The sequence below is a fragment of the Cellulosimicrobium sp. Marseille-Q4280 genome (genome assembly GCF_943181405.1).
Lineage (GTDB): Bacteria > Actinomycetota > Actinomycetes > Actinomycetales > Cellulomonadaceae > Cellulosimicrobium.
Genome location: NZ_CALPBY010000001.1, coordinates 1,029,549 through 1,077,648 on the forward strand (window position 1 = coordinate 1,029,549; position 48,100 = coordinate 1,077,648).

General features: G+C 73.9%; 36 protein-coding genes and 2 tRNA genes (1 of these 38 running past the window's edge). 14 read left to right on the forward strand and 24 right to left on the reverse strand.

Features of this window, described 5'->3' with window-relative positions; all coding sequences use genetic code 11:
* The 5 genes from NFS20_RS04485 to NFS20_RS04505 form a co-directional block, all read right to left on the reverse strand.
* Positions 1-441, reverse strand: partial view of a resuscitation-promoting factor gene (locus NFS20_RS04485; RefSeq protein ID WP_251150511.1) — the start only. 726 nt of this gene lie to the left of the window's left edge; only the first 441 of its 1,167 coding nucleotides appear in the window; its start codon is at positions 439-441; its stop codon lies beyond the left edge, outside the window.
* 192 nt (positions 442-633) lie between these two features.
* Positions 634-1,566 (reverse strand): TatD family hydrolase, encoded by a 933-nt coding sequence (locus tag NFS20_RS04490; RefSeq protein WP_251150512.1) that lies wholly within the window; start codon positions 1,564-1,566, stop codon positions 634-636.
* 188 nt (positions 1,567-1,754) lie between these two features.
* Positions 1,755-3,560 (reverse strand): methionine--tRNA ligase, encoded by a 1,806-nt coding sequence (gene metG / locus NFS20_RS04495; protein ID WP_251150513.1) that lies wholly within the window; start codon positions 3,558-3,560, stop codon positions 1,755-1,757.
* Between the two features lie 263 nt (positions 3,561-3,823).
* On the reverse strand, positions 3,824-5,149 hold the full coding sequence (locus NFS20_RS04500) for a resuscitation-promoting factor (protein WP_251150514.1): 1,326 nt from the start codon (positions 5,147-5,149) through the stop codon (positions 3,824-3,826).
* A gap of 302 nt (positions 5,150-5,451) precedes the next feature.
* Positions 5,452-6,711: a PQQ-dependent sugar dehydrogenase gene (locus NFS20_RS04505; protein ID WP_251150515.1), complete on the reverse strand. Its 1,260-nt coding sequence runs from the start codon at positions 6,709-6,711 to the stop codon at positions 5,452-5,454.
* Positions 6,712-6,831: 120 nt separating this feature from the next.
* Here NFS20_RS04505 and NFS20_RS04510 point away from each other — a divergent pair, with 120 nt between their 5' ends.
* Positions 6,832-7,269, forward strand: coding sequence for a hypothetical protein (locus NFS20_RS04510; RefSeq protein WP_251150516.1), 438 nt, complete (start codon positions 6,832-6,834; stop codon positions 7,267-7,269).
* 40 nt (positions 7,270-7,309) lie between these two features.
* On the opposite strand, the gene NFS20_RS04515 is transcribed toward NFS20_RS04510, so the two are convergent.
* Entirely contained in the window at positions 7,310-8,494 is a 1,185-nt protein-coding gene (locus NFS20_RS04515) for an aminotransferase class I/II-fold pyridoxal phosphate-dependent enzyme (RefSeq protein ID WP_251150517.1), read from the reverse strand.
* Between the two features lie 235 nt (positions 8,495-8,729).
* On the opposite strand from NFS20_RS04515, the gene NFS20_RS04520 reads away from it, so the two are divergent.
* On the forward strand, positions 8,730-9,107 hold the full coding sequence (locus NFS20_RS04520; protein WP_251150518.1) for a VOC family protein: 378 nt from the start codon (positions 8,730-8,732) through the stop codon (positions 9,105-9,107).
* 48 nt (positions 9,108-9,155) lie between these two features.
* On the opposite strand, the gene NFS20_RS04525 is transcribed toward NFS20_RS04520, so the two are convergent.
* Positions 9,156-9,590, reverse strand: a complete 435-nt coding sequence (locus NFS20_RS04525; RefSeq protein ID WP_251150519.1) for a MarR family winged helix-turn-helix transcriptional regulator — start codon at positions 9,588-9,590, stop codon at positions 9,156-9,158.
* 101 nt (positions 9,591-9,691) lie between these two features.
* On the opposite strand from NFS20_RS04525, the gene NFS20_RS04530 reads away from it, so the two are divergent.
* Positions 9,692-10,285 carry an isochorismatase family protein gene (locus tag NFS20_RS04530; RefSeq protein ID WP_251150520.1) on the forward strand — a complete coding sequence of 198 codons (594 nt, stop codon included), beginning with the start codon at positions 9,692-9,694 and terminating at the stop codon, positions 10,283-10,285.
* Between the two features lie 127 nt (positions 10,286-10,412).
* Entirely contained in the window at positions 10,413-10,925 is a 513-nt protein-coding gene (locus tag NFS20_RS04535) for a septum formation family protein (protein ID WP_251150521.1), read from the forward strand.
* A gap of 35 nt (positions 10,926-10,960) precedes the next feature.
* Here NFS20_RS04535 and rsmI read toward each other — a convergent pair whose 3' ends face one another.
* Complete coding sequence (gene rsmI, locus NFS20_RS04540) at positions 10,961-11,845, reverse strand: 16S rRNA (cytidine(1402)-2'-O)-methyltransferase (protein WP_251150522.1); 885 nt, start codon at positions 11,843-11,845, stop codon at positions 10,961-10,963.
* Between the two features lie 34 nt (positions 11,846-11,879).
* Here rsmI and NFS20_RS04545 point away from each other — a divergent pair, with 34 nt between their 5' ends.
* On the forward strand, positions 11,880-13,637 hold the full coding sequence (locus NFS20_RS04545; protein ID WP_502800773.1) for a dolichyl-phosphate-mannose--protein mannosyltransferase: 1,758 nt from the start codon (positions 11,880-11,882) through the stop codon (positions 13,635-13,637).
* Here NFS20_RS04545 and NFS20_RS04550 read toward each other — a convergent pair whose 3' ends face one another.
* The 3 genes from NFS20_RS04550 to NFS20_RS04560 all read right to left on the reverse strand — a co-directional run bounded on the left by NFS20_RS04550 (position 13,638) and on the right by NFS20_RS04560 (position 18,646).
* Positions 13,638-15,353 carry a hypothetical protein gene (locus tag NFS20_RS04550; RefSeq protein WP_251150524.1) on the reverse strand — a complete coding sequence of 572 codons (1,716 nt, stop codon included), beginning with the start codon at positions 15,351-15,353 and terminating at the stop codon, positions 13,638-13,640.
* 85 nt (positions 15,354-15,438) lie between these two features.
* Positions 15,439-16,920 (reverse strand): beta-N-acetylhexosaminidase, encoded by a 1,482-nt coding sequence (locus NFS20_RS04555; protein ID WP_251150525.1) that lies wholly within the window; start codon positions 16,918-16,920, stop codon positions 15,439-15,441.
* 115 nt (positions 16,921-17,035) lie between these two features.
* A complete protein-coding gene (locus NFS20_RS04560) occupies positions 17,036-18,646 on the reverse strand; it encodes a hypothetical protein (protein WP_251150526.1) in 1,611 nt (536 codons plus the stop codon).
* Positions 18,647-18,801: 155 nt separating this feature from the next.
* Between NFS20_RS04560 and NFS20_RS04565 the strand changes: the two genes are divergently transcribed.
* Positions 18,802-19,305 carry a DUF4190 domain-containing protein gene (locus NFS20_RS04565; RefSeq protein WP_251150527.1) on the forward strand — a complete coding sequence of 168 codons (504 nt, stop codon included), beginning with the start codon at positions 18,802-18,804 and terminating at the stop codon, positions 19,303-19,305.
* 481 nt (positions 19,306-19,786) lie between these two features.
* Here the strand turns inward: NFS20_RS04565 and NFS20_RS04570 are convergent.
* From NFS20_RS04570 to NFS20_RS04590, 5 genes are all read right to left on the reverse strand, one after another.
* A tRNA-Ala gene (locus NFS20_RS04570) sits at positions 19,787-19,859 on the reverse strand.
* Between the two features lie 97 nt (positions 19,860-19,956).
* Positions 19,957-21,261, reverse strand: coding sequence for a SepX/GlpR family protein (locus tag NFS20_RS04575; protein ID WP_251150528.1), 1,305 nt, complete (start codon positions 21,259-21,261; stop codon positions 19,957-19,959).
* Between the two features lie 117 nt (positions 21,262-21,378).
* On the reverse strand, positions 21,379-22,026 hold the full coding sequence (locus NFS20_RS04580; protein WP_251150529.1) for a GNAT family N-acetyltransferase: 648 nt from the start codon (positions 22,024-22,026) through the stop codon (positions 21,379-21,381).
* Between the two features lie 127 nt (positions 22,027-22,153).
* Complete coding sequence (locus NFS20_RS04585) at positions 22,154-24,622, reverse strand: glycoside hydrolase family 94 protein (protein WP_251150530.1); 2,469 nt, start codon at positions 24,620-24,622, stop codon at positions 22,154-22,156.
* Between the two features lie 101 nt (positions 24,623-24,723).
* Positions 24,724-27,024, reverse strand: a complete 2,301-nt coding sequence (locus tag NFS20_RS04590; protein WP_251150531.1) for an NTP transferase domain-containing protein — start codon at positions 27,022-27,024, stop codon at positions 24,724-24,726.
* A 191-nt stretch (positions 27,025-27,215) separates the two neighbouring features.
* Between NFS20_RS04590 and NFS20_RS04595 the strand changes: the two genes are divergently transcribed.
* On the forward strand, positions 27,216-27,848 hold the full coding sequence (locus tag NFS20_RS04595; RefSeq protein ID WP_251150532.1) for a 5-formyltetrahydrofolate cyclo-ligase: 633 nt from the start codon (positions 27,216-27,218) through the stop codon (positions 27,846-27,848).
* Positions 27,849-28,361: 513 nt separating this feature from the next.
* Here NFS20_RS04595 and NFS20_RS04600 read toward each other — a convergent pair.
* Positions 28,362-30,908, reverse strand: a complete 2,547-nt coding sequence (locus tag NFS20_RS04600) for a penicillin acylase family protein (RefSeq protein WP_251150609.1) — start codon at positions 30,906-30,908, stop codon at positions 28,362-28,364.
* A 229-nt stretch (positions 30,909-31,137) separates the two neighbouring features.
* Between NFS20_RS04600 and NFS20_RS22365 the strand changes: the two genes are divergently transcribed.
* From NFS20_RS22365 to mscL, 3 genes are all read left to right on the forward strand, one after another.
* A complete protein-coding gene (locus NFS20_RS22365; protein ID WP_251150533.1) occupies positions 31,138-31,467 on the forward strand; it encodes an FmdB family zinc ribbon protein in 330 nt (109 codons plus the stop codon).
* 151 nt (positions 31,468-31,618) lie between these two features.
* On the forward strand, positions 31,619-32,344 hold the full coding sequence (locus NFS20_RS04610; protein WP_251150534.1) for an SAF domain-containing protein: 726 nt from the start codon (positions 31,619-31,621) through the stop codon (positions 32,342-32,344).
* A gap of 137 nt (positions 32,345-32,481) precedes the next feature.
* A complete protein-coding gene (gene mscL, locus NFS20_RS04615; RefSeq protein ID WP_251150535.1) occupies positions 32,482-32,958 on the forward strand; it encodes a large conductance mechanosensitive channel protein MscL in 477 nt (158 codons plus the stop codon).
* 118 nt (positions 32,959-33,076) lie between these two features.
* On the opposite strand, the gene NFS20_RS04620 is transcribed toward mscL, so the two are convergent.
* From NFS20_RS04620 to NFS20_RS04630, 3 genes are all read right to left on the reverse strand, one after another.
* Positions 33,077-33,310 (reverse strand): hypothetical protein, encoded by a 234-nt coding sequence (locus NFS20_RS04620; RefSeq protein WP_251150536.1) that lies wholly within the window; start codon positions 33,308-33,310, stop codon positions 33,077-33,079.
* Positions 33,311-33,467: 157 nt separating this feature from the next.
* Positions 33,468-37,637, reverse strand: a complete 4,170-nt coding sequence (locus tag NFS20_RS04625; protein ID WP_251150537.1) for a PDDEXK-like endonuclease domain-containing protein — start codon at positions 37,635-37,637, stop codon at positions 33,468-33,470.
* Positions 37,638-38,079: 442 nt separating this feature from the next.
* Positions 38,080-39,120 (reverse strand): NAD(P)-dependent alcohol dehydrogenase, encoded by a 1,041-nt coding sequence (locus NFS20_RS04630; RefSeq protein ID WP_251150538.1) that lies wholly within the window; start codon positions 39,118-39,120, stop codon positions 38,080-38,082.
* A gap of 322 nt (positions 39,121-39,442) precedes the next feature.
* Here NFS20_RS04630 and NFS20_RS04635 point away from each other — a divergent pair, with 322 nt between their 5' ends.
* Positions 39,443-40,522, forward strand: coding sequence for a hypothetical protein (locus tag NFS20_RS04635; RefSeq protein ID WP_251150539.1), 1,080 nt, complete (start codon positions 39,443-39,445; stop codon positions 40,520-40,522).
* A 39-nt stretch (positions 40,523-40,561) separates the two neighbouring features.
* Positions 40,562-40,927, forward strand: coding sequence for a hypothetical protein (locus NFS20_RS04640; RefSeq protein ID WP_251150540.1), 366 nt, complete (start codon positions 40,562-40,564; stop codon positions 40,925-40,927).
* Between the two features lie 16 nt (positions 40,928-40,943).
* On the opposite strand, the gene NFS20_RS04645 is transcribed toward NFS20_RS04640, so the two are convergent.
* On the reverse strand, positions 40,944-41,516 hold the full coding sequence (locus NFS20_RS04645; RefSeq protein ID WP_251150541.1) for a mycothiol transferase: 573 nt from the start codon (positions 41,514-41,516) through the stop codon (positions 40,944-40,946).
* A 144-nt stretch (positions 41,517-41,660) separates the two neighbouring features.
* A complete protein-coding gene (locus NFS20_RS04650) occupies positions 41,661-41,822 on the reverse strand; it encodes a hypothetical protein (protein ID WP_251150542.1) in 162 nt (53 codons plus the stop codon).
* Between the two features lie 157 nt (positions 41,823-41,979).
* Here NFS20_RS04650 and NFS20_RS04655 point away from each other — a divergent pair, with 157 nt between their 5' ends.
* The gene (locus tag NFS20_RS04655) at positions 41,980-43,605 is read left to right on the forward strand and encodes a response regulator transcription factor (RefSeq protein WP_251150543.1); all 1,626 of its coding nucleotides are present in this window, start codon (positions 41,980-41,982) and stop codon (positions 43,603-43,605) included.
* 479 nt (positions 43,606-44,084) lie between these two features.
* Here NFS20_RS04655 and NFS20_RS04660 read toward each other — a convergent pair whose 3' ends face one another.
* Both NFS20_RS04660 and NFS20_RS04665 read right to left on the reverse strand, forming a co-directional pair.
* A complete protein-coding gene (locus NFS20_RS04660) occupies positions 44,085-46,292 on the reverse strand; it encodes a DEAD/DEAH box helicase (protein WP_251150544.1) in 2,208 nt (735 codons plus the stop codon).
* 345 nt (positions 46,293-46,637) lie between these two features.
* A tRNA-Arg gene (locus tag NFS20_RS04665) sits at positions 46,638-46,710 on the reverse strand.
* Between the two features lie 115 nt (positions 46,711-46,825).
* Between NFS20_RS04665 and uriH the strand changes: the two genes are divergently transcribed.
* Positions 46,826-47,785: a uridine-preferring nucleoside hydrolase UriH gene (uriH, locus tag NFS20_RS04670; RefSeq protein ID WP_251150545.1), complete on the forward strand. Its 960-nt coding sequence runs from the start codon at positions 46,826-46,828 to the stop codon at positions 47,783-47,785.
* Positions 47,786-48,100: the final 315 nt, after the last annotated feature.

Consider the following 48,100-nt stretch of genomic DNA (forward strand, 5'->3'; position numbering starts at 1 on the left):
CGTCGACACGCGCACCGGCTGGCGGCCGAGCGACGCCGAGCGCGACACGTCGGTCACCGCACCCTCGGCGCGCGGCCCGAGGAACGCGAGCAGCTCGCCCACCGTCCGCGCCGTCGTCGCGATCGTCTGCTCCTGGCCGTCGATCTCGACCACGACGTCGTGGCTCGTCCGGACCACGATCGTCCCGCCGTCGGGCGCGGAGGAGCCCAGCGCGGGCTCGACGAGGTCCTCCGGCGCGACACCGACGTCCTGGTAGTCGAGCACCTCGGCGACCGTGCGCCCGTACGCGGAGACGTCGTAGAGCGTGCCGTCGACGTCGAGGGTCACGCTCTTGTGCAGCGTCGCGAACGCGCCGGTCACCCCGACGAGCCCGACGACGACCACTCCCCGGGCGACGAACCGCTGCACGCGGCGGCGCGTCGTTCCGTCAGGTGCGAGCACGCGGGCGGTCCCTTCTCGGCGGGCCGGGCGTCCGGCGAGCGCCGGGCGAGAGGTTCGGGGCGTCGTCGGCAGACCGCGGACGACGCACGGACCCGACCGTAGCCGAGTCGTGGCCCTGGGCGAAACCTCCCGTTCGTGCCGGGCGTCCGACGGTGCGTGTCAGCGGCCCGTCAGCGGCCCGTCATGGGTGGGTCACCACGGCCCGTAGACCTCGACCGACGTCGCCGCGACGCGGGTGCACACCTCGGCGAGCGGTACGCCGGTCACCTCGGCGACGGTACGGACGGTCGCCGGCAGCACGTACGGGGCGTTGGGGCGACCGCGGTACGGGTGCGGCGTGAGGTACGGCGCGTCCGTCTCGACGAGGACCTGCCCGAGCGGGACCTCGCGCAGCGCCGCTCTCAGCTCGTCGTTGGCGCGGAAGGTCACGGGCCCGGCGAACGACAGGTACCAGCCCTGCGCCGCGCAGGACCGGGCCATCTCGGCGTCTCCCGAGTAGCAGTGGAAGACGGTCCGCTCGGGGGCCCCGTCGCGGGAGAGCACGTCGAGCACCTCCGCGTGCGCGTCGCGGTCGTGGATCTGGAGCGCGAGCCCGAGCTCCTTCGCGAGCGCCACGTGGGCGCGGAACGACTCTCGCTGTACACGCTCGCCCTGCGGACCTGTACGGAACAGGTCCATCCCGGTCTCGCCGATCGCGCGGACCCGCTGGTTGTCCCGGGCGATGCGCGCGATCTCGGCGATCGCGTCGTCGAGCGACGTGGCATGGTGCGGCCGCGGGTCGGGCTCGAGCCCGTCCGGCCCGACCTCCCGGACACCGCCGTGCAGGACCGCCTCGTTCGGGTGGATCGCCACGGCACCCAGGAGGCTCGCCACCACCCCGCCGGCGCCGTGGTCGCCGCGCAGGAGGGCGTCGGTCCAGCGTGCCGAGGGCAGGTCGCACCCGACCTGCACCAGGCGGTCGACGCCGACGGCGGCCGCGCGCTCGAGGTGCGCCGCGACGCTCGGGGGCGGGACGTCGTCGGGCAGCACGTGCGCGATCGAGTCCAGGTGCGTGTGGTTGTCCACCACGGGGACCGGCAGCGGCTCCGGGTCCGGCGGCCATCCCCGCTCACGGCTCTTCGCCATCCATCCTCCTCAGCCGAACCAGCGCCGCAGCAGTTCCGCGGTCACGCGAAGCAGTACGCGGTCACGCGAAGCAGTACGCGGTCCCGCGAAGCAGTACGCGGTCCCACGAAGTAGTACTGCAGCCTCGCGAAGTAGTACCGCAGCCGGGACCGCGGTACTACCTCGCGGAACCGGGGTACTACCTCGCGTCAGGCGTCCTCGCGCAGCCGGTCGAGCTCCTCCTCGACGATCGACTCGTCGAGCTTGGTGAAGACCGGCGTCGGCTTGCCGACCGGCGTCCCGGGCACGACGGCGCGCGGCTGCCACGAGGGGATGCCCTCGCCACCCTGCCCGCTCCGGTAGTCCCCGGTGATGACCGGGTAGTGCCGCGAGTCGTCGTCGAGGTCGGTGACCTCCTCGATGCGCGGCTGCGGCGCGAAGGTGCCCGTCCCGCCGAACGCCTCGTGCACCTGCTGAGCCGAGTGCGGCAGGAACGGCGAGAGGATCGTGTTGAGGTCGCTCACGGCCTGCGTCACCGTGTGCAGCACGGTCCCGAGGCGCTCAGGGTCCGTCTTGAGCTTCCACGGCTCGGTGTCCGAGACGTACTTGTTGACCTCACCGACCGTCTTCATGGCCTCGGCCACGGCGGCGCGCTGGCGGTGCGTCGCGATGAGGTCGCCGACCCGACCGAACGCCGTGGTCGTCGTCGCGAGCACGCCCTCGTCGATCGGGTGCCGCTCGCCCGGGGTCGGGATCTCGCCGAAGTTCTTGTGCACCATGCTCGCCGTGCGGTTCACGAGGTTGCCCCAGCCCGCGACGAGCTCGTCGTTCGTGCGGCGCTGGAAGTCCGCCCACGTGAAGTCGACGTCCTGCGTCTCCGGGCCGGCCGACGCCACGTAGTAGCGGAACGCGTCCGGCTGGTAGCGCGCGAGCATGTCGCGCACGTAGATGACGACGCCGCGCGACGACGAGAACTTCTGGCCCTCGACGTTGAGGAACTCGCTCGACACGACCTCGGTCGGCAGCTGCAGGTTGCCGTACGGACCCGGAGCGCCGCCCTTGTTCCCCCGCCCGTCGTAGGCCAGCAGCTCGGCCGGCCAGATCTGGGAGTGGAACGTGATGTTGTCCTTGCCCATGAAGTAGTACGAGCGCGCGTCGGGGTCGTTCCAGTACGCGCGCCACGCGTCGGGGTCGCCCGTGCGTCGCGCCCACTCGATCGACGCCGACAGGTACCCGATCACCGCGTCGAACCACACGTACAGGCGCTTGCTCGGGTTGTCCTCCCAGCCCTCGAGCGGGACGGGGATGCCCCAGTCGATGTCGCGCGTCATGGCCCGCGGCCGGACGTCGTCGAGCAGGTTGAGCGAGAACTTCAGGACGTTCGGGCGCCACGCGGTCCGGGTGCGCAGCCAGTCGCCCAGCGCGTCGACGAACGCCGGCAGGTCGAGGAAGAAGTGGTTCGACTCGACGAACTTCGGCGTCTCCCCGTTGATGCGGCTCTTCGGGTTGATGAGGTCGATCGCGTCGAGCTGGTTGCCGCAGTTGTCGCACTGGTCGCCGCGAGCGCCGTCGTACCCGCAGATGGGGCACGTGCCCTCGATGTAGCGGTCCGGCAGCGTGCGGCCCGTCGACGGCGAGATCGCGCCCATGGTCTTCTTCTCGACCATGTAGCCGTTCTTGTGCACCGTGCGGAACATCTCCTGCACGACGGCGTAGTGGTTGCGCGTCGTGGTCCGCGTGAACAGGTCGTAGGAGAGCCCGAGCTGCTGCAGGTCCTCGACGATCACCCGGTTGTACCGGTCCGCGAGCTCCTGCGCGCTGACACCCTCCTTGTCGGCCTGGACGAGGATCGGCGTGCCGTGCTCGTCGGTGCCCGACACCATGAGGACGTCGTGACCCGCCATCCGCATGTGCCGGCTGAAGACGTCCGAGGGGACACCGAAACCTGCGACGTGACCGATGTGGCGCGGGCCGTTCGCGTACGGCCACGCCACGGCCGAGAGGATGTGGGTCATGGGGCCCGATCCTAGTCGGCCGGTCCGCGGCGCCGTGCGGCGTCTCGGTGGAGGCGCGCCCGTCCCGGTTCCGGGCGAGGCGGGGCGGGGTGTCGCGGGTCTACCATCCGCCGCTCGTCCCTCGCGGCTCCCGCCAGGCCCACCACGACCCGCGACACCCCGCCCCGCCTCACCCTCGGTGTGCTGCTCACCCTCCAGCGGGACGGCGACGGGCCCGCGACCTCCGCCAGAGGTCGCGGGCCCGCGGCGAGGCGTGCGTCGGCTCAGTACCAGTTGACGGACTGCGAATGCGACCAGGCGCCGCACGGGGTGCCGTACGAGCCGGCGATGTAGTCGAGGCCCCACGCGATCTGCGTCGCGGGGTTGGTGGCCCAGTCGGCGCCCTTGCTCGCCATCTTCGAGCCGGGGAGGGACTGCGGGATGCCGTAGGCGCTCGACGTCGGGTTGTCCGCCGACGGGTTCCAGTTGGACTCCTTGGTCCACAGCTGCTCGAGGCACTGCCACTGCGAGCCGGTCCAGCCGCGCTCGGCCGCCATCTGCTGGCCGATGGTGCGCGGGTCCTTCGGGCGCTCCTTGGTGCCCCGGACGACGACCGCCTCGACGGGTGCCGTGGTGACCTCCTCCGACACGGGCTCGCGCAGCCACTCCTCACCGTCGACGAGCGTGACGTCGGTCACCGTGGTCGTGACACCGTCGCGACCCTCCTGCTCGACGACGACGGGGTCGTCGCTGTAGCGCGCGGCGTCGGTCTTCTCGACGGTCTCGTGCGCGACGGGCGTGGTCTTCTCCTGGCGCTCGACGACGACGCGCTGCACGACGAGCGAGACCGCCGGCGTCTCGGCGGCGGCCGCACGCGTCGCCGCGGCGTCGGTGGCGTCCGCGCTCTCCGCAGCAGGGGCCACGCGCTGCACGCTCACGCGGTCGAGCTCTCCGAGCTCGATGTCCCGGTCGGCGAGGAGGGCGTCGACGCCGACGCCGCCGTCGGGCGCGACCGTGGTCTTCCCGTCGGCGACGACGTTCACCGGTCCGTCGGTGTCGAGGTCGAGGTCGAGGGCGGCACGGTCGCCCGAGCGGGACGCGACGAGCCGGACGTCGCCGCCGCGCGCTGCGAGGGTCTCGAGCGCCTCGTCGGCGTCGAGCGCGGTGAGCCAGACGTCGGACTCCTCGCCGTCGGTCTGGACGGTCACCTGCTTGCCGAGGCGGACGACCACCTCGGCGCCGTCCTCGAGGGACGCGTCGGCATCGGGGGCGACGAGGTCGCGGGAGCCGACGTCGACGCCGGCAGCGTCGAGCGCTCCCTGCACGGACCCGGCGACGGTCGTGACCGTCCGGGTCTCGCCGTCGACGTCGAGCGTCACGGTCTTCTGGGCCTCGCCGTAGGCGACGGCGCCAGACCCGACGAGGGTCACGGCGGTGACGGCGGAGATCGTCGCCCAGCGGCGGCGGCGCGTCACGCGCAGCGTGCGGGCCGTGCGCAGCGCCGTGCGCGAGCTCTGCGCGCTCTCGTGCGAGGGCGGGGTGCTCGGTGTCTCGGTCGGGTCGGTCGGGTTCGCGGGCGCGCTCGTGCGCAGGCGGAAGAGGTTGTGCACTGAAGGTCCAGTCGTCAGGGGTCCCGGGCACGGGCGGTCGACGGAGCGCTGGCTGCGCGTTCTCGGGCACCGGCGTGCCGTGGCACGGGCGTCACCGAGGTCGACCCGCCGATCCGGCGGTCCTCCGGCGTCGTCGCTCGCGGACAGGGCGAGGGACGGCCGCGTCCCGGTCTGGCCGCATACACCCAGGAGGGGTCGACCGCACGACGGGACACTCGACCGTAACCGATTCGTTATCGAAGACCAAACCGGCAGGCCACCGCGCCGCCGTCACCGGACCGCGAAGCGCGGGTCGATCTCGCTCACCCCACCGGCGAGATGCGCACGCGGAGCAGGCGATCGTCGCCGTCGCGCGGCTCGCCCCGCCCGTCCGTGTTGTTCGTCAGCACGTAGAGCACCGCGCTGCCGTCGTCCCCCTGCGGGGTGGCGGGGTCCACGACCACCGTCCGCAGCCGACCGAGGTCGGTGAGCACGGCCTGGGGCGCGCCGAACGCGTCGGGCGACGCCCCGCCGTCGGGCGACGCGAACGGGACGCGCCACAGCATCTCGCCCCGCAGCCCGGCGAGGTACGCGCCCTCGCGCGTGGCCGCGAGACCGCTCGGCGACGCGTCGTCGGTCGCCCACGTCGTCACCGGGTCGACGAACCCGGCCCCGGCACCGCCCGCCCCCTCGACGTCCGGCCAGCCGTAGTTCGCGCCCGGCTCGACGACGTTGAGCTCGTCGAACGTGTCCTGACCGAACTCGCTCGCGAGCATCCGTCCCGTCGCGTCCCACGCCAGGCCCTGCACGTTGCGGTGACCCAGGCTCCAGACGGGCGACGCCGGGTCGGGGTTGCCGGGAGCAGGAGCGCCGTCCCCGGTCACGCGCAGGATCTTGCCCGCGAGCGACGCCGGGTCCTGGGACGTGCCGCGCTGCTGGGCGTCCCCCGTCGCGACGTAGAGGTACCCGTCCGGACCGAACGCGAGCCGACCGCCGTCGTGCGTGCTCGCGGCGGGGATCCCCTGCACGACCGGGGTCAGCGCCGACAGCTCGCCGCCCGTGAGCGTCCCGCGCAGCACCTCGTTGCCGCCCTGGGCCGTCCGGTGGACGAACACCTCGCCCGGCGCGTCGCCGTCGGCCGGCCCGACGGCGACGCCGAGCAGCCCTGCCTCTCCCCCGGTCACCGTGCCGTCCCGCAGCTCGTCCGCCCCGGGTCCACCGACGGGTGCGACGGCACCGGTCGACGGGTCCACGACGACGAGCGCACGCTCGTCGCGCAGCGACACGAGCAGCGTCCCGTCCGGCAGCGGCGCGAGACCCCACGGCGCGTCCAGCCCGGTCGCGACCTCGGCGACCTCGACCCGGACCTCGGGCACGACGACGAGCCCGGGCTCCGCGGACGCCGTGGGGGTCTCGGGGGGCTCCGGCGGCGTCGACGTCTCGGCCCGGGTCTCCGTCGCGCTGCCCGACGGCGTCGGCGTGTCCCCACCCGTCCCGTCGCCCGTGCACGCCGCGAGGAGGGCGACGAGGACCGCGCCGGCCACGCCGAGGCGTGCGTGCGTCGTCCCGGGTCGAGGTGGCATGGCTCCATCGTGACCCCGGCGCCGCGGAGCCGCACACGCTCGTCGCGCGGATCACGTGATGCGCGTCACACTGGAACCACAGGGGTGTGATCCGCACGCCCGGGCCCGAAGGAGGCCGCCATGCACCCGAAGGTGCTCAGCTTCGTCGTCGCCGCGATCGCCTACGGCATCACCCTCGTCGTCGCGAACCTCGTGCTCGGCGGCATGCACATGAGCTGGCTGTGGGGGATCGTCGCCGTCGCGCTCTTCACCGTGACCATCGCCCTGCTCCGCCCGCTCGTGGTCCGGCTCCTCGGCAAGCACGTGCACGGCTGGACCTGGACGCTCGGCCTCGTGACCGTGCTCGGGTCGTTGATCGTCACGACCCTGCTCTCGCCGTCGAGCGGGTTCGACATCGACGGGATCTGGACGTGGGTGTGGGCGACGCTCATCGTGTGGGTCGGGACCGTCGTGTACGACCTCGTCGACGACCGGGCCGTCGCCGCCGCGGGTCGCCGCGTGGAGCGGCACCGGCAGGGACGCCGCGGGCAGACGCCGCCGACGGCCGCGACCGCCTGAGCGTCGCGCCGCAGGTGGACGTCCTGGGCGCGGGTGCGGGCTACTGGAGGCGGGTTAGGCCGCGCTTGAGGCCGCGGACGGCCTGGCCGATGCGGTGCTCGTTCTCGATGAGGGCGAACCGGACGAACTCGTCGCCGCCCGGGCCGAAGCCGACGCCCGGGGAGACGGCGACGTCGCACTCCTCGACGAGGTGGGTCGCGAACTCGATCGAGCCCATGTCGCGGTAGGGCTCGGGGATGCGTGCCCACGCGAACATCGTGCCGCCGGGCTTGTGGATGTCCCAGCCGATGCGCTGCAGGCCGTCGTAGAGGGCGTCGCGGCGCGACTCGTAGACGGACGAGATCTCCTGCGGGTGCTCGCTCGCCTCGTTGAGCGTGACCGTCGCGGCGATCTGGATCGGCTGGAACGTGCCGTAGTCGAGGTAGCTCTTGAGCTTCGCGAGCGCGCCGACGACGTCGCGGCGACCCACGAGGAACGCGACGCGCCAGCCCGCCATGGAGAAGGACTTGGTCATCGAGTAGAGCTCGACGGCGACCTCGCGCGCACCGTCGCACTCCATGATCGACGGCGGGCGGAACCCGTCGAACGTCATGTCGGCGTAGGCGAGGTCGTGGACGAGCACGACGTCCTTGTCGCGCGCCCAGTCGACGAGGCGCTGCAGGTCCTCCTTGGTCGCGACGGTCGTCGTGGGGTTGTGCGGGAACGACAGCACGACGACGCGCGGCTTGGGCCAGCCCAGCTCCCACGCCTCGATGATGCGGTCGATGTACCCCGCGGCGTCGGTCCCGTCGCCGATGGGGACCTGCCGCGCGTCGGCGCCCGCGAAGTACGGGCCCCAGATGTGGATGGGGTAGCTCGGCGTGGGGACGAGCGCGACGTCGCCGGGCTGCAGCAGCACCCACATGAGGTGGCTGAAGCCCTCCTTGGCGCCGATCGTCGAGATGATCTCGGTGTCCGGGTCGAGGCTCACCCCGAACCGGCGCTGGTAGAGCCCCGCCACGGCCTCGCGCAGCTTGGGGATGCCGCGCGACGCGGAGTAGCGGTGGTTGCGGGAGTTCTGCGCCGCCTCGGCGAGCTTGTCGACCGCGATCTGCGGGCTGGGCAGGTCCGGGTTGCCGAAACCGAGGTCCACGACGTCGCGACCTGCTCGGCGTGCCTCGATCTTGAGCCCGTCGATGATCGTGAAGACGTAGGGCGGCAGACCGGGGATCCGGCGGAACTCCATCGCAGTGCTCCTGCTCGTCGGGGTGCCCGCGGTGCGCGGGACTCGGGTCCCGGCAGCGTACGCCCGCGAGCCGTGGTCCGGTCGCGGCGTCCACGACGCCCGCCCCTGCCTGTCCCCGTCCGCCGTGCTGCCCGCACAGCCCTGTCGCCCCCGTCGCGCGCCCCCTACGGTGAGAGGCAGCCGAGACCGCGACGTCGCCGAGGACGCCGGGCTCGCACCCGACCGAGGAGCTCCCATGCTGGTCCCCTACCTGACCGTGCACGACGCCGCCGCCGCGATCGACTTCTACGCCCGCGCGTTCGGGGCCCGGGAGACGGGCGAGCGCTGGGTCGAGGACGACGGCCGCGTCGGCTTCGCCGCGCTCGAGGTCGGCGACGACACGTTCTTCGTCTCCGACGAGTACCGCGAGGTGGGCGCGTACGCCCCCGCGACGGTCGGGCACTCGACCGTCGCCGTCGTCCTCGGGGTCGACGACGTCGACGCCACGTACGCGGCCGCCCTCGCCGCCGGCGCGACACCCGACCGCGCGCCGAGCGACCAGGGCGCGGAGCGGCGCGGCTGGCTCGTCGACCCGTTCGGCCACCGGTGGGCGCTCGAGTCGCCGGCCGGCTGACCCGGACCGCCCGGCTCCCGCCGGGCGGAGCCGCGCCCGGCGGCCACGTCACCCGCCGGACGACCACCCGAGGTTGCGCGCCATCTGCTGGAGGGTCGCCACCGTCGTCGCGTACCGCTCCGGCGACACGCCCTCGGCGACGCGCTCGCGCGACCGCGACACCGCGTCGAGCAGGTCGTGGTACGCGTGGTTCCCGGCGAGCGTGACCGACAGGCCGGCGTCGGACCGCGCCACCCACCCCCGGCGCACGAGGTCCTCGACCTCCGCGCTGACCGACGCCGCGTGGCCGCCCCCCGCCGCGCCCGTGAAGGGTGACAGCACGCCGTCGACGGCGGTCTCCTCGCTCACGCCGTCACGGATCGTGTTGAGCACCTGCCAGTGCCGGCGCGTGAGACCCGTGTGCTGGAACACCTCGTCGAAGCTCTCGTCGATGAGCCGGTCCACGAGCTTGAGCCAGTAGCCGATCGGACGGTCGGTCGTCATGGGTCCTCCACGCGGTGCTCGGGCGTCCCCCCACTGTGGCACCACCCGCGAGGGCGCGCCCGGCGTCCCGTACGCCGGTGGACGGTGGCAGAGTGGACGTCATGAGCGAGAGCACGCGGGCGCCGCGCCGCGCCCTGATCGTCGTCGACGTCCAGCCCACGTTCTGCGAGGGCGGCGAGCTGGGGGTCGAGGGCGGGAACGCCGTCGCGCAGCGCATCGCCGCCCACGCGCGCGACCACCGCGACCGGTACGACCTCGTCGTCACCACCCAGGACTGGCACGTCGACCCGGGCGAGCACTGGAGCCCGGCGCCGGACTTCGTCGACACGTGGCCGCCGCACGGCATCGCGGGCTCCGCGAACGCCGAGCTCCACCCGGCGCTCGCGGACCTCGCGCCGGACGTGTCCGTGAAGAAGGGCGAGTACCAGGCCGCCTACTCGGGCTTCGAGGGGGTCGACGTCGCAGGCCACGCGCTCGCGGACCTCCTGCGCGAGGCCGGCGTCGAGTCGGTCGACGTCGTCGGCATCGCCGAGTCCCACTGCGTCCGCGCGACGGCGCTCGACGCCCACGCGCTCGGCCTCGACACCCGGGTGCTCACCAACCTCACCGTGCCCGTGACGCCCGAGCTCGGCGCGGCGGCGCGCGAGGAGCTCGCGGCGGCCGGCGTCACGCTGGAGGCGAGCGAGGCCGCCTGAGCGCACCCGCCCGGGAGGCGCCCCGGGTGGCATCGCAATGCCCTCCCGGCACGTGGGTGCGTGCCACTACTCTTCGGCGTGCTGCCGTCCGCACCGTGCCGACGGCCACGACACACGGAGCGACCTCATGCCGCGCTTTGCCCTGCGCACCCCTGCCGCCCTCCTCCTCGGTCTCGCCGTGCTCGGCACGAGCGCGTGCGGACTCCTCCCGGGCTCGGAGCCGGTGCGCGACGAGTCCGGCGCCATCACCGAGGCGGACACCGACGCGGACGTCTTCAGCCTCGCCGTCGGCGACTGCACCAACGACGGGGACGAGGCGGAGAGCACGGAGGCCGCGGAGATCGCGACCGTGTCCGTGGTGCCGTGCGACGAGCCGCACGACAACGAGATCTACTCCTCCCACCTCCTCCCGGGCGACGACTACCCCGGGGAGGAGACCGTCCTGCAGACCGCCGACGAGGTCTGCCACGAGGCGTTCGCCGGGTTCGTCGGCCTGGCCTACGAGGACTCGGTCTACGACTTCTGGCCCATGTACCCCACCGAGGCGAGCTGGGCGCAGGACGACCGCGAGGTGCTGTGCCTCGTCTACCACGGCGACCTCGAGCCGGTCACCGGCACCCTCGAGGGCATCGCCGGCTGATCACGCCGATCACCCGCTGACCGACGCCGCGGCGCTCACCCCTTGCGGGCCTCGAGCGCCGCGGCGTAGAGGTCGCGCTTGTGCACCCCTGCGCCCGTCGCGACGTCCGCGACGACGTCCTTGAGCCGCTCCCCGCCGTCGACGCGCGCGAGCACCGCCGGCACGAGCTCGACGACCGGGACGGGGCCGCGCGCGGGCGCACCGCCGACGACGACGCAGATCTCCCCGCGCAGCTGCTCGGCCGCGGCTCGCTCCGCGAGCTCGGCGAGCGTCCCGCGCAGCACCTCCTCGTACGTCTTGGTCAGCTCGCGCGCGACGGCGGCCGGCCGGTCCGCGCCGAACGCGTCGGCCATCGCCGCGAGCGCCTCCGCGACGCGGTGCGGCGCCTCGAAGAACACGAGCGTGCGCGGCTCGTCGACGAGCGCCGCGAGGGTCCTCGACCGGTCCCCGGCCTTGCGCGGCAGGAAGCCCTCGAAGCAGAAGCGGTCGGTCGGCAGGCCCGAGAGCGCTAGGGCGGTGAGCACGGCGCTCGGACCGGGCGCTGTGGTCACCGGGACGCCCCGCTCGACCGCGCGCGCCACGACGCGGAACCCCGGGTCGGACACGCTCGGCATCCCGGCGTCGGACACGACGAGCACGGTCCCCCCGCCCTCGACCACGTCGAGCAGGTCGTCGGCGCGCTCGGACTCGTTGTGCTCGTGGAAGCTCGTGACCCGCCCGCCGACCTGGATGCCGAGCCGGCCCGCGAGCCCGTGCAGCCGTCGCGTGTCCTCGGCCGCGACGACGTCGGCCTCGGCGAGCAGACGACGCAGGCGCGGGCTCGCGTCCTCGGCGTTGCCGATCGGCGTGCCCGCGAGCACGAGGTGACCCGCCTCGCGGGGTGTCGCTGCGGCGTCGGGCAGGTCGGTCGCGGGGCTCATGGTGCCCAGGGTTCCACACGGGCGACCCCCTACGATGGCCTGCGTGTCCCAGCCGCCCGCCGACGCGCACCCCGGGTCGACGCCCCTCGCGCCCCTGCCCGACGACGTCCCGGGACGCAGCGACGACGCCTCGCCCGGCACCTCGTCGCCCGCCGGGTCCGCGCCGGGCGACTCCTCGCCGGTCCCCGCCGACGAGGCCCCGGACCTGAGCCACCGGGACCGTCTCCTGCTCGCGCTCCTCGGTCCGCGTCGCCTGGCGCTCGGAGCGACGGCGCACGACCGTCTGTGGGGCTGGCTCGGCGTCGCGATCGTGGCGGCCGTGGCCGCGGTGCTGCGGCTGTGGAACCTGGGCCGTCCCGGCACGCTGATCTTCGACGAGACGTACTACGTCAAGCAGGCGTACACGCTGCTGCGGGTCGGGTTCGAGGCGGACTGGCCGGACGAGCCGAACCCGGCGTTCGAGGCCGGCGACGTCGACACGTACCTCCCGACCGCCGACTACGTCGTCCACCCGCCGCTCGGCAAGTGGATGATCGCGCTCGGGATGAGGGCGTTCGGCGGCGCGGAGAACCCGTGGTCGTGGCGTATCGCGTCGGCGGTGGTGGGCGTGATCGCGGTGGTGCTCGTGGCGCGCATCGCGCGCCGCCTCTTCGCGTCGACGGCGATGGGGATCGTCGCGGGCTCGCTGATGGCCGTCGACGGCGCGGCGATCGTCCACGCCCGGACGGGCCTGCTCGACAACATGCTCATGCTCTGGGTGCTCGTCGCGTTCGGGTGCCTGCTCCTCGACCGCGAGCAGGCCCGGCGGCGGCTCGCCGAGCGGTGCGGTGCGGTCCTCGACGCCGGGGGAAGGATCGGCAAGTACGGACCAGGGGGGATCAGCGGCCTCGGCTGGCGCTGGTGGCGGTTCGCCGCCGCCGTGTCGCTCGGTCTCGCGTGCGGCGTCAAGTGGTCGGGCCTGTACTTCCTCGCGGTGTTCGCCGTGCTCTCCGTGCTGTGGGACGCGACGGCGCGCCGCACGGTCGGCATCAGGCGCTGGTGGGAGGACGCGCTCCTCGTCGACGCGATCCCCGCTGCGCTCGTGATGCTGCCGACGGCAGCTCTCGCCTACCTCGCGACGTGGACGTCGTGGTTCCGCACGCCCGCGTCGTACATGCGGCAGTGGGCGCTGGAGAACCCCGGTGAGGGCGTGCCGTGGCTCCCGCCCGCGCTGCGCTCGCTGTGGGAGTACCACCTGAAGATGTGGGACTTCCACACCGGCCTCTCGTCCGAGCACCCGTACGAGGCCCACCCGCTCGGCTGGATCGTGCAGTGGCGCCCCACGTCGTTCTACTGGCGGTCCCAGGACGCGGGCGAGGCGGGCTGCGAGGTCGAGCGCTGCGCGCGGGCGATCACGTCGCTCGGCAACCCGGTGCTGTGGTGGACGGCGGCGCTCGCCGTGGTCGTCGCCGTCGTCCTGCTGCTGCGGCTCAAGGACTGGCGCGCGCTCGCGGTCCTCAGCGGGCTCGTCGCGGGCTGGGTGCCGTGGTTCGCCTACCCGGAGCGGACGATCTTCACGTTCTACTCGATCGCCTTCACGCCGTGGGTCGTGCTGACGCTCGTGTACGTGCTGACCGTCGCGCTCGAACGGACGGAGCACTCGCGCGTCGGCCGCTCCCGCGTCCGCGTCGGCATCACGGTGCTGCTCACGACGATCGCCGCCGTGAGCGTGTTCTTCTACCCGGTCTGGACCGGGATGCAGGTGCCGTACTGGTTCTGGCACCTGCACATGTGGCTGCCGAGCTGGATCTGATCACTGGTAGCTGACGAAATCCGGCGTCGGCCGGACCGCCCACGTCTGCTCGGGCGTCAGCATCGGCGCGTCCTCGTCGTAGAAGTTCTTCCACCCCCAGAACACCCCGGCCGGCGCGTCCCGGTGCAGGTTCGCCCACGTCGCGGCCTTCGCCTCCTGACCGCCCTGGCCGTCGGCGTGGATCACGGTCGCGAGCTCGGGATGGGTGGTGTCGAGCCGTTCGCGCTCGCTGATCATCGAGAGCCGGAACTGGTGCAGCAGGAAGATCTTCTGCGGCAGGTCGCGCTCGCGGACCAGGGAGGCGAGGTAGTCGCCCACGGCGTTCACCTCGTCGACTCCCACCGAGCCGATCTGCGCGAGGTGCACCTGGTCCGGGCCGAGCCGCCACTCCGGGTCGAGCGCGACGCCGACGTGCGGCTCGACGACCAGGTCCTCGTACGCCCGGACCTGCGTGAGGAAGTCGGTGCGGCCGGGCTGGAAGTCCAGCACGACGTAGACGCCCGCGTCGCGCGCCGCCTCGACGTAGGGCCGGGCGAGGTCGGCCGACCGCTCGTTCGAGTAGTTGCCGTCGCTCCCCGCCGAGCCGGACGCGACGGTCGTGATGATCTCGAGCGTCGGCACGACGGGCTCGCCCGTCAGCGCCTCGTACTGCGCCGCGTGCTCCTGCGCGCGGGCGATCGTGGCGGGCACGTCCTGCTCGCCGAGCACGCCGAGCACGGGAGCGCCGGGCGACCCGTACAGCGCGACGTAGCGCTTGCCGGGCAGCGCGATCTGTCCGCCACCGGGCAGCTCGACGCCCGTCGCAGCCGTCTCGACGCGCCACGTGAGGTCCTCGGCGGTGCCGAACGACGGGCCGAGCCCCACGGTGCCCGACGTCGCACCGTCGGCCTGGGCGTCGTGCACGCCCTCGACCGTAGCGGACGTCGCGCGCGGGTCCCCGCCCGGCACGTCGAGAACCGTGGCGCCCGACGCGCGGGCGGTCGCCCCGGCCACGGCGCTCGCCGGGGTCGTGGTCCGGTCGGTCAGCGCGAGGGTGCCCGCCGACGTCTCGGGCTCGCCCGTCGCGGGCAGGTCGGCCAGCGCCGCGTCGAGCGCCGCAGCGTCCGGCTCGCCGTCGGGCGCGACGGCCGCGGGGTCGACCGTCACCGTCACGACGTCGTCGAGACCCGGGACGGCGCGCGTTCCGGCGTCCGACGGCGTGGCGTCCGGTGCGTCCGCCCCGCCCGTCTCCGTGCCGGGGGCCGGTCCGGCCTCGACGAGCGCCAACCCCTCGACGCCCAGGCGTCGCAGCTCCTCCGAGACATCCTCCCCACCGTCGCCGTCGCTCACGACGAGCACCGGGCCCGCGACGGACTCCGCCGCGGCGCCGGCCACGGCGAGCGTCGCCGCGTCGGCGGCCGACGCGGTCGGCACGAGCACGGCGAGCGGCGCGGCCTCGAAGAACGTGCGGCTCGCCGAGAGCGTCAGCCCGGCCGGGTCCTGCTCCGGCAGCGTCGCCACCCCCTCGACCGTCGCGGCCCGCGCCGACGGTGCCGTCGGCTCCTCCGTCGTCATGCCGCTGCCGTTCGGGGTCGGGTCGGAGGGCGAGCCGCCCGTGCAGGCCGCGAGCCCCGTCCCCACGGCGAGGACGGCCGCGAGGGCGAGCACGCGCCGTCGGGCACGGGTGCGGGCGGACCCGGCAGGGTCCCGGACGGGGTGGGTGCGGGGAACGGTCATCCGATCGATCGTCGCAACGTGCCGCGCGCCGCGCGACCTCAGCGAGCGATCTCGGCGGTGTCGTCGGTCACCCCGCGAGGCAGCCTCACCAGTCGACCTGCGGCGTGGGGTGGAACGCGCGGCCGTCGCGTCGCCACGCGGCCGCCTCGACCGCGACGCGACGGCGGAAGTCCTCCCAGTCCTTGCGCTCGGGCGTCGTCCACGCGACCTCGGCCACCGCGGACAGGCGCGGCAGGAGCATCGTGAACAGGTCGTCGGTCGTGACGATCCGTTCCGTCCACACGGCGCCCTCGACGCCCTCGATCGACGACGGCGGCAGGCCCTCGACGACGCCCTCGGGCTCCCAGTCGTAGGAGTCGCGCAGCTCGACGAGCCCGGCCCACTCCTGGCCGAGCGGGAAGTCCGCGGTGTACTTCATGTCGAGGTAGACCTTGTTCGCCGGGGACAGCAGGACGCGCGCGCCGGCCCGTGCGGCGTCGGCCAGGTAGGTCAGGTCGGCCTTGTGGGTGTCCCAGTACTGGACGATCGTCCCGGGCCGCAGCGGGGCCTTCGCCGCCTCCTGCCACGCGACCGGTGTCTTGCCGGCCTCGCGGATGATCCGCTCGCACAGCTCGACGAACCGCGCGTACTCGTCGGGCTCCATCGTCAGCACCTCGTCGCCGCCGAAGTGCACGTGCTCGCCGTCGGTCACGTGCGCCAGGTCGGTGAAGACGTCGCGCAGGAAGGGCTCGGTCGCCGGGAGGTCGAACGTGAGCCGCGAGAAGCCGACCTCGATGCCGGTGTACGCGTCGGTGGGCACGCCGTCGGGCCGCAGGTCCCCATACACGTGCGTCGCGGCGTTGATGTGCCCGGGCACGTCGATCTCGGGCACGACGCGCACGAAGCGCTCCGCCGCGTAGTCCTGCAGCGCCCGGAAGTCGGCGAGCGACAGGTGACCGCCCTTCCCGCCCGAGCAGTCGCCGTCGGACGAGAGCTTCGCGAGCTCGGGGCGCGACGGCGACTCGATCCGCCAGCCCTGGTCGTCGGTGAGGTGCAGGTGCAGCACGTTGAGCTTGTACGCGCTCAGCACGTCGACGACGGCGCGCAGCGCCTCCGGGCCGGAGAAGTGGCGCGCGACGTCCACCGACAGCCCGCGCCACGGGTAGCGGGGCGCGTCGACCACGACGACGAACGGCAGCCGCGCCGTCGGCTCACCACCGCCGGACGCCGGGACGGGCTCGACGAGCTGGCGCAGGGTCTGCGCGGCGTGCAGCAGCCCGGCGGCGTCCGGGGCGGAGAGCGTCGCACCGTCGGCGTCGACGACGAGCGAGTAGCGCTCGTCGCTCGTGGACCCGTCGGGTCCCGCCGAGGGGTCGACGCGCAGCTGGACGGGCAGGTCGGCGGGCGGGCCGACGTCCGGCTTCCCGGCGCCCGCGGGAAGGGTCGCCTCCAGGAGCCGGGTGACGAGGTCCTCGAGCCTCGCAGCCGCGTGCTCGTCGAGGCCGTGCGCTCGCACGGTGACGCCGGTCAGGGACACATGACCGCCGGCGTGGCGGACGTCCAGGGGCTGCGGGATGAGCGAGACCATCGGAACCTCGTTGTCGTGGGCTTGGTCGTACGGCGGCCGATCGAATCGATTCGGCATTTGTGAGGAGCACACCGTAACCCGCGTCCGGCCACCGGGCCAAGAGCCCTTGCCCGGCCTACGGAGCCGCGGCCACGTACCGCGGGGCGGGCTCGAGCGCCAGCACGCCCGCGACGTCGAGGGCCGGGTCGGACGAGCCCGTCGTCCACCCGGGGACCGCGTCCGTCGGCGATCCCGACACCACGCCGTCCCACGCGTCGACCCGTCGCTCGTAGCCGCCCGAGGCGATCGACTGCACGACGACCGCGAGCTCGCCTGCCCCGGCGTCGAGGTCCGCGAGGCCGCGGACCGCGTCGGCGGCCGGCGTCTGCACCACGAGCAGCTTCTGCGGGAGCGCGCCGGAGCGCACCGTCTCGCCCAGCAGGACCGCGACCGCCTCGACCTCGGCCGCGTCGACGGTGCCGGACCGGACCGCACCCCTGCGCGCGGACACGTCGAGAGCGACCCCGACCCCGGGGAGCGCGAGCAGACCGGCGTACTCCGCGACCTGCTCGTCGAAGGTCGCGCGCCCCGGCTCGAAGGAGAGGACGACGTGCACGCCGGCGGCGGCGGCCGCGTCGACGAACGGCCGGAGCTCGTCCGCCGGCACCTCGGTCGAGTAGTCGCCGTCCGTCCCGGCGCTCGACGACGACCGGGTCGCCCGGACCTCGACGACGGGGACCGCGGGGCCGCCGCTCTCCGCCGCGAAGGCGTCCGCCGCAGTGCGTGCGTCCGCGAGCGCCTCGGCGGCGTCCTCGGCGTCGACCGCCTCGAGCCGCGAGGTGACCGCGTCCGCCCCGACCGCCACGTACCGCGCGTCCCCGGCGAGCACGAGCTGCGTCCCGGACGGCAGCAGGACCCCGGACTCCGCTGCCCGCACGCGCCAGCCCAGCTCCTGCGACGTGCCGAACTCCGCACCGATCCCGACGACGGCGAGCGCCTTCGCCTGGGAGATCGTCTCCACGACCGAGGCATCGGCGCGCGGGTCACCACCGGCGACCTCCACGGGGAGCGCTCCCGCTGCGCGAGCCGTGGCGACGGCCGCGACCTGCGCCTCGCCGGGCTGCGAGAGGACCAGCACCTCCGTGAGCACGTCGGCCTCGCCCCGGGCAGGCAGCGCGTCCTGCAGGTCCTCGAGGTCCCGTGGGTCGATCTCCCCCTCGGGCGTCAGGGCGTCGACGTCGAGGCGCACGCTCGTCACGTCGTCGAGACCTTCCAGGGCCTCGGAGCCGTCGTCGCTCGCGTCCGCCCCGCCGCTCTGCGCACCGCCCGGCGGGACCGGGTCCTCGGCGACCTCGACGACCGCGACGGCGCCGAGGCGGTCGAGCTCGGTCCGCACGCCGCCGTCCGAGATCCCGCCGCCCACGAGGAGGACCGGTGCCGTGAGCGGTGCGGCGACGGCCGCTGCGGTCGCCTGGGCAGCGACGTCGCCCGCGGCCGCGAGCACGACGACCGGCGCGGCGTCGAAGAAGGTCTGGCTGGCCGTGAGGGCGAGCTCCGCCGGGTCTGCGGAGCCCAGCACGAGCACGCTGTCCGCCGGCTCCGCCGCGCGGGCGACCTGCGTCGGCGCGGGCGAGGCACCCTCGGCACCTGCAGGCTCCGCGGCGCACCCGGACAGCGCCGGGACGACCGCCACCGAGAACGTGGCAGACGCGGCGAGCGTGACGAATCGGACCTTCCGTGGGTTCACGTCCCCATCATCGCGTACGCCCGGGAGCCGATCGACCCGGCACGTGACGAAGTGGTGAAGAGCGGACCGTGACACACCTGGCCAGGACCTGGCGGCGGCGTGTCGTACCAGGGCATACTGGCCGCGCCGTGCCCACGAACCGAGGAGCGACTTCCATGTCCACCCCCGACCAGCCCCAGCAGCCGCAGGAGCCGAACCCGTCCGGACCGCCGTCCTTCGGCGGACCGCAGCAGGGCGGCTCCCCGCAGTACGGGGCGTCGACGCCGCAGGGCGGAGCTCCGCAGTACGGGGCACCCCAGGCGCCCCAGTACGGCGCACCCCAGGCCCCGCAGTACGGCGAGTCGACGCCGGGCTACTCCGCTCCCGCGCAGAACCCGGGCAAGACGCTCGGGATCGTCGGCTTCGTCCTGTCGTTCCTCGGCTGCCTGTCGATCGTCGGCATCATCCTGAGCATCGTCGCGCTGAACAAGTCCAAGAAGGCCGGCTACGGCAACGGCCTGGCGATCGCCGGCATCATCATCGGTGTCCTGGTGCTCATCGGCACGATCATCGGTGGTTGGGTCTTCTGGCAGGGTGTCCAGATCCTCAACGAGGCCTGCGTCGGCGTCCCGTCCGGCGAGACGGTGGTCTACGAGGGTGTCAACGTCACCTGCCCGTGACACCGACCTTCCCGGAGCCCGGGGTCGCGACCACCACGGTGGTCGCGGCCCCGGGCTCTTTCGTCCGACGACGAGAGGCGCCGCCGCTCACCGCCCGCGACCTGCCCGACCGCCTCTTCCGAGACCCCTCCCCTGGACGAGTCGTTCGAGTCCGGCGTAGCCGACACGCTCGCCCTGGTCGCCACCGAGGAGGTCGCCGACCCGTGGTGTCGGCGCCTGATCGTCGACACCACCGTTCTCATCGGCATCGAGCGCGGCCACGGCTGCGATGCGGCGAGCGTCGCTCCCGCCGCCAAGACCGGACTCCTGATCCGACCCGCGACAGCAGGGCCCGCTTCGACGCCCCGCCCGGTGTCCGACTCGCCTGACCTGCCCGCGCTGCGCACCACGCCGCCCTCCGTCGAGCACCGGCAGGTCGTGCACAGGGATGTCCAGCGACAACGACGAAGGCCGGAACCGTTGCGGTTCCGGCCTTCTGCGGTGGAGCTAGGGGGATTCGAACCCCCGACCTTCTCATTGCGAACGAGACGCGCTACCAACTGCGCCATAGCCCCTCGAGCGGTGTACAGACTAACACCTGGGGGCCGTGGTCCTGCAAACCGGTGCCGACACGAAGCGCCCCCCACGGACAGGTGCCGGCCACCTGTCGGGCTACTGCCCCGCCGCGCGCCGGCGCGCGAGGATCTCGTCCAGGGCCAGCCCCAGCGTCTCGGTGCTCGGCTTCTGCGCGTCGCCCTCGGCACGCTCCGGGGCGGCGGTCCGCTCGGGCATCGGCACGGCGGCGGCGGTCCCCGCCGCAGCCGGACGGACCGCTGCGGGCGACGTCTCGTCCTCGGCCAGCGGAGCCGGCTCCCGCCGGGGCGCGGTGGGCTTCATCGTGTACGTCGGCCGTGGCACGGGGACCGGGTCCCAGGCACGCCCCGAGGGGACGCGGTCCTCGGTCTGCTCGGTCGTCTCGGCCGTCCCAGCAACGACGGTGGTCGGCACCTCGTCGCGCTTCTCCGGGCGCGCCGAGGAACCCTCCGCGGGGTCGTCGTCGGTGCGTGGGGTGCTCGAGCCGGCGCGCGACGTCCCGCGCCCCGAGCCGCCCGGGGTCGCGACGGTGGCCGCGGCGCTGTCCGCAGCGGCGGTCGCGCCGGCCCGCGCGAGGTCCTTCGCGGTGACGCGCGGGATCATCTGCGTGCTGAGCTGCGAGCCGTGCACGGCCCGTCCCGTCACTCGCGGACGGACGTTGCGGGGGGCGGCGGGGCTGCCGGCGACCGTGCCGCGCGCGGCACGGGCCTCCGCCCGTCGCTCGGCGAGCCACGCGGCGTCGGCCCGCTGCGCGGACAGCACGGCGCGCCGGCCGAGGACGAGGACCAGGGCCAGCAGCGCCGTCGGGACGACACCCGCCCACCACGCCACGAGGCCCAGGCCGACGACGACCCAGACGGCGACGCTGGCGAGCAGCAGGACGACGGTGAGCGCGAGCCGTCGACGCGCGGCGGCCGCGCGGCGTTCGAGGAGGGCGAGGCGGGACGTCGACGGACGCCCGACGTCCGGGACCGCACCCCGTGGGGATGACGCGCTGCCGCTGATCTCCATGGCGTCCTCCACCTCGTCGTGCGTCCGACCGTCCGACCGGTCCGATCGTGCCGTGCTCGTCGTGCTCGTCGTGCCCGCCGTGCCTTCGGTACCCGTCGTCCTCTGCGTGGCACCCGGTGCGGAGCCGAGCAGTGCCCGACCCCCGCCCGTCGGCGCCGCCGCGACGGCGAGCGTCCCGTCGAGCGTCGGCACCAGCCGCTCGGGAGTGCCGAGGCCCCGCCCGGCGACGGACAGGACACGCAGCGCGCCCGAGAACCGGTCCTCCGTGCGCGCCTCCAGCAGCTGCTGGCGGTGCTGCACGCGGTGGGGTACGTAGTACCCCAGCCACAGCAGGACCACCGCGAGCGCGACGATCCCCGAGGCCGATTCCACGTTCCGACGGTAGGCGAGGGCCTCGCACGCGTCCTGGACGCGCCCCGGCGTGTCGGGCGCCCGGCATCCGCGGCACGCCCGACGCCGTGTGTCCGACGCCGTGTGCCCGACGCCGCGTCAGCCGCCGGCGCGGCGCGTCGCCTGCCAGCGCGCCAGGAGTCCGTCCGGGACCTCCTCGGTCGTGATCGCGAACGTGCGGTGGTCGCGCCAGGCGCCCTGGATGTGGAGGAACCGCTCGCGCAGCCCCTCGTCGCGCAGCCCGAGCTTCTCGACGACGCGCAGGCTCGGCCCGTTCTCCGGGCGGATGTTGATCTCGATCCGGTGCAGGCCGAGCACGGCGAAGCAGTAGTCGACCGACATGGCGACGGCGGTCGGGATGATCCCCCGGCCGGCGACGTGCTCGCTCACCCAGTAGCCCACGCTCGCCCCGCACAGGGAGCCGTAGGTGATCGAAGAGACCGTGAGCTGGCCGACGAGCTCGCCGTCGAACTCGACCGCGAAGGGCAACGACGAGCCGTTGCGTGCCTGCGAGGTGAGCGCACGGACGTACTCGCCGAACGTCGGCGGACCGCCGGGTCCGGGGCGTGGAGAGGTCGCCTCCCACTGCTCGAGCCACCCGGCGTTGCGGGCCCGCAGAGTCATCCAGTCGTGGGCATCACGCCGGCGCAGCGGGCGCAGCACCACGGACCCGTCGAGCGTGTCCTCGCGCAGCGTGACCGGCCAGGGCCTGGTGAGGGTCCACGCGCGCGCCGTCCTCCCGGTCATCGTGGCGTCCTTCGTGCGGCGTCCATCCTCGGCCTTCCTCGCGCGTGCCGAAGCACGGACGACCCGGCCTCGCTGACAGGGTGTACCACGGTCGCGGCCGACGCCACCAGCCGCGACCGTGGCGCGGTCAACCGAGCGTGACGACGACGCGAACCTCGCTGCCCACCGGCTGCACGGGGATCGGGAGCGCCGGGTCGTGGTCGACGCCGTCGACGGTCACGGCCCGCACGCCCTTGGAGACGTGGTCGGGGTTGCGCACCTCGATCTCGTAGACGGCACCGCGCCACTCGCGCCGCACCTCGAACCCGTCCCAGTCGCGCGGGACCGACGGGTCGACGACGAGGCCGTCGAGCGCGAGCCGCACGCCGAGCACATACTTGGTCACGGCGGTGTACATCCAGCCGGCCGTGCCGGTCAGCCAGGGGTTCTGCGCCGTGCCGAACCACTCGTGGTCGCGGCCGTAGAGGAACTGCACGTAGGCGTACGGCTCGGCCCCGCGGACCTCGATGTTGTCGTTCTGGTGGTACGGCAGGATCGCGTCGTAGAGCTGCACGGCCTCGTCGCCGCGGCCCAGCAGCGCCTCGGCGATGATCGGCCACGCGTTGGGGTGGGAGAAGATCGCGGCGTTCTCCTTGATGCCCGGGTACACGCGCGTGACGAACCCGACGGTGTCGTCGACCTGCGTGAACGCCGGCCAGTTGAGGTGGCTGCCGTACTCGGAGCCGAGCAGCTCGCGCACGGCGTCCATCGACGTCTCGCCGCGCTCCTGCGTCGTGATGCCGGCGATGACGGGCCACGCCTGGTGCTCGAGGAAGATCTTGCCCTCGGCGTTCTCGGCCGAGCCGATCTTCACGCCGTCGCGCGTGTAGCCGCGGATCCACCAGCGGCCGTCCCAGAGCTGGGCGTCGGCGACCTTCGCGATCCGCTCGCGCTCGGCGGTGAACCGCACGACGTCGGCCTCCGCGCGCTCGTCGCCGGCCGCGGCCAGCGGCTCCGCGATCTCGAGGAACGCGCCGATCGCCCACGCGTGCAGGAACGTCACGAGCGACGTCTCGCCCCCGCCGAGGTTGAGGCAGTCGTTCCAGTCCGCGCGCAGGCCGAGCGCGACGCCGTTCTGACCCACCTGCTCGGCGGAGAACTCGAGCGCCTTGACCAGGTGGTCGTAGACGGTCGCGGGCGTGCCCTCGGCGAACGGGATCTCGAGGTCGAGGAACCCGCGGTCCCCCGTCTCCTTGACGAACTCCACGACGGACGGGACCAGCCACAGGTGGTCGTCGGAGCACGTGTCCTCCAGTCCGTGGATCAGGTCCTTCGGGTCCACGGTCGGCACGATCGTCGGCGACGGGACGTCGGGGAGCTTCTCCGCGTCGGGGTCGAACGCCCTCGGGTCGAACAGGTGCAGCCCGTACCCCGCCTCGGTCTGGGCGCGCAGGAGCTCGACGATCCGCTGCCTCGTCTTCGTCGGGTTCGAGTGGATGACGCTCAGGACGTCCTGGGCCGTGTCGCGGTAGCCGAGCCCCGCACGCCCCCCGACCTCGACGAACGACGCGAACCGAGACCACTGCACGCACGTCTCGGCCTGGAGCAGCGTCCACGTGTTGATCATCGTGTTCATGCCCTCGTGGGGCGTCCGGATGCGGAGCGCGTCCTGCTTGGCCCTCCAGTACGCGGCGAGGCGTGCGCGCTCGGCGTCGACGGCCGGGACGTCGGCGTGCAGGTCCGCGTACTTCGCCTGCATCGCCCGGCCCGCCGCGTCGCGCGAGCCGTAGCCCAGCAGGTAGACGAGGCGCTTGGTCTCTCCGGGCTGCAGCACGATCTCGTGCTGGAGCGCCCCGCAGTGGTTCTGCGTCGTCGCGCTCGTGTCGGAGCCGTGGCCGCGCTCGATCGCGATCGGGTTCGACTCGGTGCGGTACGGGCCGATGAAGCTGTCGCGCAGCGAGTCGTACGACGACGGCGTCTCGCTCGACGCGAAATAGTGGAACGTCCACGGCTCGTAGTAGAAGTCGTACTCGACGATCCCGTCCTCGTACGAGGACCCGGACGCGTACAGCGACATCTGCAGGTTCTGGTTGTCGATGGTGATCGTGTGGAAGCTGAACTCCACGTAGCCGGAGACCGTGAGGCGCCGCTCCCGGTCCGTCGTGTTCGTCAGGCGCACGTCCCACACCTCGACGTCGTCGTCGACCGGGATGAAGACGGTCTGCTCGGCGTCGACGCCCTTGTACTCGGCCCGGAAGGTCGAGTAGCCGAGCCCGTGCCGCGTGGTCCACCGGCCGGCCCCGCCCGCGGCGTCGACCTCCTCGTCCGGCCCGACGAACGGCTTGCCCACCGGCTGCCACGACACCGACCAGTAGTCGCCGTCGTCGGCGTCGCGCACGTACACGTAGTGGCCGGGGCGGTCGAGCGGCACACCGTTGGGACGGAAACGCGTGATGCGGCCCTGCTGCGAGCTCTTGTAGTACGAGTACCCGCCCCCGGTGTGGGACAGGACCGTGCACAGGTCCTTCGTGCCGAGGTAGTTCGTCCACGAGACGGGGACGTCGGGGCGCTCGACGACGTACTCGTCGCGCGCGGTGTCGAAGCGGCCGTAGCGCATCGTTGCTGGGGTTCCTCTCCGGGGGGCTGCTCGGGTGGTCGTACGTGCCCGACGGCGCGTGGTCGCCGGGGTGGGTGCGTCCGGCTCGTGCCGGGTGCGGCTCAGACGCCGGCGGTGACGAAGCCGCGGAGCCAGTCGAGCAGCTCGCCGGCCTTCTCAGGGCTGTCCGCCTCGACGAACATGCGCAGCACGGGCTCGGTGCCGGAGAAGCGCAGGAGCGCCCAGTTGTCGTCCTCGAGGAGGATCTTCGTGCCGTCCAGGTGGGAGACGGACACGACCGGGTAGGGACCGACGTGCGTGAGCGGCTCGGCGGCGAGCCGACGCGGGACCTCGACGCGCATCTCCGGCGTCGCAGGCACCCCCGCCTCGAGCGTGTACAGGCGGCCGGTGATCTCGTAGACCGTCGCGCGCAGCTCGGAGATCCGCTTGCCGGTGCGGGCCAGCATCTCCGCGACGAGCGCGCACGCGAAGATCCCGTCCTTGCCGAGGATCCAGCCCCGGATCGTCAGGCCGCCCGACGACTCTCCGCCGAGCACCGCGCCGATCTCCTCCATCCCCGCCGTGACGTGCTTGAACCCGACCTTGACCTCGCGCGACTCCTCGCCGAAGTGCGCCGCGAGGCGGTCGAGCAGGTGCGTCGTCGCGAGGTTGCGCACCACGCCGCCCGTCTCGCCGCGCACCTCGTGCAGGTACCAGTACAGGAGGAGCAGGAGGTCGTTGGTCGAGATGTACTCGCCGGTCTCGTCGACGATGCCGATGCGGTCGGAGTCGCCGTCGGTCGCCATGCCGAGGTCGTAGCGCCCGCCGCCCTGCCGGATCATCGACACGAGCGTGCTGAGGCGCTGCAGGTCGGGCGCCGGCGCGACGCCGCCGAACAGCGGGTTGTGCGCCGCGTGGATGAACTCCGAGCGCACGCGCATGTCGGACAGGATCGTGCCGAGCGTGAGCTGGCTCGTCCCGTACATCGGGTCGACCACCACCTGCAGGTCCGAGCCGCGCACCGCGTCGACGTCGATGATCCGCTCGATCGCGTCGACGTACGGGTCGGTGAGCGCCCGGTCCACGACGACGCCCGTGCGGCGCGCGACGTCGATGTCGAGCGTGATGACGTCGTCCACGGAGAGCGCGTTGGCCTCGTCCTGGTACCGGTCCGTCTCGTCGTCCAGCGGCAGCGACCCGTCCTGGCGGAACACCTTCATGCCGTTCCACTCGGGCGGGTTGTGGCTCGACGTGACGATGATCCCGTACGCCGCGCCGAGATACGGGGCGGCGAACGTCACGAGAGGCGTGGGGACGTCGTCGGGCAGGAGCGTGACCGCGATGTTGTTGCCCGCGAAGACCTCCGCGGCGGCGATCGCTGACTCGCGCGACAGGAAGCGGCGGTCCCCGCCGATGACGACGCCCTTGCCGTCGAGCCCCTGGCGCACGGTCTCGTTCGCGATGGCCTGGCACAGCCGGCGGACGTTCGCGAGCGTGTAGCCCTCGCCGATCACCGCACGCCAGCCCCCGGTGCCGAACACGATCTTCGTGTCCGTGTTCTTCGTCGGGACGAACAGTCGCTTGAGGACGACGTCCGCGGCCTCCTGCAGCTCGTCGGGCGTGTTGATGCCGCGCACCTCGTCGGTGTCGTAGATCCGGTACGAGGAGATCCGCCGACCGGCCCCGATGACGCGGCGCGCGAGCTCGGTGAGCCGGTGCTCGCCGCCCGCCGCCATGGCCTCGAGCTCGCGGAAGAGCAGAGCCGGCGAGGCGACGTAGGCGCCCACGTTGACCTCGGGTCGCTCCCCCACCGGTGCGCCCGCGCGGTCCTCCGGCTCGAGGATCGCGCTGATCTCGCCGTCGGCACGCACGACGAGGCCCGAGCTCGGCTGCGGCTCGTCGACGACGGCCGACAGCAATGACAGGTCGGCCCCGGTCAGCGTGTGGCGCGTGAGCACGCCGAGGAGCGACTCGGGACGCAGCAGCGGCGTGTCCGCATAGGCGACGAGGACAGGACCGTCCGCGCCCACGCCGAGGACGGACGCGACCGCCTCACGGGCCGCGAGGACCGCGTCACCCGTCCCCCGCGGCTCGGGCTGCTCGACGTAGACGACGTCCTCGCCGAGCAGCTCGCGCACCGTCGGGTCGTCGGGCGAGACCACGACGACGACGCGGCGCGGGTCGACGACCTTGCGCACCGTCGCGACGGCCAGCTCGACGACGGTCGCGTCCCCGAGCGGCCGGGTGAGCAGGTCGCGCGACGCGGCGTCGTGACCGGCGGCGAGGACCACCGCGGCACGGGTGGCCCGGAGCGGCGACGCGGTGGCCGAAGCGCCGGACGGACGGGGCGCCGGCGCCGTGGACGGACGGCGCGTCGGTTCGGTGGACGGAGCGGTCGTCAGGGCGGTCGTCGGCGCGGTCATGGCGTCCTCACTGGTCGGCGCAGGCCGGCCCTGACACGAGCGGCAAACGCTTTTGTCAGGAGTCCGTACTAGTACGATCCCGATCATAGGTCCGTCCGGAGCGTCCAGGGAACCCCGTACCCGTGCACGACGGGCGAGACATCCCCCGCGCGGCGGACGGCCCATCGCGGCGCCCGGGTGACAATAGGGACATGAGTGGCCCGGACCAGCCCTACCCCCTGCACGGAAGCATCGAGGTCGAGGACGCGAAGGAGATCCTCCGCAAGGCCATCCGGACGAACCGACAGTCCCGCTCGGAACGGCTCCGCAAGGAAGCGGCCGTCGCCATCGCGGACGTGATCGAGACGATCCCCGAGGTCGCGGCGGCGACGTGCGTCGCGACCTACGCCGCCCGCCCCACCGAACCCGGCACCGCCGAGATGCTCGAACGGCTCGCCGCGCGCGGCGTGCGCGTGCTGCTGCCCGTGCTCGGCGCCGGGCTGCAGCGCGACTGGGCCGAGTACGCCGGCCCGGCGGACCTGCAGGTCCGCGCGCCCGGCCGCCCGCCCGAACCCGGCACCGCACCCCTCGGGCCCGAAGCCCTCGCGCTCGCCGACGTCGTCGTCGCGCCCGCGCTCGCCGTCGACTCGCGCGGCGTACGGCTCGGCCAGGGCGGCGGCTGGTACGACCGCGCCCTCGAGCACACCCGGCCCGGCGCCAGGGTCGTCGCAGTCGTCTTCCCCGAGGAGGTCTACGACGCCGACGACCGCCCCCTCCCCCTCGAACGGCACGACAAGACCGTCGACGCCGTCGCCACCCCCCTCGGCTGGCGCTGGCTCCCCTGAGCCTCTCGTCGTTGATGCGCGCTGGCCGTCAGTGCGTGCCTGTGGCTGGGCTGGGTGGCCGGACCGGGTCACGCGCTCGGGCTGCCGCGCCGTCACCTCCGGTCCGTCGTCCTCGCTTCACGCGCGCGGCTCTACGCCCTTCGCACGTCACCCGCCCCGACCCTCGTCGTCTCACCCCAGTCGTCCCGCACCAGGCCGTGACGAGCACGACGCGCCCGGTCCGTCGGCCGGCGGCAACGCGCACCACCAGCCCGCGTCACGCCATCGCGCGCCGACAGGCACGACCGACCCGCACCGTCGGGCGGTGACGGGCAGGACGAGCGGCGGGGTCGAGGTGTGTGCGAAGGGCGTAGAAGCGCGCGCGAGAAGGCGACCCGACAGGAGGTGGCGACGGCGCGCCAGCCCGAGCACACACGTCGACCCCGCCGCGGACGCGACCACGAGCGCGCCAGCCCAAGCACACACCTCGACCCCGCCGCGGTCACGACCACAGGCGCGCGACCCGAAACCCGGCTACGGGACGAGCGTCAGCTCGTCCGTCCCCGCGTCGGCGACGGCCTCGACGGTGAAGGGCCAGGCGAAGGTCTCGCCGCTCGCCCAGGTGCCGAGCTGGTCGTCGTAGTGCTTCGACGCCGGGTGGCCGGACGCGCCCGTCACGGTGACCCACGTGGAGCGGTCGAGATCGGCGAGGTCGACGACCATGCGCATGGACGGTCCGGCGGTCACCTCGAAGGAGCCCGACGCCGCGTCCCAGGCCGTCGCGTTGACGATGGACGACCCACCGGGCATGCCCACGGGGTCGGGGTTGACGTAGTCGCGCACGGGCGCCGGGATCGACGACCCGCCCAGGACGGGGTGCTCGAGCGCGAGCTGGTGCAGCTTGCCCCACGCCCAGTCGCTGGGCTGCTTGCTCTGCTCGACGGTGAGGTCGAGCCGGGCGGAGATCAGGGCCTGCGTCAGCACCTCGTCACGGGTCTCGACGACGCTCACGGTCTGCCGGTCGTCCCAGAACGCGTCCGTGGGGTTCTCGACGAGCCGCTGCACGACGGCGAGCCACCGGCTGCCGCCGCTCGGCCGCGCGGACTCCGGCAGCTCGTCCCAGAACGTCAGCTCGAGCAGGTTGCGCCACACGGCGGCGAAGTACGCCGCGGCGGCGGAGTCGGTGTCCGTCCGGTAGTCCCAGTCGGCGAGGAGCTCCTGGCCCTGGGCGGCGAAGTCGTCGTCGATGTCCTGGTCGAGCAGGATCGGGACGAGCGCCTCGGCGTAGGGGCTGCGGTCGTCGACCTGGATCTCGTTCATGGTGTCGACGTCGACCGCCCGCCCGGCTGCGATCTCCTCCTCGAGGAGCTGGCGGATGCGCTGGGAGCGGTATCCGTAGTCCCAGTCCGTCGTGAGGAACGGTTCGAGGCCGGCGGGCAGCACGGCCTGGTTGGCAGCCACGACGAAACCCTCGGCGGGGTCGACGACGCGCGGCATCTGGTCGCTCGGGACGTAGCCCTGCCAGTCGTAGCGTGGGTCGGACCCGTCGCGGGGCCACGTGCCGTCGGACGGCACGGCGGCGTCGGGCACCGCCTGGCGGACCGGGATCTTCCCGGGGGCCTGGTAGCCGATGTGGCCGTCCGCGGTGGCGAAGACGATGTTCTGCGCGGGCACCTCGAACAGGGCCGCGGCGGCCTGCATGTCCTCGGCGTTCGCGGCGAGGTTGAAGGCGAAGACCGCGTCGGCGGTGCGGCCGGGCTCGAGCGCGGTCCACTGGAGCGAGACGGCGTACTCGCCCAGGCGTGTGTCCGGAGCGGGGGTGTCCTCGGCGGAGGCCGTCGCGGGGACGACGGTCGAGACGATCGGGCCGTGGACCGTCGAGCGGATCTCGAGCTCGACGTCGTCCCCACCCGCGACCTCGAGGGTCTCGGTGCGGACGTCGAGCGGCTCCCACGTGTCGCCGCGCAGGTACGTGTCGTCGCGCACGCGCTCGACGAAGAAGTCCGTGACGTCGGCGCCCATGTTGGTCAGCCCCCACGCGAGCTGGGCGTTGTGCCCGATGACCACGCCCGGGAACCCGGCGAAGGAGAAGCCCGCGACGTCGAAGGCGCAGTCGGGGCCGACGGTCGTGCAGTGCAGTCCCACCTGGGCCCAGATGCCGGGAGCGGAGAGGCCGAGGTGCGGGTCGTTCGCGAGGATCGGCTGCCCGCTCGCCGTGTGCTCGCCGGAGACGACCCACGAGTTCGAGCCCGTCCCCTCGCCGCGCCCGATGAGGACGGGGACGGCGGCGAGCGCGCGGTCCGCCGACGCGACGGCGGCCTGCAGGCCCTCGGACGAGTACGTCTGCGCGGCCTCCGGCGAGAGCTCGGCGGAGACCCGCTGCGGGTTCTCGAGCTCGCCCGGCTGGAGGATCGGCGCGTTGACGTCCGAGGGGTATGCCGGGAAGAGCTCGGCGACGCGCGCGGGGTCCTGGAGGGTGCCGTACGCGAGCGCCCGGTCGAGCTCGTCGTCGTAGTTGCCGCGCAGGTCCCACGCCATGGCCTTGAGCCACGCGAGCGAGTCGATGGGGTCCCACGGCTCGGGCTCCGCGACGTCGACCTGGAGGCCGAGCACCGTGTACTCGAGCGCGACCTCGCCCGGGCTGCGGTTCTCGAGGTAGGCGTTGACGCCCTCGGCGTAGGCCTGGAGGTACGCCTTCGTCTCCGGGGCGACGATGTCCCACTCCTGCTCGGCGACCTCGCGCCACCCGAACGTGCGCGTGACCTTGTCGGCCGCGATCGCGTCCGGGTTGTCGCCCACCAGCTCGGTGAGCCGTCCGGACGTGACGTGCCGGCGGTAGTCCATCTCGAAGAAGCGGTCCTGCGCCTGGACGAAGCCCTGGGCGCGGAAGAGGTCCTCTGGGGTGTCGGCGTAGATCTGGGGGACGCCCTGCGCGTCGCGGAGCACCGTGACCTCGGCGTCGAGCCCGGTGAGCGTGATCTCGCCGCCCGTCTGCGGCAGCGGCCGGCGGACCGTCGTGACGACGAGCACGGTCACCGCCACGAGCACGACGACGAGCAGGGCAGCGACGGCGACGAGCACGCGCCGGCCGGTGCGCCGCGCCGGGCGCGTGCCGGTCACGGTCTCAGGGTCGTCACCGGCAGGCTTCTCGACGGGTTCGTGCGCAGACACGGTGCGAGACTACCCCGGCCGGGGTCCACGCCCGCCCGCGTATGATTGGCACTCGGAAGATTCGAGTGCCAGCGAGTGTTGACCTGGCGGCAGAGGCCCGGCCCCCGTCGAGTCGCCGTCACGTGAACGAGGAGAACCCGTGCCCACCTACGCGTACACCTGCACCGCCTGCGGTCACGCCTTCGACATCCACCAGTCCTTCGCGGACGACGCCCTCACGGTCTGCCCGGAGTGCTCCGGGCGCCTGCGCAAGGTGTTCTCGTCGGTCGGCGTGACCTTCAAGGGTTCCGGCTTCTACCGGACCGACTCGCGCTCCGGCGGGAAGTCCGGGTCGGCGTCCACGAGCGCGAAGAGCTCGTCGAACGGCAGCGCGAGCAGCCCGAGCACGTCGTCCGGGTCCTCCTCGGACGGCACCTCCTCGAGCTCGTCCTCGTCGACGAGCTCGACGGCGAGCACGCCCGCCTCCTGACCGGTACCGGTCAGCCGCGCGGCAATCTGCCGCGCACGGTCGACCACAGGCCCGCGTCGTCGGCATCGCCGCTGCCGTGGCGGGCGTCACCACCGCCGTCGTCCCCAGGGACGGCGGCGGTCCTGCGCCGCTCCCCGCTACGGTCGCGGCCATGGTCTCGACCCCTCGACCCGGCGGCTCCCTGCCCGACGACGCCCGTGCGCGTGCCCGCTCGGTGCGCCGTCGTGCCGGGGTGCTGTGGTGGCGCCTGCGGTTCGCCGTCGCCGCGCTGTGCTGCGGCGTCGCCGCGGCCACGGCCGTCTCGGCACTGAGTCCTGATCCTCCGCCCACCGTCTCCGTCGTCGTGACCGCGCGCGAGGTCTCCGCCGGTGCCGAGCTCGCCGCGGCGGACGTCCGGGTCGTCGACGTCCCCGCTGACCTCGCGCCCGAGGCGCTGCGGTCGCCGGACGACGCCGTCGGACGGTCCGCCTCCGTCCGTATCGCGCCGGGGACCGCGCTGCAGGAGTCGCTCGTCGCTGCGGGCGACCTCGTCTCCGCGGCGCCGCCCGGCACGGTCGTGGCTCCTGTGCGCCTCGACCCCGGGATCAGCGGGCTCCTCGCCGCCGGCGACCGGGTGGACCTGCTCGTCGCGTCCGCCGCCACGGGCCTGACCGGCGTCGCCGGCGAGCCCGCACCGGCCGACGGTGCGAGCCCCTACCTCGCGCGGGGCGCCGTCGTCGTGCCCGGTCGGCCGGGCGAGTCGGCCTCGGGTGGGTTGCTCGGCTCGCCGACCGTGACCGGTGAGCAGGTCACGCTCGTCGCGGTGCTCCCCGAGGAGGCGGAGCGGCTCGCGGCCGTCGCGGGCTGGGGCCAGGTGACGGCAGTCCTCGTCCCCTGAAGCCACGGCCTCGGGCTGTCGGACGACGACCGCGCCCGAGCTCTCTGTTGCCTCACGTCCGAGGGGTTGGAAGGATCCTCCGTGCACTGACGTGGCGCCGCTGCCACGCGGCCCACCGACGTGAAGGGATCTACCGGATGAGTGTGCTCAGCGGGTTCAAGGAGTTCGTGCTGCGTGGGAACGCGATCGACCTGGCGGTCGGCGTGGTCATCGGCGCGGCGTTCACCTCGATCGTCACCGCGATCGTCAACGGGCTGATCAGCCCACTCATCGCGATGATCTTCGGCAAGCCGGACATCTCGAACATGTGGAAGATCGGCCCGATCAACGAGGCGACGATCAACATGGGCCTGATCCTCAACGCGCTCCTGCAGTTCCTGCTCGTCGCGGTCGCGATCTACTTCGTCATCGTGCTGCCGATGAACCACCTCGCCGCGCGACGCAAGAAGGACGTCGAGCCCGAGCCGGAGGCCCCGGCCGAGGACGTCCGCGTCCTCCAGGAGATCCGCGACCTGCTCGCCGCGCAGGCCGGCGCACCGGGTCAGGGCGGACCGGGGGCGCCCGGTGCAGGACCCACGGGCGGTCCGCTCGGTGGTCACCCCGACCGGTTCTGACCGGCTCCGACCGGAGCTCTCGGCGGAACGAGGCCCTCGGCGCACCGCGTCGAGGGCCTCGTCGTGCCTGCCCCGCCGCGGTTCGTGCCCACGGCGCGGCCGCCCCGGGTCGTGCGTGTCAGTGCTTCCCGTAGTGCGGGGGCACGTCCTGCAGCAGTCGGTCGTCGTTCTGTCCGCTGCCCGCGCCGTCGGTCGTCGCCGGGTCCCCCCAGCCGCCCGGGCGCTCGTCGTCGCTCACCCCGGCAAACGCCGTCGTCTCCGTGCCGCGACGTACCGCGCGGCGAGGCCGCCGGGCGCCGGGACGTCCCGGCGTCGGCTCCTGGGAGGTGTCGTCGTGCGGGGCAGAGGTCACGGGACCATCGTCGCACCGTGCAGGCACGCGCCACCAACCTGTCAGGCCCACGGATCACCCCGGTGACCCCCCGCCCTGACACCCTCGCGGAGCCACCTCCGTGTCAGGGGCCACAGATCACCCTCGTGACCCCTCGCCCTGACACGGGCGCGGGCCGTCAGAGGTCGTCGACGCCGTGGTCCGCGTCGTCGTCGAGCACCGGCACGACGACGATCCGGTCGCCACCACCGGTCTGGGCCACGCCCCCGGTCTCCGGCAGGCGTGCGTCGCGCACGTCCTGCACGACGCGCCGGATGCGCTCGGCCTCCTTCGCGGGATCGAGGAACGCGGCGGCCGACCACACCTGCGCGACGGTCCAGCCGATCCGTTCGAGCCGCTCGGCGGTCTGGCGGTCGCGCACGCGGACGCTGCGCTCGGCGACGTACGCGGTGTCGTCGGTGAGGACGGCGACGAGCAGCTCTCCGGGCAGGTCGGGGTGCCCGACGACCAGCGGGATGCGGTCGCCGTCGCCGACGCCGTAGTCGGTCTCGACCACGAGCCCGGCGCGCCACAGGCGCTCCGCGAGGTCGAGCACGAGCCGGTCGGGGGTGCCGCCCACGTCGACGCCGTTGCCGAGCGTGACCTGGTCGGCCACGCCGTTGCGCTGCTCGGCCAGGTCGAGCACCTCGGCGAGCAGCTTCGCGCCGCCGCCGCGCAGGCGCTCGGGGTCGAGGTCGACCGCGGCGAAGCAGGACACCACGTGCAGGCGCCTGCGCGTCGCGCCGACGGTGTCGAGCAGCATCGCCTCGCTGCCCGAGGTGTTGAGGATGCCGAAGCGGTGCAGGACGCGGCCGTGCGGCGTCCGCCCGAAGCCCACGGACAGCACGATCGTGTCGCGCACGAGGCCGGCGACGCCCGAGACGTCGGCGACGACGACCGGTTCGGGCCGCGACGCGGAGAAGAAGCCGGCGAGCGCCGGGTTCTGCCGCACCTCGACGAGCAGCGCCTCGCGGATGCGGTCGGCGTGCAGCTGCGTGACGGTGACGATCGCGAGCGACTCGTCGGGCCGGGTCAGCGCGTGCTCGATCGCGACCTCGACGACGCGGTCCACCTCGACCTGCGTGCTCTCGACCGCCCCGGACGTCGGGTCGGGCATCCCGGCGCCGTCGACGACGTCGAGCCGGACGAGGGCCTCGGCCCGGGGCAGGGGCGCGGGCCGCAGGACGCCGGCGTAGCCGTGCTCGGCGAGGAAGGTCGTGACGTACGGGTCCCGCTGCGAACCGTCCGCGAGGAGGGTGACGGTCGGGAGCAGGTCGGCCAGGTCGTGCACCGTCGACGCCGAGGACGCCCGCGGGTCGCCGACGGCGACGACCTGGCGCCCGCGCGCGAGCGCCGAGAGGACGAGCTCGACGGGAGCGTGCTCGATCGCGTCGAGCACGACGAGGTCGACGGTGCGGGTGGGCGGCAGCAGGTGCGGCACGAGCGTGGGCGTCGCGACGACGACGGGCCGCAGGCGCCGCAGCACGTCCGGGTGCTTCTCCGACGTCTCGCGGAGGCTGACGAGCCGCCCTTCGAGCAGCTCGGTGAACAGGTCCTCGGCCTCGTCGCGGTGCTCGCGCATCGCCGTGGCGAGGTGCTCACGCACCGCGACGCGCACGGGGGAGGCGAGCGACGCGACGTGTGCGCGGTCGAGCTCCCGGAAGCGCCGCGCGAGCGCGTCGAGCCCGGCGCCGTCCTGCCCGGCGAGCGCGTGGTCCTGCGCGAGGACCTGCTCGAACACCGAGCTCCACCACGCGAGCTCGAGCTCCGGACCGACGAGGTCGGTCTCGACGCGCCGCTCGGTGAGGTCGGCGAGCAGGTCGTCGAGCCCGGCGGCGGAGAGCCGGCGCAGCACCGCCGTGCGGGCGGGGAGGCGGTCGAGCGACTCCGTGTCCTCGGCGAGCGTGTCGAGGCGCGCGGCGAGGTCGACGAGCGGGAGGTCGAGCAGCCCGGCGCCCTGGGGCGTGCCCGCGAGGACCGGTTCGATCTCCTCGACGTCGATGCGGACGGCCTCGTGCGTGTCCTCGATCGCCGCGAGGCCCTCGGGGAGGCGCGGCCAGCCGCCACCCGGTGCCTGCCTCTGCCAGACCGCCCGCTGGGCCTGGACCTCGACGAGGGCGGCGTGCAGGTCCGGGACCCGGACGCCGGGGCGGACCATGTCCCGCGCCTGGCGGCGCAGGCGGCGGCGCGCGAACCATCCCATGTCGACGCCGTGCGCCTCGCGCCACTGGCGGGTGGCGGTCGCCTCGACCATGTCCTGAGCGGTGCGCTCGAAGATCATCGGCTGGAACACGTCGAGCGTGCCGCGCATGCCGCCGAGCATGCGGAGCTGGTCGCCCCACTGCCGCAGCGTCGTGGCAGGCGTGAGGCCGGTGACCTCGGCGACCCGCTCGACCTCTGACCGCAGCTGCGGGAGCGTGTGCGTGCGCACACGCTCGACGCGCACCAGCACGTCCTGCGCCTCCTGCCGGGTCGTGAGGTTCGCCCCGTACCAAGGGGTCGACGTCGCGCGCGTCGTGAACGCCCCCAGCTCGGCGGCGTCCCGCAGGTCGTCGGCGAGCTGGTCGCGCTGCTGCCCGACGGCGAGCACCACCTCCGGGGCCAGGCGCACCGTGGTGTCGGGGGCGGGCCGCTCGGCGACGATGCGCGCGAGGGCCTGCAGCGCGTCGTAGGCCGAGACGTTCCACGGCTCGCGGACCAGGTGCAGCGCCTCGATGTACCCGGCGAGCCGGGCCCGGGAGCCGAGCAGGGCGTCGCGCGTGCGCTCGACCGCGTCGTCGTCCGCGGGTTCCGGCTCGGTCGCCATCGCGGACAGCAGGCGGTGCGAGACCGTGGCGCGCCACGTGGGGTCGGGGGCGACGTCGAGCACGAGGCCGCCGAGCCCGAGGCTCTCCAGACGCGCGACCAGCGCGTCCGCCGCGCGCCGGTGCCCGGGGACGTAGAGGACCTGGCGGCCGCTCGCCGCGGCCTCGGCGACGACGGCGGCGAGCGTCCCCGCGACGTCGGACCCCGCCGGCGCGTCGACGAACAGGTGGGAGCCGCTCGCGAGCGCGTCGACGACGTGGCGCTGGGACGGGTCGAGGTCGCCGACCCCGCGCTCGAGCTCGGGGTCGGCGTCGCCGACGCGTGGGCCGGGCAGCTCGCGCCGCACGGTCGCCGCGACGTCCTCGTCCCCCGCGAGCGCGGCGACGATCTCGTGCCGCTCGAGGCCGGCCACGAGCTCGTCGAGGTCGTCGACGAGGACCTGGCCGGGGTGCACGAACGTGCCGGCGAGCACGCGGTGCGTGAGGCCGAAGTCGTCCAGGACGGCGCGCCCGAGCGCCGCGATGCGGTCCGTCGCGTCACCCGGGTCGAACCCGGCACCGGTGAAGGTGCTGCGTGCGAGCGTCACCGGGTCGAGCAGCGCTCCGTGGGCACGCAGCGTCCGGGCGAGGAGCGGGTTGATCTCGGCGGTCGGCTCGAGCGTGAGCTCGTAGTCCGTCTCGCCGTCGCCGCGCGGCGTGATCGTCAGCGGTCGCAGGAGCACGGGGGCCCGGACGGTGCGCACACCGGCGTCGGCGGGCTCCTCGGCGGGGGCGTCCGAGCCCGGCTCCCCGTCCGCGGCCTGCGCGCCCGGGTCCTCGCCCTGCGCCGGCAGGGCCGCGGGGCGCGCGTCGTCGGACGCTGCGGCGGGCACCGCGCCGGAGTCGGAGCCGGACACGTCGGCGGAGCTCGTCACGTCGTCGGGCCCGCCGTCGGTCACGTCCGCCGGGGGCGCTGAGACCTCGATCGTCGCCGTGCCGGGCCGCGACGCGCGGCCGGCGACGCGCGCGAGCGCGCCGACGTCGTCCGCCGGCCGGGAGGGCGACGGCTCGCTCTCGGTCCAGGTCGCGACGCCGATCGCGAGGTACGTGGGCGCGACACCGTAGCGCTGCGCGTGCTCGGCGGCGCGGACCACGACGGCGCGTGCCCGACGCCGCGCCGCCGGGAGCGAGCCGCCCTCCCGGAACAGGTTGGACAGCCGGGTGGGTCGGCCGGCGAAGAGCTGCGCGACACCGGACGGGTGGGCGGCCGTGAGATCGACGACGGCGTCTCCGAGGAGCGAGATGTCGGCGAGCGAGGACCCGCCGGCGAGCTCGACGAGCCCGGCGCGCCACCGCGCGACGGCCTCCTCGACGAGGTCGGCGGTGGTGGGCGGGCGCACGAGGACCGGGCGCTGCGGCACCGCCTCGTCGTCGACGTCCGGGGGCGTCCCGGCGGGGTCGGTGGGCAGCCGAGCAGGATCGGCCACGTTCCGGGCGGCTGAGCTGGTGCGGGCTGCGGCGTTCACCCTCTGACGCTAACCGTGCCGGTGCGGCGCCCGGTCGAGGCACGCCGGGGAAGGTTCCCCGAGCACGCGACCGCCGAGCGCATCACCGTGGCGGTCCGGCGCCGCGACGAGCACGAATCGCCCGCCGTGCGGACCAGGACGGTCGTCCGGGCGGTTTCCTGGAGAAGTCCTGGGAAATGGCGACGTCGGCGTTCTCCCGGGAAATGCAAAGCGCCCCGGACCAGCGGTCCGGGGCACTGCCCTCCGGCTCTGGGCCGGGACGTAGAAACGGAGCGCACCGCGCAGGGGGCAGGCGATGCGCTCCGTCGGGCACTAGTTTGCACGCTTCACGGGGGCGCGTCAACTCGCCTCCGGGTGAAGCCTCGCGACGTGGCGCGATGCGTCCTGTGCGGCACGGAAGACATCTGGACGACCGTCCATGTCCGGCGCCCGAATGGGTCGTTCAGAACCGCACGACGGCGCGTCCGCGCAGCGTTCCGTCCCACAGCCTGCCGTACGCCGCAGGGGCGTCGTCGACGTCGAACACCTCCGTGTGGACGGTGAGTCGTCCCTGCTGGGCGAGCTGCAGGACCTCGAACAGCTCCTGCCGATATCCCCAGTACGGCACGAGGAACGACGCCTCGTACGGGGACTGGAAGAAACCGACCTTTGCGGACGGCATGCCGTGCCCGATACCGACGAGCGTGAAGTCCCCGCCGACTCCGACCAGCTGCTGCCCGAGGTCGATCGTCGGCTGGACACCGGCGAAGTCGACCACGAGGTCGGCACCGCGCCCGCCCGTGAGGTCCTTGACCGCCTCGACGGCGGACGAGTCCGACATCAGGGCGTGGTCGGCGCCCACCTCGCGCGCGAGGGCCAGCTTCTCCTCGGTCACGTCGAGCCCGACGACCTGGGCCCCGCTCAGGGCCTTGAGGATCTGCACCCCCACGTGGCCGAGGCCGCCGACGCCGAGCACGACCGCCGTCGTGCCGGCCGTGAGCTTCGGCAGCGACCGCTTGATCGCGTGGTACGGCGTGAGACCGGCGTCCGTGAGCGGCGCGGCCTGGACGGGGTCGAGGTCGCCGATGGGCACGAGGTGGCGGGGCGAGTCGACGATCATGTACTCGGCCATCGCGCCGGGTGCACCGAGCCCGGGAGGGGCGATGCCGAGCTCGGCGGCGCGCAGGCAGTAGTTCTCCTGGCCGGCGGCGCACCGCTGGCAGACGCCGCAGCCCCACGGCCCGTAGACCGCGGCCGCGGTGCCGACCAGGCTCTGGTCGACGCCGGCGCCGACCGCCTCGACGACACCGACGCCTTCGTGGCCGAGGGTGAGCGGCAGCCCGTAGGCGTACTCGTCCGCGGGCTGCTCCATGACGAAGACGTCGGAGTGGCACAGGCCCGCGGCGGAGACCTTGAGCAGCACCTCCCCCGGCTTCGGCTCTGGGGTCTCGATCTCCACGACCTCGGGTCGTGCGCCGATCTCTCGGTACTGGACGGCCTTCATGGCCACTCCTCTCGCCTGGCTGTGCTGCTGACGCCGGGCGGTCCACCGAGGGGACGGTTCGGGGACCGCCCGGCTCTTCCACCATAAACCTCCACACGCGTCTAGGTTCTGGGACGTTGGTCACTCCTCGGGCGCCGACACACGATCTCCTCCTTCCGTCACGTCCCGGTCACCTGCGCCCGCGGGCGCGCCCACACCCCGTGGCTACGCTGGAAGGACGCCCGCCCCGACGCCGGACCGCGGAGCGCCCGGCGCAGGCGCCGGCCGGAGGAGAGCGGGCGCGACCAGCCACCCGACTCGAAAGACGCGGACCACAGACGACGTGACGACCTCCCCCAGCACCCGCCCGTTCCCGGGCGCGCCCACCGACGCGCCCGAGGCGCCCGACGAGAAGGCCCCCGAGGCGCCGAAGCTCTCGCTCACGCAGATGATCGCGAGCGCCCTCGCCGCCGTGAGCACGACGGTGCTGCTCTCGTACTTCGGCATCGCCGGGACGATCATCGGGGCCGGTGCGGCGAGCGTCATCACCGTCGTCGCGAACTACGCGTACACGCGGTCGATCCAGAAGACCCACGAGCAGCTCAAGCCCGTCGTCAGCCACCTCGCGCCCCGCCCCCGCGGCGGGACGGCGAAGCTGCCCGCGGTCCCTCGCGGCGACGACACGCAGCCGCTCCCCCGACCGCGTTCCGCTGCGCCGGACGACGCGGCGGTCGTCTCGCGTGGCAGCGTCGCGGCCGAGGACGGCGGACGCGGACCCGTCACCGCGACCGTCGGCACGCCTGTTCCTGCCGACGACGACGCGCCGGCGCCCGACGACGCGCGCCCCGGTCCGTGGTTCCGCCTCATCGACCGCTACGGGACGGGCAAGGTGCTCGCCGTCTCCGCCGCGGCGCTCTTCGTCGTCGTCATGGGTGTCGTGCTCGTCGCCGAGCTCGTGATCGGCAAGCCGATCTCCGACGCCGTGCGCGGGCAGGAGGGGTCAGGGACGTCGATCAGCCGCACGACGACGACCGACGACGGCGGCAGCGAGCCCGGGACGGGGACCGTGACGCCTCCGCAGGAGCTGCCCGACGGCGGTACCACGACACCCTCCCCCGACCCGTCCGCACCCTCCGACGACGCCACGGACGTGCCGACGGACGAGCCCTCGGACGCGCCGACCGAGGTCCCGACCGACGAGCCCACCGATCCGGCCACGCCGACGCCGGAGCCCACGGAGCCCGCGACCCCCGGCACCGGTGAGACCGGCGGCACCGGCACGCCCGGTGGCGGGACGGAGACAGGCGGGACGGACACGGGAGTCGGTGGCGGTTCGGGATCCGGCGGGACGACGGGCGGCTCGGCCGAGCCGGCCCCGTCGCCGTCGACGTCGACGTCGACGTCGGGAGCTGACGGCACGTAGCCCTTCCGCGAACCTTCCGCGTCGAGGAGCATGGTCCTCATGGCCCGACGACGCGTCTCCGGACGGTCCGTCCCCACTGCCTCGGCGGCACCCGCGCTCGTCGCGCTGGCGATGCTCCTGTCCGCCTGCGGCGGTGGAGCCGGCGGCGTCCCCGACCGGGAGCCGGACGTGACGGGCGTCGTCGAGCGCACCGGGACCGGTGCCCTCCTGACGGAGCCGTCGGACGACTACTTCGACGGCATGAGCCTGATGGTGACGGAGACGCCGTTCGTGGGGGCGGACGGCGAACCGATCGAGTCCGCCGGTCTCGCGACGGGGGACGAGGTCGAGGTGTGGCTCACCGGCTCGTGCGCCGAGTCGCACCCCGTGCAGTGCGAGCTGGTCGCGGTGCGGGTCGTGGGCTGACGCCGACCGCTCCCGCTCATGCCACCGGGGCGTCGGGCGGGAGCATCGGCCAGTCGGTCGGCGGGTCCTCGCCGACCCGCCCGTCGATCGCCTCGCGGAGCAGGTCCATGTGACCGGTGTGCCGCCCGTACTCCTCGATCATGTCGTGCAGGTGGCGCCTCACCGTGGGACGGGTGTCGCCGAACTCGAGGTGTCCGGGCTGGTCCAGCCCGCCGTCGGCCACGAGCTCGCGCAGCCGGACGCGCGAGCGCCCGACGGCAGCTTCCCACAGCCCGTACACCTGATCGGCCGTCTCGTCGGGGTCGACGGTGAACTGCCAGCGTGCGACGTCCTCCTCGGGCACCGAGAGGAACGTGACGGGCGGCCGCCCCGCCATGCGCCAGCAGAACACGTCGTCCTCGCAGACGGCGAGGTGCTTGAGCAGGCCGCCGACCGTCAGCTCGGACGTCGGGACCGCCCGGGTACGGAGCTGCTCCACGTCGAGGCCGTCGGCCTTCCAGCGGAACGTGGCACGGAGCCGCTCGAGCGTGCCGACGAGGTGCTCGACGTCGGTGCCGGCGAGCGGGGGCTCCCAGGGCGGATCGGTCATGGTGCGGCCTCTCGTCTCGGCGACGTGACGTGCCTCACGCTATGCGCGGCCACCGACAGGGTCGGTGGCCGCCAGCGAGCGCCGCCGACGAGCGCCGACGAGCGCCCTACGAGCGTGCCGGGCCGCCGTCCACGCGGTCGGCGTTCAGGACCGTCCGGACGGCCCGGTGGAGCCTCCCCGCCGGGTGATCTTGCCCAGCAGCTCCTTGGCCTTGCGCTGGTTCTCCGGCTTCGACATCTCCCGCTGGGCGACGCGAGCCGCCTTGACCGCGATCCCGCTCTTCGTGATCTTTCCCAGGAATCCCATGGCACACCTCTCTCTCGCCGTCGTCGTGCGAGCGTAGGGCAGGGTCTGCGGACACGCGCGAGGGCGACGCCACCCGCCGATCGGTCTCCCCCGGTGGCGCTCGAGGTCTGCCCGTCTGCCCACCATCGGACCGAAGGGTCTAGCGTGGGTTGGCACCATGGACGGCACGGACGACCTCGCCGCAGGGCGTGCGGCGTATGCCCGGGGCGACTGGCAGGTCGCCTACGGCGCGTTGTCGCGGGCTCGCGAGGTGGCGGGGCTCGAGGCACGAGACCTGGCACGGCTCGGCGGCGCCGCGTGGTGGGTCGGCAGCGCGCAGGAGTCGCTCGAGATCACCGAGCTCGCGTTCCGCCTCCTCGAGGACGAGGGCGACGCCGACGGCGCAGCTCGCCGAGCGCTCGACCTGACGGTCCTCTGGGGCGGCCGGGGCGACCTCGTCGTGGCGTCCGGCTGGCTGAACCGTGCCCGCCGCCTGCTCGCCGACCTCCCGGAGAGCGCGACGCACGGCTACCTGTTCTACGGGACCGGCGCGCTCGCGCTCGCCCGCGGCGACCACGAAGGACTCCAGCAGGCCGCCGACGGCACCGCGCGGGTCGCGCGACGCACCGGCGACCTGGCTGTCACGTCCCTGGCCCTCGTGCTGGCCGGGCTGAGCGACCTGCAGCGCGGCCGCGTCGCGACAGGTTTCGGCCAGCTCGACGAGGCGATGCTGCCCGTGCTCGCCGGGCGGCTCGCCCCGGAGTGGGCCGGCGAGGTGTACTGCACGGTCATCCACGCGTGCCACCAGCTCGCGGACCTCGACCGGATGCGGGCCTGGACGCAGGCGACCGAGCAGTGGTGCGAGCAGTTCCAGGGCGAGGGCATCTACTCGGGGATCTGCCGGGTCCACCGGCTCCAGCTGCTGTGCACGCAGGGCGGGGGCGCGGCGGTCGAGGAACAGGTCGAGCGCAGCGGGGTCGAGCTCGAGGGCCGCAGCAACTGGGTGGCCGCCGAGGCGTTCTACCAGCTCGGCGAGATCAGGCGGCTCCGCGGTGACCACGACGGCGCCCGCGCGGCGTACGACCGGGCGCGAGGGCTCGGCACGGAGCCGCAGCCCGGCGAGTCCCTCCTCCTGCTCGCGGCCGGCGACGGCGGCGCCGGCTGGTCGAGGCTGTCCCTCGCGCTCGCGGGCAGGGACCCTCTCTCGTCCGCAGCCCTGCTCGCCCCGGGCGTGCGGATGGCCCTCGAGCTCGGCCTGGTGGACGAGGCGGAGGCCTGGTGCGCGCGCCTCGAGGAGACGGCAGCACTGTTCGACACCCCGGGCCTGCGCGCCTGGGCGGCGCACGCCCGGGGTGCGGTGCAGGTGGCCCGGGCACACCCCGCTGATGCCGTGCGCACGCTCGAGGCGGCGGCGCGCAAGTACCGCGGCCTGCAGTGCCGCTACGAGACCGCGCAGGTCTACGAGCTGCTCGCGCACGCACACCGCGCCACGGGCGAGCCGGGGGTCGCGGACGCCGACCGCGCGACGGCCCTGGCGATCTACCGCGAGCTCGGGGCCCTCCCGGACGTGCGGCGCCTCGACCGGGGTGCGCTCCCCGGCGGGCTGACCGACCGCGAGTGCGAGGTGCTCTCCAGCGTCGCCTCGGGTCTGACGAACCGGCAGGTAGCCGGTGAGCTGTTCATCAGCGAGAAGACGGTGAGCCGGCACCTGGCGAACATCTTCACGAAGATCGGCGTCTCGTCGCGCACCGCGGCGGCCGCGTGGGCGCACGAGAACGGGGTCCCTCGGCGACCCGCCACCTGAGGTACGACGACCGCCCGGGCGCCGCACCGCCGTCGGGCACCTGCACCGTTCTGCCCACCCACGGGTGGCCGGGATGCGCCGAACACCCGACGCGCCGTCCCTCCCCGCGCGCCTAGCGTCAGATCACGCGAGGTGATCGAGGCGGAAGGAGGCCCGCGGACATGGTGGTCGACGTGGCGCTCGCCGCCGGCGGCGTCTCGACGGTGGTCTTCGCGAGCAGCATGCTCCCGATGGTCGTCAAGGCCGTCCGCACGCGGGACCTCGAGTCGTACAGCCTGCCGAGCCTGCTGATGACCAACCTCGGCAACGCCGTCTACTCGCTGTACGTCTTCGACCTGCCGGCGGGACCGATCTGGGTGCTGCACACGTTCTACCTCGTGACCAGCGCGCTCATGCTCGCGCTGCTCCTGCGCCACCGGTCCGGTCCCGCGGCCGCGCCGCGACCGCCCGTGCGCCGGCCCGCGCCGGCGGTCCCGCGGTCAGCCCAGACGCTCGGCGGCCAGCGCGTCGGTGAGCAGCGCCACCAGGGCGTCGAGCTGCACGTCCTTCGACGACGCGCCGTCGTCGTCCGACGCCCCGTCCAGCGCGCGGGCAGCCAGACCGGACTTGCTGTCGATGAGCTCGGCGATCGTGGCGTCGATGGTCTGGGCGGCGATGATCCGCCAGGCGGTGACGGGCTCGTCCTGCCCGATCCGGTGGACGCGGTCGATGGCCTGGGTCTGCTCGGCGTCGGTCCAGGACAGCTCGGCCAGCACCAGGTTGGAGGCGACCTGGAGGTTCAGCCCCACCCCCGCGGCCGTCAGGGAGCACACCACGATCGACACGTCGGGATCGTTCACGAACGCGTCGATGTTCTTCTCGCGCACCTTCGGCGTCTGGTCGCCGCGGATCGAGGCGTAGCGGATGCCGCGCTGGGCGAAGGTCTGCTCGGCCTCGTCCATCACGTCGACGTGCTTGGCGAAGAACACGACCTTGCCGACGTTGCGCGCGAGCTGCGCCGCGTAGTCGGCGGCCGGCCCGGCCTTGGCCTGGCCGATCCGGCGGACCATCGTGAACACGTTCTCGCCACCGGTCTTCGAGCTCGAGTCCTTGAGCTCCGCGGCCGCCACCCGGCGCGCGAGGTCGAGGTCGACCTCGCCGCCCACCGTGTCGGCGGCGTCGGCGCCGGCGCGCGCCGCCTCGGCGGAGCGATAGCGGTCGGCCAGACGGCGCGCGAGCGCGGTCTCGGCGGCACGGATCGAGCGGCCGGCAGCGCCGTCGAGCTCGACCGGCAAATCCGCCACCCGGCGGGCGGGGATGTCGGCGACGACGTCGGCCTTGCGGCGGCGCACGATGCCCATGTCGATCACGGCGGCCCGGGCGGCGGCGTAGAAGCCCCGGTCCGCCGGGGTGAGACCGGTGTCCTCCAGGGCGGTCATGAGCCTGCCGAGCGGCTTGGTGTCGTCGATCCAGCCGAGGAACTGCCAGATCGCCCGGAAGTCCTCGATGTCGTTGATGAGCGGGGTGCCTGTGAGGGCCATGAGCAACGGCCGCGCGGTGCGGGTCCGGATCCGCTCGGAGAGCGCGAGGACGTGCTGGGAGCGCTGGGATCCCTTGTTCTTGATGAAGTGCGCCTCGTCGACGACCATGCCGCGGAAGCCGAGGTCGCCGAGCCAGCCGACGTGCCTGTCGAGCAGCTCGTAGTTCACGATGACGACGTCGGCGAACGCGTCGACCTTGTCGCCGTCGCCGTGGACGACCGTGGCGCGCCGCAGCGGCGTCCACATCCCGACCTCGTGCGCCCAGTTCGTCTTGACGACGTTGGGCACCACGACGAGCAGCGGGAAGGCGTCGGCCGCCTGGGCCGCGAGCAGCGCCTGGGCGGTCTTGCCGAGCCCGGGCTCGTCGGCGAGGAGGAAGGTGCGGTGGCCGCGGGCGGTCGCCGCGACGACCTGGGCCTGGTGCGGCATGAGCTCACGGCCGAAGGACGCGGACAGCGAGCGGGCCTCGGGCAGCGGCATGCACGCCGGTGCGCCGGGGCCGGCCTGCTCGAAGGACCGGAAGAGCGGTTCAAGCAGCTCCCAGCCGGCCAGCCGGCGTGCACGCGCAGCCGTCCGCTCGGCCGCGGCCTCGAAGTCCGGCGCGAGGAAGGGGTTGGCCAGCTGGCGCGAGATCACCGACCGGGGCACGACCCGCTTCTCGGCGGGGATCGCAGCCGGAGAGGTCGGCTGGGCCGACGAGGGCGACGAGGCCGACGGCGTCGGCGCGGCGGGCGCGGGCGGCGCAGTCTCCTCGGGCGGCTCCAGCCCGCCGGCGCGCATCACGGTCGCCTTGTAGTCGCGCGCCGCGTCGGAGACCCGGGCGTCCTCGGCGAGCAGCGTAAGGAGCGTGGTGTCCCGGACGGCGATCTTGGCCAGCAGCGTCGCGACGCCGTCGAGCCGCTTGAGCTCCTGGTCGCGCTTGCCCGCGGTCAGGGAGGCGTCGGCCATCACCCGGGCCCGCTCCTCCCGGACGAGGAGCGCGGCGACCTGGAACTGCGTGCGCACGGCGGGACGCGTCGGCGGTCGGCGGACCGCGCCGTCGAGCTCGCGGGCGATCCCCGCGAGCACCGGGATGATCCCCTTCTCGGAGGGTCGTGGTGCGCGACGGCGCTGGGCGCCGGGGTCAGGGCGCGCGCGACCGGTCCGCCGCTGGCCTGCTCGAGCCACGTCTCCTCCTTCGTTCCATTCTCACACCGACCGCGGCGCAGCACGCCGGGTCACGACCTGCCCGGCGGACAGGTCGGCGCCGTGTCGAAGGGCGCAGCCTCTCCGCACGACCGCCGCCTCCGGGCCCCCACGAGCGAGCGAGCATGCGCGCTCGTGGCGAGGGACACCGCTCGACCAGCCGTGACGGGCGGGCTCCCCCGCACTCTCACGTCGCGCGACGGACGAGCCGCAGCGCGAGACGGCCTGCCGACCGCACGCTCAGCAGGAGGACGACGCCTTCACGCCTCCTGCGCCCCGTCACCGAGGAGCCTCGGGACGAGCACTACCGTGGACACAGCCACGCTGTGCGCCTGGGCAGATTCGAACTGCCGACACCCGCTTTAGGAGAGCGGTGCTCTATCCCCTGAGCTACAGGCGCGTGGCCCTGGGGCAGGGCCGCAGCACAGCCTAGCCGCCACTGGCCGTCGGACGCGAAGCGCGCCCCGCGTCGTCGGGCACGTGCCGGGCGTGCCGCACCGCGCGAGGATGGGCTCGTGACCCCCGAGCCCACGCACCCGCGGAAGATCGTCCTCGACTGCGACCCGGGCCACGACGACGCCGTGGCGATGCTCCTCGCGCACGGCTCCCCCGCGATCGACCTCGTCGCCGTGACGACCGTCGCGGGCAACCAGACGCTCGAGAAGGTCACGCGCAACGCCCTGTCCGTCGCGGAGGTCGCGGGGATCCACGTGCCGGTCGCGGCGGGCTGCGACCGCCCGCTCGTCCGGCCGCGGATCGTCGCCCCCGACATCCACGGCGACTCGGGGATGGACGGTCCCGTCCTGCCTGCCCCGCGCCGCGCCGTCGACCCGCGGCACGCCGTCGATCTCATCGTCGAGACGGTCCTCGCGGCGGAGCCCGGCGAGATCACGCTCGTGCCCGTCGGTCCGCTGACCAACATCGCGACGGCGGCGCGCAAGGAGCCACGCATCGTGCCGCGCGTGCGCGAGGTCGTGATGATGGGCGGAGCGTTCCACGGCGGCAACCGCACGCCCACGGCCGAGTTCAACGTGCTCGCCGACCCGGAGGCCGCGCACGTCGTCCTGAACGAGGCGTGGCCGGTCACGATGGTCGGTCTCGACCTCACGCACCAGGCCGTCGCCACCCCCGACGTGCGCGACCGGCTCGCCGCCCTCGGCACCGGACCGGCGCGCTTCGTCGGCGAGCTGCTCGACTTCTACGGCGGCACGTACAGCGCCACCCAGGCCTTCCCGCACCCGCCGGTCCACGACCCGTGCGCCGTCGCGTACGTGGCGGACCCCGACGTCATGACGACGCGCCGCGCGCCGGTCGACGTCGAGCTCACCGGCGCCCTCACGACCGGCATGACCGTCGTCGACCTGCGCGGCGACGAGCCGGCCGAGTGCCGCACCCAGGTCGGCGTCACGCTCGACCACGACCGCTTCTGGACCCAGGTCGTCGACGCCCTCCGCCGCATCGGTGACCCGTCGTAGCGACCGCTAGCAGGCCGCCGCGGCGCGTCCTGTCGATCGGACGAGCGGCGACGACCTGCTGGAGGCGGCGCACCGAGCGGCTGGCGGTGGAGCGAGGGGTGGGGCGGGTCGTGGTGGGTCTGGCGGGAGCCGCCAGGGACGAGCGGCGGATGGTAGACCCGCCCCGCCCCTCGCGGAACCGTCCGCCGCGGACCCGTGCACGGGCGGACGACAGCCGAGGGCGGCCTTGAGGAACTCCTGCGTGCGCTCGTGGGTCGGGTTGGTGAACATCGTCTCGGGGTGAGCCTCCTCGATTAAGTGCCCCTGGGCGAACAT

What these genes read in the sequence shown, in the direction of transcription:
- NFS20_RS04520 (WP_251150518.1), top strand. Translation starts at nt 8,730, where the DNA reads ATGCTGGTCCCCTACCTGACCGTGCACGACGCCGCCGCCGCGATCGAC.
- NFS20_RS04630 (WP_251150538.1), bottom strand. Translation starts at nt 39,120, where the DNA reads ATGAAGGCCGTCCAGTACCGAGAGATCGGCGCACGACCCGAGGTCGTG.
- metG (WP_251150513.1), bottom strand. Translation starts at nt 3,560, where the DNA reads ATGACCCACATCCTCTCGGCCGTGGCGTGGCCGTACGCGAACGGCCCG.
- NFS20_RS04515 (WP_251150517.1), bottom strand. Translation starts at nt 8,494, where the DNA reads ATGGAGTTCCGCCGGATCCCCGGTCTGCCGCCCTACGTCTTCACGATC.
- rsmI (WP_251150522.1), bottom strand. Translation starts at nt 11,845, where the DNA reads ATGAGCCCCGCGACCGACCTGCCCGACGCCGCAGCGACACCCCGCGAG.
- NFS20_RS04580 (WP_251150529.1), bottom strand. Translation starts at nt 22,026, where the DNA reads ATGACCGGGAGGACGGCGCGCGCGTGGACCCTCACCAGGCCCTGGCCG.
- NFS20_RS04585 (WP_251150530.1), bottom strand. Translation starts at nt 24,622, where the DNA reads ATGCGCTACGGCCGCTTCGACACCGCGCGCGACGAGTACGTCGTCGAG.
- NFS20_RS04490 (WP_251150512.1), bottom strand. Translation starts at nt 1,566, where the DNA reads ATGGCGAAGAGCCGTGAGCGGGGATGGCCGCCGGACCCGGAGCCGCTG.
- NFS20_RS04555 (WP_251150525.1), bottom strand. Translation starts at nt 16,920, where the DNA reads ATGGTCTCGCTCATCCCGCAGCCCCTGGACGTCCGCCACGCCGGCGGT.
- NFS20_RS04550 (WP_251150524.1), bottom strand. Translation starts at nt 15,353, where the DNA reads ATGACCGTTCCCCGCACCCACCCCGTCCGGGACCCTGCCGGGTCCGCC.
- NFS20_RS04655 (WP_251150543.1), top strand. Translation starts at nt 41,980, where the DNA reads ATGGACGGCACGGACGACCTCGCCGCAGGGCGTGCGGCGTATGCCCGG.
- NFS20_RS04565 (WP_251150527.1), top strand. Translation starts at nt 18,802, where the DNA reads ATGTCCACCCCCGACCAGCCCCAGCAGCCGCAGGAGCCGAACCCGTCC.
- NFS20_RS04640 (WP_251150540.1), top strand. Translation starts at nt 40,562, where the DNA reads ATGGCCCGACGACGCGTCTCCGGACGGTCCGTCCCCACTGCCTCGGCG.
- NFS20_RS04610 (WP_251150534.1), top strand. Translation starts at nt 31,619, where the DNA reads ATGGTCTCGACCCCTCGACCCGGCGGCTCCCTGCCCGACGACGCCCGT.
- NFS20_RS04510 (WP_251150516.1), top strand. Translation starts at nt 6,832, where the DNA reads ATGCACCCGAAGGTGCTCAGCTTCGTCGTCGCCGCGATCGCCTACGGC.
- NFS20_RS04525 (WP_251150519.1), bottom strand. Translation starts at nt 9,590, where the DNA reads ATGACGACCGACCGTCCGATCGGCTACTGGCTCAAGCTCGTGGACCGG.
- NFS20_RS04505 (WP_251150515.1), bottom strand. Translation starts at nt 6,711, where the DNA reads ATGCCACCTCGACCCGGGACGACGCACGCACGCCTCGGCGTGGCCGGC.
- NFS20_RS04530 (WP_251150520.1), top strand. Translation starts at nt 9,692, where the DNA reads ATGAGCGAGAGCACGCGGGCGCCGCGCCGCGCCCTGATCGTCGTCGAC.
- NFS20_RS04595 (WP_251150532.1), top strand. Translation starts at nt 27,216, where the DNA reads ATGAGTGGCCCGGACCAGCCCTACCCCCTGCACGGAAGCATCGAGGTC.
- NFS20_RS04650 (WP_251150542.1), bottom strand. Translation starts at nt 41,822, where the DNA reads ATGGGATTCCTGGGAAAGATCACGAAGAGCGGGATCGCGGTCAAGGCG.
- NFS20_RS04645 (WP_251150541.1), bottom strand. Translation starts at nt 41,516, where the DNA reads ATGACCGATCCGCCCTGGGAGCCCCCGCTCGCCGGCACCGACGTCGAG.
- NFS20_RS04535 (WP_251150521.1), top strand. Translation starts at nt 10,413, where the DNA reads ATGCCGCGCTTTGCCCTGCGCACCCCTGCCGCCCTCCTCCTCGGTCTC.
- mscL (WP_251150535.1), top strand. Translation starts at nt 32,482, where the DNA reads ATGAGTGTGCTCAGCGGGTTCAAGGAGTTCGTGCTGCGTGGGAACGCG.
- NFS20_RS04590 (WP_251150531.1), bottom strand. Translation starts at nt 27,024, where the DNA reads ATGACCGCGCCGACGACCGCCCTGACGACCGCTCCGTCCACCGAACCG.
- NFS20_RS04545 (WP_502800773.1), top strand. Translation starts at nt 11,880, where the DNA reads ATGGCCTGCGTGTCCCAGCCGCCCGCCGACGCGCACCCCGGGTCGACG.